Origin of the sequence: Desulfonatronum thiodismutans, assembly GCF_000717475.1 — a bacterium.
GTDB classification, from domain to species: Bacteria; Desulfobacterota; Desulfovibrionia; order Desulfovibrionales; family Desulfonatronaceae; genus Desulfonatronum; species Desulfonatronum thiodismutans.
Genome location: NZ_JPIK01000011.1, coordinates 57,672 through 115,342, shown reverse-complemented (window position 1 = coordinate 115,342; position 57,671 = coordinate 57,672). Strand labels below are relative to the sequence as shown.

Genomic DNA, 57,671 nt, shown 5'->3' with positions numbered 1-57,671 from the left:
CTTGAAGAAGACGATTCAGGAAGCCGCGCAACGGGTGACCGACCTGGAAAGCCGGATGGCCGAGCACGCCGCCAATCTCCCCGCGGATCGGGAGCAGGACATCATTGATCTGGGTAGTCGTTTGGATGGTCGCCTGAATGCTCTGGAAAACGCCCTGCGAGAGAACACCGCGACCGGGGAAGAGCGCTTGGCCGCCTTGGAAAAGGAACGCATCGCCATGACCGAAAAGCTTGAAGAGATGCGGGAAGCCGTTCTCATCCCGACTCCGGCGCCGAAAGCTTCCTCCGCACCCGTCGAGAAGTCCTCATCTCCCGCCATGGTCGTGGCCCAACCTGAAAAAGCCGTTCAAGACTGGCTGCATCAAGCCCGTCTGTTGTGGAACGGTCAGCGGTACACCAATCCCCAGGCGGCCGCGGACTACCTGACCCGGGCACTGGAGATCGCTCCGGAGAATCCCGAACTGCTCAATGAACGCGGCTTGGCTCTGGCCGATGCAGGTTTTCCAGATAAAGCCGTGGCGGACTTCTCCAAGGCCATCCTCCAGGATGCAAGTCTGGCCTCATCGTTCCACAATCGCGGCCTGCTGTACATGAAGATGGACAAGCGCGACCTAGCCTGCCGGGATTTTCGTTCCGCCGCGGCCCTGGGAGATTCCCGTGCCCTGCGCATGGCCCAAGAAACCGGATACTGCGGTGGTTCCGTCTTCAAAAAGCTGTTTCGCGGCGTGATTGATTAATCAAGCTTCCGGTGGACGCCGTTTCGTCATCGCTTTCTGCCCGTCCCTACGGCAGCAAGCGATGACGAATATCAATTCATCCACCAATCCCGGTTGGGCGTCCCGGTCTCTCGGCACGCTCAGCCGGTTTTTTTTTGCACTCCGCGATATTGCCGCCATGGCCCGGAAACCACTGAGCATTGAACCACGGGGATGCTCGGATCACGTAATAAGCCTTTCAACGAAATCCTGCACTGTTTGTGCGGATTGTTGCACAATTGTGCAGTGCTGTTGTGCAGGTTGTTGCGCAAGCGAGAGGTCCTCTTGAGGTGTGTTGGTTTTAATATGTTGGTATTTAATGGCTTTATTTCTTGGTGTGCACTTTGCAATTGATGATTACCTTTTCCGGACGTCTTGAATAAAGCATGTTGGTGCGCTTGCCCATTCTCCCTGAAAGGGAGACGTCGTATAGCCGGTGGTTTCAACCACCGGTAGAAGGATATTACAGGGTGTGAGTCCTGAAGGGACGACATTTCATGCCGAAAAGGAAAGATAATGTCGTCCCTTTAGGACTCAAGCTAATTATGTGCCGCACCCCGGTGGTTGAAACCACCGGCTATACGATGTCATCCCTTCGGGATTGCAGAAATCTATTTGGAAATATTGTAGCGCAATATTGCGTATTTCATCAGTTTTCAGGCCTGAAACAATGATATCCCCGCTGCTTCATCGGGCGTTGAAAATAAGAAATCCGTCGAAATCTTCAACCTTTGCTTGAACAACCACGGAGCATGACCATGTCTCAACGTCCGCGGCGGGTGGTTTTGCCGCTTGTTTTGCTGATCCTTCTCGCCGGTTTGGGCTGGATGACTTACCAGGTGCTGCAACCCGATCCCCAACAACCGGGAACCGGAAGGCCCGCCGGAAGTCCGTCAGTCGCTGTCCATGCCGCGCCCGTGGAGGTTGGAGTTGTCCGTGATATCCGAACCTTTTCCGGCACCTTGACGCCCCGTGCGCAATTCGACGTCGCTCCGAAGATTTCAGGTCGAGTGGAAAAATTGTTCGTGGACGTGGGCGACCCGGTTCGGCGCGGCCAGCTTGTCGCTCAATTGGAGGACGCGGAATTCGTCCAACAGATGGAACAGACCCGGGCAGAGTTGGCCGTGGCCCGTGCCAACCTGGAGGAGGCCCGCAGCGAACTGGACATTGCGGAAAAGGAGTTTGTCCGGATCGAGTCTCTCCGGGGACAAATGGTCGCTTCCCAAGCCGAGTTGGATCTTTCTCAGTCCCGATATCTCGCTCAGCAGTCCCGATTGCGCGTGGCCGAGGCTCAGGTCGAACAACGCCAAGCCGCGTTGCGGGCCGCCGAAGTCCGGTTGAGTTACGCCCGGATAGAGGCCGCCTGGCCTGAGAACGGCGAGCAGAACCTTCGGATCGTGGGAGAGCGATTCGTGGATGAAGGAACGACATTGTCCGCAAATTCTCCCATGCTCAGCGTTCTGGACATCAGCGCGGTGCGGGCGATTTTTCATGTCACGGAACGGGACTATGCCCGGATTCGGGTCGGACAACAGGCCTTTGTGACCGTGGACGCCTTGCCCGATCATTCCTTCGAGGGGCATGTCGCCCGGATCGCCCCCATTTTTCGGGAGGCTTCCCGGCAAGCCCGTGTCGAACTGGAACTGCCCAACCCCGAAGGACTGATGAAGCCGGGCATGTTCGTTCGGGCGCGGTTGGAGTTGTCCCGAGCTGAGAACGCCGTGTTGGTCCCTTCCGCGGCCTTGGTCCGGCGCGACGGGCGTCAGGGCGTCTTCGTGATCCAGGAAGACGACACGGCCCGGTTGATTGCCGTGCGGGTCGGCATTTCCGAGGAAGGCATGTCCCAGATCCTGGAACCCGAGGACCTCTCTGGCGATGTGGTCACTCTGGGGCAGCATCTCCTGGAAGACGGCTCCACGGTGCGCATCGTCACCGACAACTAACATCACCCACGCCCCATGCACATCACCCAACAAAGCGTCTCCCGCCCTATTTTCACCATCATGGTCGTCCTGATCGTGGTGATTCTGGGCGGGGTGTCCCTGTCCCGGCTACCCATCGATCTGATGCCGGAATTGACCTATCCCACCTTAACCGTGGTGACGTCTTACGAGAACGCCAGTCCCGAAGAAATGGAAGAGCTGGTCACCCGGCTGGTGGAGGAAGCCGTGGCCGCGGTTCCGGGAGTGGAAGAAATAACCTCGGTCTCTTCCGAGGGCCGAAGCTCCGTGCGGGTGTCCTTTTCTTGGGGCACGAATCTGGACGCGGCGTCCAACGACATTCGCGATCGGCTGGATCGGATCGCCGGTCGGCTTCCCGACGCAGCTGATCGTCCGCAATTGTTCAAGTTCGACGCGGCCCAGTTTCCGATTCTGATCCTTGGAGCATCCAGCCGACTGGACCCAGTGGAAATGCGTCTGGTGATCGACAACCAGGTCAAACAGCGCATCGAACGGATTCCCGGCGTGGCCGCCCTGGACATTTGGGGAGGGCTGGAGCGGGAAATCCAGGTCAACGTCGATCCGGACCGCGTCCGCGCCCTGGGGCTCTCCCTGGATCAGATCGTCCAGGCCGTGCGCGAAGCCAATATCAACGTCCCCGCCGGGACCATCGACCAGGGCCGATTCGAGGTCACCCTGCGTACTCCCGGAGAATTCACCAGCCTGGAGGAAATTCGCTCCACCGTGGTCGCCATCCGGGACGGGGCACCCATCTATCTTGGTCAATTGGCCGAGGTCGCGGACGGGCACCAGCGCCAGACCAGAATCATCCGCATCAACGGCGAACCCGGAGTCCGCTTGGCCGTGCGCAAGCAGGCCGGGACGAACACCGTGCAGGTGGCCCAGACCGTGCTTCGGGAGTTGGAACGGATCAACGCGGACTTTCCCCAGGTCCAAATAACCTCGATTATCGACACCTCCAAGTACATCCAGCAGTCCATCACGAATGTCGGCCGGTCCATTCTGTTCGGCGGGACCCTGGCCGTGCTGGTCCTGCTCTTTTTTCTGCGTAATATTCGCAGCACTTTGGTCATCGCCACGGGCATCCCCATCTCCATCATCGCCACCTTTACCCTGATCTACTTCGGCGGATTCACCCTGAACTTGATGACCCTGGGCGGATTGGCCCTGGGGGTTGGGATGATGGTGGACAACGCCATCGTGGTCCTGGAAAATATTTACCGTCTTCGTGAACGGGGCGGCGAAAGTAAGGCCGTTGCTGTTCAGGGGACCAGTCAAGTGGCCGCGGCGGTGACGGCCAGCACCATTACGACGCTGGTGATCTTTCTGCCCATGGTCTTCCTGGAAGGTGTCGCCGGGGTGATGTTCCGTCAGTTGGCCTATGTAGTGGCCTTTGCTTTGATCTGTTCATTGCTGGTGGCCCTGACCGTGGTCCCCATGCTTTCCGCGCGGTTGCTGCAACCCACTGCCGGGACCGCCTCCCCCATCACGGGCGTACGGGGGCGGATGTACGCTCTCAGTGGACGGATGTTTAAAGAACTGGAGGACGCCTACCTGGATTTGCTGCAATGGGTTTTACGTCACCGGATGATCACTCTGGGACTGACCATTGCCGTGTTCATTGGCGCGTTGGCCCTGATCCCGCATCTTGGTTCCGAGTTCATGCCCAGCACGGATGAGGGTGAAGTGCGGGTCAATATTGAAATGGAGGTGGGCACCCGCCTGGAAGTGGTGGACGCCCAGGTCCGAAGGATTGAGGAAATCGTCCGGGATCTGGTGCCCGAGGCCGAAAACATGGTCGTCAATGTTGGCGCCTCGGGCTGGCGGGGGGGAGGCGGGTCCCGGGCTGAAATCCGCATGGCCCTGGTCCCGGCGGCCGAGCGGACCCGAAGCAGCGAGCAGATCGCCGCGGCCCTGCGTCCGGCCTTGAGCGGGATCCCCGGAACCGTGGTCCGCACCCGGGCCGGCCAGGGTTTGTTCATTCTGCGCATGGGCGCTGGGGACGGGGACAGCATGGTCGTGGAGGTGCGCGGCTGGGAGCTGGATCGCCTGGACGCCTTGGCCTCCGAAGTCGCTTCCCGCATGGAGATCGTCACGGGAATCACCGACGTCCGGCTCAGCCGCGAGGCCGGGGTGCGCCAGGAGCTCTTCCGCATCGACCGCACCCGGGCCGCGGACCTGGGCCTGTCCGCCACCAAGATCGCCCGAACCCTGGAAACCGCAATCGCCGGGAGCCGGGCCGCGAACTATCGGGAAGGCGGCTATGAATACCGCATTTTGGTCAAGCTGGCCGAGGCCGAGCGGATGGGTATCGAGGACATCCTGGACATGACCCTGCTCAACGCCGCCGGAGAGCAGGTCATGTTGCGCAACGTCGTGACCGTGGAGAGCGGGCGCGGCCCGATCCAGATCGACCGCAAGGACCAGCAACGAATCACCTCGGTCTCCGCGGCCATCAGTGGACGGGACCTGGGGGCCGTTGCCGCGGACGTGCGCGAGGTGTTGCGGGATATCCCCGTCCCCCGGGACTATGAAATCGTCTTTGCCGGAGATTACGAGGAGCAGCAGGAAGCTTTCGGAGAACTGACCCTGGCCCTGATCCTGGCCCTGATCCTGGTGTACATGGTCATGGCCTGCCTTTACGAATCCCTGCGCGACCCGCTGGTGGTTATGTTCGCCGTGCCCCTGGCCGCTATCGGCGTGGTCCTGATGCTGCTGCTCTCCGGGACCACCCTGAACGTGCAGAGCTTTATCGGCTGCATCATGCTCGGCGGGATCGTGGTCAACAACGCCATCCTCATCGTGGATCAATCCTCGAACCTGCGCAAAAACAAGGGATTCTCACCCATGGACGCCGTCCAGGAAGCCGGACGACGCCGACTGCGCCCGATCCTGATGACCACCCTGACCACGGCCCTGGCCCTGACCCCCCTGGCCCTGGGCTGGGGCGAAGGCGCCGAAGCCCAGGCCCCCATGGCCCGCGTGGTCATCGGCGGCCTGGCTAGCTCCTCCTTGATCACTTTGGTGGTGATTCCGGTGATGTATACGTTGTTTTACGGGGCGAGGAGGCAAGAAGAAGGACCGGGCTTGCCCCGGGCGGTCGTCGAGGCGGAATCGCGGTAACGGACGGAAAGTCGACTTGTCGTTTCGTCTTGAGAAAAACGTTTTTTGGGAGAATCCACGAGATCAAAAAAAGGGCGGCCCTTTTGCGGGCCGCCCTTTTTTCGTGATGATCAGGCCGCGCCCTGATTGATGACGAAGCCTTTGCCGAATCCGCCGGTGGATGCGGAGGTGCCGGCGATTTTGGAGAGGTAGACGTTGCCCAGGTTCTTGATGTGGCCGGCCACGTTATCGAAGTGGCTGAAGTGGGCCTGCTCCTCGTCGATGATCTGCTCGAAGAGCTTCATGCTGATGCTGTCGCCGTTTTCCCGACAGACCAGCAGGAATTGGTTGTAGACGTCCACGGTGTTGTCTTCCAGGCCGGCGTCGAAGGTGAAGATGGTTTCCACGTCCTGGTTCTTTTGGGTTTTGGCCGCGGGGTCCGTGGTGGGCTCGCCGCCCAGTTCCTTGATCCGCTCCGCGAACATTTCGGCGTGGCGCATCTCGTCGATGGCGATGAGCTTCTGGTTGGCGGCCAGCTCGCCGTAGTCCATGTCGTCCAGGGCGTAGTGCTGGTTCATGTACTGGGTAATGGCGTGCAGTTCCATGGCCCGTGCCTTGTTCAGGACCTCGATCACCTTGGCCCTGCGTTCTTCCTTGCTTGCTGAAGGGGTCGCGCTTTCCATAGTGGTTGCTCCTTGGTTGAGAAGTTGGGTTTGTTCGGCGGTCGTCTTCGTCGACTCCCGCATCGTAGTCCCAATGATTTCGAAGTCAATGTGACCGGTCGGATCGCTTGTTCCGGCCCGTTCCGGCTACCTCGCGTTGTTCCAGTTCGGTGACCAGGGAGGCCACGTCCAGGATCAGGGCCAAGGCACCGTTGCCCATGATCGTGGCCCCGGAGAGGCCCCTCATCCCGTTGAACACCCGGCCCAAACCTTTAATCACGGTCTGGAGTTGACCCACGATGCTGTCCACGACCAGACCGACGCGGCGGTTGCCGGCCTGGACCACCACCACCTGTTCGATTTCCGGCCCCGTGGAACCCATGTGGTACCAATTGCGCAACACCAGGCAGGGCAGCAGTTCGCCGCGCACGTCGTAGGCCTTGGCGATGCGCTCGGGCTCGTCGTCCCCGCGCTGAATCTCGACGCACTCCAGGACGTCGGAAAGCGGGATGACGTAATACTCCTCGCCCAGGGTCACCAGCAGGCCCTCGATAATCGCCAGGGTCAGGGGCAGGCCGATGTTGATGGTCGTGCCCTGGCCGGGGCGGCTGTCGATTTCCACCGTACCCTTGAGGGACTCCAGGGAACGCTTGACCACGTCCATGCCTACCCCTCGACCGGAAACCGCGGTGACCTTTTCGGCCGTGGAAAAGCCGGGGGCGAAAATCAGTTGGAGCACGTCGCGGTCCGGGGGGCGTGAGTCCGCTCTGGCCAGCCCCCTTTCCACGGCTTTGGCGAAAATCTTGTCCGGGTCGATGCCTCCGCCGTCGTCCTTGATGACGATCCGCACCTGTCCGGCACTCTGCATCGCGGAGAGGGTGATCGTACCCTTGGCTGGTTTGCCCTGGGCCCTGCGGATTTCAGCGGATTCAACGCCATGGTCGATGCTGTTGCGCAGAATGTGCACCAGAGGGTCGCTGAGTTTTTCGATGACCGTCTTATCCAGCTCGGTTTCCGCGCCGTTGGTCTTCAGTTCGATTTCCTTGTTCAACTCTGAAGATAAGTCTCGTACCAAGCGGCGAAACCTGTTGAAGGTCGAACCGATGGGCAGCATGCGCAGGGACAGGGTCCGCTCACGCAGGTCGCCGCTCAAGCGTTCGATTTCCTCGCTGACCGAGGTGAGCAGCGGATTATGCAGTTCGGATTCGATCTGCTTCAGCCGTGCTTGAACAATGACCAATTGCCCGACCAGATCGACCATGTCGTCCAGTTTCGTGGCGCTGACCCGGATGGAGGCGATCTCCTCGGCCTTCACGCCGCCTGCTGGAGGGGCTTTGCGCGGCTCGGCCTCAGAGGCTTCCTGGGATGCGGCCTGGGGCGGAGCGGGGGAGGAGGGAGCTCGGATGGAAGAGACCGCCGCCGGGGAGCCGGGCTGGCTGGACGAGGGAGCGGATGATGATTCGGTGGGCTCGGGCAATTCGAGATCGTCATCCTCGTCGGCCGGAAGCGGCGCGACTGGCCGGTTAGTCGCCGCCAACAGCCCGGAAAGTTGCGCGGCCTGGGCCTGCCGGAGCTTGGCTGCTTCGTCGACGTTGATCTCTCTGAACTGGCTCACGTCGCCGGGGTCGTCCAGGAAGAGGAATACGTCGCGGATCGTTTCCTCGTCCGCGCCGGTTTGGAGAATCACGTCCCAACTCGTGACGCAACGTGAAGGTTCCAGACTGTCCAGCGGAGGAACAAGCTCAGGAGATGCATGGATCTCGCATGGGCCGAGTTGCTGCATTTGGCTCAAAAAATCCATGGGGTCCAGGGAATCGAAGGACTTGTTCGCGGGGTGGTAGCGCAGGTGATAGAGCCGAAGGAGTATGTCGGCATCCTTGTCGTTTTCGGGTCGGCAGGACCCGCAGTCCTCGCAAGCGGACTCGACGGGTCTGGATGCGGCATGTACCGGGGCGTCCAAGACCTGCTCCAGGTCCATCAGGATTTGGGTGGTTTTGTCCTGGGGCAAGCCTTTTTCCGGGTCTTGGAGATATTCGGTCAACATATCCTTGTAGCGGAAGGACAGGGTGACCAGCTTCGGATTGCAGGCGATTTCCCGCGACCTTACCCGGTCGAACAGGCTTTCCAGATCGTTGGTCAATTCCCGGACGTCCTCCAGACCAAGCATGGCCGCGGAGCCCTTGATGGTATGCAGGGAGCGGAAAACGCGGTGGACGCCGTCGATGTTGCCCGGCTCGATCTCCAGCTCCAGCAGGGCGCTCTCCAACTCAGCCAAAAGCTCCTGGCATTCTTCGATGAACAATTGGTATTTCGTGCTCATGAGCCGCTCTCCAGCATCCAGGCAAAGCCGAGGTTCTGGAATTGTTCGAGGAGTTCGTCGGCTGGAGCGAAGGTCAGTCCGCGGTCCAGCCGGGCGCTGGTCTTCAGAGCCGAGACCAGGGCTTGCAAACCGGCGGCGTCTACGTACCGGGTGGCGCTCAGGTCCAGACGCAGGCTCGCGGCTTTGGCCGGGGCCGCGTGGAAGCAGTTCCGAAATTCCTCGACTTGGGACAATTCGAACCGCTCTCCGAAGACCAGGACGGCTTGGCCGCCGATCATCTTCCAGGGGGGATCAGCACTGAGGGAACAGGTTTCCGGGACCGTCTCGCTCGGAGGCGATTGGATCTGAAACATGGACTTTTCCAATTCCCTGATCCGTTCCGCCGGAACGTCGATCAACGTCCCGACCACGTCGGGATCGATGATTGTGGCGAACAGGACGTTCAGGGGGATACGTTGCGCAAAGCCGTCTTCCAGGGTGCCCGTGGCCTCGAAGTCCACCTTGCAGTCCAGGATCAGACCGGAGTCCTGGAGGGTTTTGATGGTGTCGTAGGGCGTTTTGTCCTTGCGGTGAATGTCGTGGATCAGGTCGAATTCGATGTGATAGAGAAACTTTCCGCCTTTGAGCCCCTGCTCCAAGGTGAACATGTCCACGTCGAAAATGGACTGGCCTTGCGTTGACGGCAGGCTCATGGCCGTTTCCGTGCTCAGCTTGGTTTCCGGAGTGAGCAGTCCTTGAATTCGAGAAAGAATGTCTGAAATATCCAGGCATTCGCTGTTTCCGGGATCGTTGATCATGGCGTTGAGCTGGTCGAAGCCTTCCAGCAGGATTTGGCAGGTCGGTCGATCCGGGCGGAGTTTTTGATCGCGCATCAGGTGCAGGGCGTTTTCCAGCTTGTGGGCCAGGGAACCGATGGTCTCCAGGCCGAAAAAACCGGCCGCGCCCTTTATGGAATGGGCGGTACGAAAAATCCGGTTGATCAGCTCCTCGTCATAGGCTCCTTCCAAGTCTTCCAGAGCCATGATGTCGGATTCGATGCTTTCCAGGTGCTCCTTGGAATCTTCGATAAACGCGTCCATCAATTCATCGGACATAAAGCTGTCTCACTTTTTGGGGGTCAGAGGCGACGGCTGCGAAGCAACGGATTCGGCATGCATGGGCCGTGTGGGTCATTCGGCCTTTCGAATGGTGAAGTGCTTGTCCAGGCGCATGACGACCAGCACGTTGTAGATGTCTTGCTTGACGTTTATCAGGGTAAGGCGGCCTTGTTTGGTTTTCAGGGAGTTGTGCGTGGCCACGAGCAGACCCATGCCCAGGGAGTCCACCATGTCCACGTTGCTCAGGTCAATGGTTAAGTCGGTATGGCTGGTCTTAACCAAGTTTGATAATTCCAAGCGGAGTTCATCAATCTTCGAGCCGACCATGTTTTCGGTTACCTTGGCGAAAATTTTCTGCCCATCTTTTTGTATTTGCAACATTTTTTTGACTCCCGATGGTTCTAATCGCTTGCGTAACGTTATCCGGTTGCCGGAATCATTGAATTCTATCTGATCAAAAAAACTACGAATGATCGCCAAGCCCCGACCGGACTCGCTGCTGGGCGGAGGCAATTTCCAGTTTCGGTTTTGCCATTCGAAGCCGGGGCCTTGATCCTGAATCACGAATTCAAGGAGGTCCGGGTGAATGCTGACCATGCAAGTCACTGATTTTCCTTGGTCGGAACAGTTGCCGTGGATCACGGCGTTGGTCAAGGCTTCACGCAGAGCCAGGAGAATCATGAAATGATCCTCGGTGGGAAGTTTGTCTCGCAGGAGACCTTGCGCCGACAGGCAGGCTTGATCCACCTCCGTGAGGTTCGAAGGAATGCTCAGCCCCATTTGGTTTTCGGTCCGCGATAAAATCAGCATGGTCATATTTCGACGGCCAGCAGCACGGCGTCGTCTTGAACCCTGGCTTTTTGCAATATTCGGACCTGAATATGGCCGGGGCAAGTCGCCAAGGGGAGGGATCGGCATTCTTCGCAGGCTTGGATCAAGGTTCGAATGTCGTCGTGATCGCCACGGGTTTGGTTGTTTTTCACGTCCAGCAAACCGTCGGTGTAGAGAAAAACTCTATCGCCCTTGGTGACTGGCCGGGAAATCGGGTTCAGGTAAATGTGCGGAAACGGGCCAAGGATGTCGCCCTCGGCCCGCAGGATTTCCACTTCGCCGTTATTTCCCACGAAAATCGGCGGCGGGTGGCCGGCTGAGAGAACCGTGAGATGGTCGCGTCTGCCGTTAAGCACGGCGTAGGCAGCCGTGAGGAATCTTCCAGGCGGAAGAACGTCGTGGAGCACATTGTTGATGGTGGTCAGGGTTTCCACGGGCGTGAACAGCGGGCTTGCGTTTTGGCGTATCAGGGCCTTGACCCCGGAGGTGATGAAGGACGTCTTCAGGTCGTGCCCGCTGATGTCCGCAACGACATAGCCAAAACCGCCGCTGACCGGAAACACGTCGTAGTAGTCGCCTCCGGCTTCCAGGATGGGCTCGTAGAAGACGGCGAATTTGGCTTCGGGGTGTTCTTCGGGCTTGGTGAGCATGGATTGCTGAGCCTCGCCGATCTGGCGCAATTTCTCGGCCTGTTCGGCGATCACGCTCCGATAGGCCCGCGCCACCTTCAGGTTGGTCCGGACCCGGGCCAGAATCTCCAGGGGCTCGAAAGGTTTGGTGACATAGTCCACCGCGCCCAGTTCAAATCCTTTGACCTTGGAGCCAAGATCGTCCAGCGCGGAGAGAAAAATGACCGGGACGGCGGCGGTGACCGGTTCTTCCTTGAGCCGGAGCAAGGTTTCAAAACCGCTTTCGCCGGGCATCATGATGTCCAGCAGGATCAAATCCGGACAGTGCGTTAGGGCATGGCTTCGGCCTTCACTACCGGTTTCGGCCTGAATCGTCGCGAATCCGGAAGAAGCCAGTATCCGCTGGAGCACCACTCGATTCGTGGGGTCATCGTCGATGATCAAAACCAAGGGTGTGTCGCGTGGAGAATGGACCATGGGTACACCGTAGGACCAGGAGCGGTTGCTGGTTGACGTGGATGAATGCTCGGAGGATGCTTCAGACTCGAGACTTGCTATCCAGGATCAGTTTTCTCATGCCTGCATGGCGATGTCCGGGCTTCCGTGTCCGCCTTACCAGACGATTCGTTTGTTTGCCAGCAAAAAAACGAGCCGGGACGTGAAAAAAGTAAAGAATGGAGAGCCGGTCCGCATCGTAAGAGCGGGATCAGGTCGGCTCGCCGGGGCGACGTTGATACCTGCTCCGCAGTTTGATGCACAGGTCCCAGGTCATCCGGGCTTCGTCGATGTTCCACTTCAAGGCGGTAAGGCCGTAGAGGGCCGCCAATGCCGGGATCAGCACCAGGGCGGGCTTGCCCAGGACGGAAGCCGCCAGGGCCGCGCCGCCCAGGGCCGCGCTGAGCACGGTCATCCGCGTCAGTTGCGGGCCGATGCTCAGCCACGGGCCGACCCGTCGACGCAGAATCGCGCCGAGCAGGAGTACGTTGGCCCAGGAACTGAGCGCCGCGGCCAGGGCCAGGCCGACGTGGGCCAGGTAGCGCATCAACACCAGGCTCAAGGCCACATTGATCAGCAGGCAGACCGCGGCCACAAGGACCGGGGAGCGGGTGTCCTCCAGAGCGTAGAAGGCCGAAACCAGGGGCCGGACGCAGGCAAAGGCCGGCAGGCCGACGCTGTAACCCACCAGAGCCCAGGCCGTGGCCCGCACGGCTTCGTCACCAAAGGCGCCGCGTCCGAACACCGCGTCGATGATCGGCAGGCTCATTCCGGCCAGACCCGCGGCCGAGGGCAGGCAGACGAACAAAGTCATGCTCAGGGTAGTGTTCAAGGTCCGCCGAAATCCCTCCATGTCCTTGCCCGCGGCCAGGAGAGACAGGCTGGGCAGGGCCGCCGTGCTCAGGGCCACGCCGAACACGCCCAGAGGCAGCTGGACCAACCGGTCCGCGAAATAGAGGTAGGAAATGCTTCCGGCGGTCAGCAACGAGGCCAGCAAGGTGCCGATGACAATGTTGATCTGGTAGACCGCCGCCCCGAACACCGTGGGCAGCATCAGGGAGCCGATCCGCTTGACTCCGGGATGCTTCAGATCAACCGGACCGCGCCAGGACAATCCGAATCGGCGCAGATAGGGCTGCTGAAGCATCCACTGGCCCAGGCCGGAAAGGCAGACCCCCCAGGCCAGGGCCAGGGCCACGTCCCAGCCCATGGCCATGGCCAGCAGGGCGGAAAGGATCAGGCCCAGGTTCAGGATGCACGGCGCAACGGCCGGGGCCCAGAAGTGGTTCAGGGAGTTGAGCACGCCCATGCACAGGGCCACGGCGGAGATGAACAGGATGTACGGAAAGCAGATCCGGACCAGGGTCACGGTTCCGGCCAGGATTTCCGGATCTCGGCCAAAGCCCGGGGCAATGAGCAAGGTCAGCGGTTCGGCCCAGATTATGGCCGCGACGCAGATCACCGTCAGGATCGCCGTCAGCCAGATCAGCACGGACCTGGCCAGGACAAAGGCCTCCTGACTCCCTTTTTCCCGCCATGTTCGTGAAAAAACCGGGATGAAGGCCATGGTCAGGGAGCCCTCGGCAAATAGCCTGCGCAGCAGATTGGGCAGGCGGAAGGCCACGAAAAAAGCGTCCGCCCAGATGCCCGCGCCCAGGGCGAAGGCAATGGTCATGTCCCGCAGAAAACCGAGAATCCGGCTGGCCACGGTACCCGCGGCGACCACGGATGCGTTGCGGGCGATGCGACCCGTGAAGGAGGCGGGAGGAGAAGGTGGCTTCTGTTCGGTCACCGGATTCCAATTCCTAATCCATCTATACGTTGTTTACTTGAAGAAATGCCGTTATCGATGTCGGAATCGCTATCGGAATCAATACTGTTTGTTCACTTGTACCATTTATTCGACTCCGATACCGATACCGAAAGAGAATCTTTGAATTGGAAATGGTATGAGAGCAAAGCTACCGCTGAAGCAGGGCGCGAACACGGGCTTTGACTTCCTGGATGATCTCCCGTTCTCCGGGCACCTGGCGGCCCTGCATCAGGATTTTCCCGGCGCAGATGGTGGTGTCCACGCAGTCGCCGTTGGCGGCGTAGACCAGGTTGGAAATCAGGTTGTGGTTCGGGACGAGTTGGGGGTGGTTTAGGTCCAACAGCAGACAGTCCGCGAGCATGCCCGGAGCGATGCGTCCGGCGTTCAGGCCGAAAATTTTCGCCCCGTTGACCGTGGCGCAGGCCCAGGCTTCCGGCGCGGGCATGACCGTGGGGTCTCCGGTCACGGTTTTGCGGCTCAGGGCCGCGAACTTCATTTCCTCGAACATGTCCAGATTGTTGTTGGAGGAGCAGCCGTCCGTGCCCAGGCCGATGCAAATTCCCAGGCCGTGCAGCCGGCGATACGGAAAGGCCCCGGAGCAGAGCTTCATGTTGGAAGCGGGCAAGTGGGCGACCTTGACGTTCTGTTCGGCCAGGATGCGCATTTCCTCATCGTCCAGCCAGATGGCATGAGCCGCGAGGACATTCGGGCCGAGAAAGCCGATCTCCTGCAGATACCGAACAGGCGTCGTGCCGTGGGCCGCCACGCAGTCCTCAACTTCCCGTTGGGTTTCCGCCAAATGGATGTGCAGGATCAGATTCTTGTCCCGGGCGAATTCGGCCAGCCATATCAATGAATCCCTGGACACGGTATAGATGGCATGCGGCCCCAGGGCGTACTGGATGCGGTGTGAGGTTTCGTGTTTCTGGTCGAAAAAAGCCTGGGCCCGTTGCTTGAACTTGGCTGCTTGTCCCGCATCGTTGAAGTCGATGAACGGCAGGGAGAGCATGGCCCGCAGGCCCATATCCTCCACGGCCCGGACGGCACCGGGCATATGCCAGTACATGTCGCAAAAAAACGTGGTCCCGGTCTTGATCATTTCCAGGCAGGCCAGTTTTACGCCCCAGTAGACGTCCTCCTGCGTCAACTTCCGTTCCAGAGGCCAGATGTGCGCATGCAGCCACGTATGCAGGTCGATGTCGTCTGCGTACCCGCGCAGCAGCGTCATGCCCGCATGGGTATGGGCATTGATCAGCGAGGGAACGATGGCCTTGTCCGTGGCGTCGATGACCGTCACGGCCCGCTCCGGCAGATCCGGCAGATTCGGGCCCACCGCGACGATCTGTTCGCCCTGGATCAGGACGTCGACTTCCCGGCCTTCGTGCCAATCGAGAAGGGCGTTTTTGATCAGGATGCTCATGGTTGTCGGCAGCAGCGTGACGGCTCAGGAGTTCGTCCGCAGACCGGCCCGGATTTTCAAGGCAATTTTGCGGACCCGGGCCATGATCGCATCCTCGTCCAGGGTTGCTAGGCCGCGATTGCGCATCACGATGCGTCCATTGATCAGCACTGTGTCCACGTCCGAACCCGAAACAGCATAGGCCAGGTGGGAATATTCATCGTACAGGGGGGTCAGATGGGGCTTGTTCATGTCGATGATGCAGACATCCGCCTTCATGCCGGTCTTGAGGACGCCGATTTGCCGGTCCAGGCCAAGAACCTGGGCCCCCTCGCGGGTAGCCATGCCGACCACCGTCTTCGCGGACATGACCACGGGGTCAAGCAACGCCGATTTATGCAGCTTGGCCGCGGTGTCCATTTCCTGAAACATGTCCAAATTGTTGTTGCTGGCGCAGCCGTCCGTGCCCAGGCCCACGGGAATGCCCTGTTCGCGCATGGCCGGGACCGGGGCCACTCCTGAAGCCAGTTTCATGTTGCTTTCGGGATTATGAACCACCTTGCAGCCATGATCAGCAAAAATCCGCATGTCTTCATCATCCATGGTCACGCAATGAAACGCGAAAAAACGCTCGTTCAGCGCGCCGATCTTCTTGAGAAACATTGTTGGCCGTTGTCCCAGTTTTTCCAGGAGCTGTCTGGACTCGGCCCCGTTTTCCAGAAGGTGGGTCGCCAGGGGGGCCTGATATGCATCGGCCAGGGCCGTGGCCGATTTCCAGAGATCAGGCGAGCACGTGTAAAGAGAGTGGGGTTCGATCATGACGTTCACAAGCGGATCGTCGGCCCATTTCTGAAGCATTTTTTCCGTGTAGGCCAAGCCTTCCTGGGAGGTTTTGGCGTTGGGCGAGGGAAAGTCGAACAAGGCTTCGCCGATCACGCAGCGCATGCCGGCCTGTTTAGCGGCTTTGGCGGTCTCCTCTTCAAACAGATACATGTCTGAAAAGGTCGTGGTTCCGGATCGGATCATTTCCGCGCAGGCCAGCAGGCTGCCCCAGTAGACCAGTTCCGGATCGACGTTGTTGGCCTCGGCCGGAAAGATATAGTTGTTCAGCCAGTCCATAAGTTCCATGTCGTCCGCGATGCCCCGGAAGCAGGTCATGGCCGCATGGGTATGGGCGTTGACCAGCCCCGGCATGATGATGGAAAGGGGCATGTCGATGACCGTGTCCGCCGTGAAAGAGCGCGACAGATCCTCCTTGTGCCCCACGGCGATGATATCCGGGCCGTGAATGGCCAGGGCACCGTCCGGGATTGTCGTGTCCGCTTCGTCCATGGTCAGGACTGTCCCGCCCTTCACCAGGATGTCGATGTGTCGCATGGGGAGTTCCTCGCTCAAGATAATCCGATTTCGATTCCTTCATCCGCGGCTTCTGGACACCGCACCATCAATCATCAAGCATGACCGGCAACTCACATCCGGCCTGATCCGAGCCGACGCCGACCTCGCGGCTTGAAGCAGGCTCGGGAATACCCGAAGAAAATCGTCCCACGGATGCATGAAGGAATCCCTCGCCAGGAGTGATTTCAGGGGAGCAAGCCTTGACCAAAATGGAAAATGGAAGGGGAGGCAAAGAAAAGGTCATGCTTTCGGACGGACTGTTAACGAGGCATTGATAGGCATGTCAATGTGTTTGCTAAGAGGACTTTGAAGTGGTCCCGGTTCTTTGGACAGCTTAGCGGCTCTCTTAAGGTGGAGGCATAGTTTCGTTTATGCCGCTTGCCTCTCCCCGTAATTCCAGATGGTTCACCATGGACCGGAAAGGGCGTTGCCCTCCTCCGATCGGCTTTGATATGCCTTTGGCAAGGATGGTTCATTCTGACGGAAAACCATGTTGACACTTTCCGGGTACCCGACATTCATTCCGGTGCCGAGTAGGGGCGGTTCGCGAACCGCCCCTACGGATGGCCATGCATCCGCATGGGGTTGCCCAAGGTGCCTATCGGCCGTCAGCTGCCAACCTGTTCTGAACCACCCCCTTTGCCATTGCCGAAAAGCAGGGCTATCTTTTGTCCTGACGTGGGACCTTTAACTCGTGCGCATGAAGATTCTCATCCATCCGGTTCATCCCCTTTTAAAGCTTCGGCAAGACGCACATCCACCTGCAAGCAAATGGCCGGGTTGGAGCAGCGTACGTAGTAGCGCGCGCGGCGAATACGGGGCTTTCCCGCGACCGTTTGTTCGGCTGTTGCTGATGATCATGGCTGGACTGCTGCTGGTGGTTGTATCGAGTGGCATGAGTGAATCACTCTCGCTTGAGGTGATTCCAGCTCCTGATGGCGCGATATCAGGCCAGCCTGGATCGATGTTCGCCTTCCCTTTGCTGGGGGATCAGACAAACCTCGATGACATTTTGCAGGATATGACACTCCCTGCGTCGAATGAAACGCAGGAGTCTGGTAGGGATCAGAATGGCGATCAAAAAGAAATTGACGATTTTGTTTTTGTAAAAGATAAAGGCACGAAAAAATATGGGGGAAGTGTTTACCGGGGTGTGGTTGATCGAGACAGTCGCTTGGGAGAGGCGTCCGGTGACACGGGGCATGATCCTTCAAGCGGGCCTGAGATGCACCTGCCTGAGTATACGGTCCAGGAGGTGCCCGCCAAGTTGGGGAGCATCAGTGTAAGAAGGGCGGATACGCTTTCGGGCATGGTCCAGATTGTCTACGGAACGCCCCAGGGGCCATTCCTGGGCCTGATGAACAAGGCCAACCCCGAAGTTGAGGATCTGGATACGGTCGCCCTGGGCACGCAACTTGCCTTTCCGTCCCTAAGCCCCAGGATGATTGAGTCGCCCGTAGAGGGCTTCTGGCTGAGCCTTGGCAGGTTTCCCAGCCTGGAGCAGGCCTATCGGGAACTGGCCTGCGTAACCCAGGCAGGCCAGGGACAGTGGGTGCTGCTGTCCGGCTACTCTGCCGCAAGAGGCTTGTACTTTGAAATCCTGGACCCGCGGGTGCATTCCCGCGAAGCAGATGCCTGGACAGCCGCGGACCGCCTGCACCAAGCCCTGGGCGTACCCGTTGAGGTAGTCTCCAACTGGTGGAAAGGGGTTTTGTTCTTGACGGACCAGCCGGCCAGGAACCTGGCCACTGTGTCAGTGACCGCCAACACGGGACTGGATACGCCTTCCACGGAGAATGTCCAGGAAGAGCTGCCTGCCGGGGAAGAGTCGCCCGCCTTGGAAGAGCCAGCTGTACTCCAAGAGCCGCCTGCTCCGACAAAGCCAGTCAAGCAAACTCAACTGGCAGAGGCTCTGCCGATGCAGGTCCGCCTCGGCCCGTCCAGACCGGCAATCTTCCGAACCGGCGCTCCGGCTTGGCTCTATTCCTTGCTGGCCGAGGGGATCATCCGCGACTACACCATGCGCGCCCCCGGCCGGGCTTCGGAAGGCACCGGACGCTTCCAGGCTGGGTTCATCCAGGTGGTGGCCCATGTCCGCCGGGACCTGGCGGACGCGGAGGCGGACCGGTTTGTCCAGTACGGCTGGCCGGTTTCAGTGTTTTCCACGGACATTGACGGCCGGATCTATCACCGAATGCTCGTGGGTCCGTTTGCATCTCCCCAGGAGGCCTTGGATGTCCGGGCATTAGCCAAGCAGACCGCGACAGCCCTGGAATCCATCAAGATCCTGATGGAGCAGGGTAGCGTTAAATCTCTTGAAGGCCCTGGTGAAGCTGGCCAGATCGTGCTCTCCGAGGTCAAAGAGGTTGAGCAGGTGGCTACGTTGCTGGAGACCTTCGGTTGGCCGTTGCTGGAAATCGAGGGCCAGGCCATACGCATCGCGCCGTTTCCGGACGAGCAGGGCGCTGAGGAATACCGGCAGCGCGCCCTGAATGGGATGGGTTGGGGGCCGAAACTAGACTTGCTGGAGGAGCTTTAGCTGAGGGGATGGGCTCTTTGCATTGCTGGAAGAATCAGCCGAAAGATATCCAATCGGGTGGAGGAATTCCTCATGGAAGCTTCAGCCGTCTGGACTGAAAAAAGCCCATCTATCCGGATTATCCGGACAGATGGGCTTTGATATGTGTCTCATGTCCGATTTGTCCGGACATACGCACTGTCTTTCAGGCGGTACTTTGCTCAAATTTCAGGATCAGTGGGCCGTCATTCTCCGGCGTACCGCAAGCAGTCCGGCTAAACCAATGCCCAGCAGGAGCAGGGTGCCGGGCTCGGGGATGACCATGCTTTGGAGTAATACATCATTGGCACAATTTTGGGTCCAGCCAATAGTAATTTCGCTTATGCCTGATAAATCAAGATTCAGGTTTGAAAAGGTGATTATCGTAGATCCCCAACCAAGCAATCTTGGGAGGTTGTTGGAGTCGAGTATGTCGGTATACGCGATTTGCGATGAGGGGTTGAAAGCTATCGGATGGTCAAATCTGCCATTCGTCCAATTACTCTCCAAATAACCTGAATCAGGTGCTAAAGTACCCGTTCCAGGTCCAAGAATAGGGAGGGGGGCGTCAATTTGGTACACATGTTCAGCGGCTATGTCATTTCCTGGTAATTCCCCATACCAATATTGGTAATTATCTTGATCTTTTATCGTGTGGTCCCAGAAATTGAAAGCGTAATTCCAATAGCCGTCTGCTCCCAAGTCAATAAACAGATCTCCAGGGCGAAGAAAGTTCCACAAATTGGGAGATGCCCCCCCTCCCCAACTCTCAAACTCAATTTCTATAGATGCCAATCTGTTATTATCAATGTTTACACTTCCCCCTACGATGTTCGGGTTCCATATGACATCTTCAGTATTGTCACCAAGATAACCAGCACGCTGTGTTTCCCAGCCTGGCCAAATGATGTTGTCGTCGTTGAAGTGAACGGTCAGCGCCTGTGCCGACGCGAGAGTCCATAAAAACAGGATTGTAGCAAACGCGAAGATGAGGGATACCCTTGTCAGTTTTTTCATGATATTGCTCCTTGCCGTTTGGGAACGTAAAAAATTAGACATTCGCAACAATTATGCAATATTTGTTCCAGAGCCCGGAGGCCATCGGCAAAGCCGATAGTTTATAATGTTTGAACCGCTCAAAGCAAAAAAACAGGAGCTGCCTAAAGGTGACTACCGTCTATCAGCTTTAACTGCTTAAGCCTCTAATCTTCTTTATCCTGATGCTGAATATTCAAAGTCGAAGCGAATTGGCTGTTCAGAGGACGCAAAATGTTCTTTGGCGATGTTCGGTGGCATGGGGCCAGCCAGGAATTACCGGTGAAACTCCTCGGCGCTCATGCTCAAACGGTCGACTCCATGGTCCGTCCAGACGACGCGGCGCTTCTGCCCCTGAAACGCCTCTCAATCTTGGTGCCCTATCAGCGGATGCCGGGCGGTTCAGGCTGCGGAAGCAAGGTTCGGGCCGGTGCGGGAAAGAACGAATTCCGCTATGGCCAATGCGCGTCGCCTGCGCAGCTTCTCCTTGGGGCGCTCCAGCAAAACCCTGATTTCCTTCGTAAATTTAATGCAACCCATCAGCTCGATCCATTTCTCAAGGTCTTCGTGTTCCGCGGGGGTCAGGGTGGTCTGGGCGTCATAGGCTGCCAGGAAGCCGTCAAACCGGGAAAAGTCGGCCAAGTGGATGTACTTCTCCGCCAGGGAGAATTCAAAGGCACCGTCAATGATGTCGGCCATGCGCGGGCCAAAGTAGGCGTTGTTGAAATCGAAGAAAAAAACTTGACCTTGTTCACTGATGATCAGGTTCTTGGGCGTGACGTCGCCGTGATTGTGCACGCAAGGGCTGTTGGCGTACATCCTGGCGCGGTATTCGCCTGGATTGTATCGGTTGACCAAGGGGATCAGCGCCTTGAAGGCCTCAGCGATCTCCCGGCCCGGCAGGGTGTTCTTGAGGTAGGAGGAGAACTGCGGCAGCCAGATCATGCAGATGTCGTCGAAGGTGAACGCCTCATCCAGAGCCAGCGGTTGTTCCATCTGCACGCCGTGGATGCGGGCCAGGGCAGGGCCGATTGTTTCCAGCGGATATTCCGGACGCTGCTGCGCCGTGCCTGGGATGCGCTCGAAGAGCAATGCCGGAAAGCCGTTGACAACGACATGTTCGTCTTGTGACGGAAGAACGCCCGCGGTGGGAATGCCGCGCTCCTTGAGCTGGGAAACCAGCTTTTTTTCGTATGCGACATGTTCCGCCACGCGAGAACGACTGTAGTTGCCGGAAACCTTGAACAGTTTGAGAATCAGGCTCTGATTGTCCGCGAAAATTTTGTATAAGGCGTTTTCCGTGGAAACAATCATCTTTTCCACGATGACATTGGAAAAGCCGTATTGCTCGGTGATGATCCCGGCGATTCTCTCCTCATCTTTCCCGCGATACGTGATCCCGTCTCGGGATCGGTCGTAAACGCATTGTGCGCCGAATTTTTTCAGGAAAGCATCCCTGTCCTGGTGATTGCCCCGGGACGGCAAAAAAACATAGGCATCCACCAAGTGTTCGGTGAATTGGATGTGCGGATAGCGCGCTTGCCATTCGCCCCAGTCATCCGCGAACGGAATCTGCCCCATGTGATAGACAGGGCATCCATGGGAGGACTGCGCACTGTAGAGATGCCAATGGCCCGAGAGATCCTGTTCGTGTGCCGGGTTGATCTCCACCAGGATATCCACATCTGAGCCGAGCTTGGCCAGCCTGCCGTGCACAAAAGGGGTATGGTAGCGCCCCATGTCTCCGCGCTTGGCCGAACCCATCAGATGGACCTTGTCCACGGCGATACAGGAGGCGACCTCTCTGGCCAGAAATTCGTCGACCTTTTTGCGCAGCTCCTGCTGTGCGGTGGTGGCAAAGGGTTCCTTGGTCGGCTTGACAAAGGTCAGGTCAAGTCCGGCAAGAAGAGTGCTCCAGGCTTTGTACAAGCTCGCGGCGTCCTGCTTGCCGCCGTGCGGGGTGACATTGTAGGGGAAAACAACCTGTTGGCTGGTTCGGGCGTAGAGCCAAAGCTGGGGATCAGTTTCCACATGCAGACTCTTCCCGGAGACCAGGGCAGAATACAGATCAAGCACTTGGCACTTGATCAGGTTGAGTTCATCCGGATTGATGACAGCGCTGTTCCTGGACAAAAAGTCGACCAGCCTCTCTGTCCTGCTGAGCCCGTTGATTCGTTTATAGTCCCGGGCCGTGTATTGGACGTCGTCCGTGACAACCACGGTCAGGCGCGGGCCGATGTAGCGTACTTCCTTGTCTCGCTTCTCTTTTGCAAAGCCGATATAGCCAAAGATGTCCCGGACTTTGGCTAAATGGTGTTTGGCAACGGAGATGGCCAACACTTTGCCGGGCTGGTTGCCGGCACTGAGCATGAAATCGATTTCATTGGCCCTTAAAAGGTCCTCCACTTCGTGATATGCGGACGCATAGGGGGTGTCCAGATCAATGTCCTTGAAGGCCTGGACCAGGGCGCGGAATTCGTCGGGGTCGATCAGGATCTTATAGTTTCTGTAATGGAGGTGATAGCCGTCGCCGCATTCTTCCAGGGAGAGTTTGCGGGGATTGTATTTCACGTCGTGCCGCAGACGAGATTCCGTCCATATGCGAACATCTTCCTGATTGGCATTGGGCAGCATGCCGTCCTGGTATTCATTTTCCCGAATCAGGGCGAGGAGTTCCCGCGATTGCCGGGTAAATACCGCCACGATGTCTTCAAACTCTCCGCGGCTCAATTCCAGACGCAGATCGCGGAAATGGATATGAATGTTTTCCTCCATGTCCAAAAACATGTTGCGGTGACGCGGGGTGTTCAGGAGATCACCCGAGAACAGTAAGCGTTTTATTACCCCCATTAGCAAATAATCCCCATACTTATTTTCGCAAACAAAATGCTCCTGAACGCCTTCAGAGAAAAAAAGCCGGGCCGCGAAACATCGCAACCCGGACCATGGCGGGTCAGCGAACTCCTTCTATGCGACGTCCGAATCCCCTCCATTCTCGACTGACGGATCAAACGAGAAATCAGGCGCAGGCGTGGTCTCTACAAGGTGAAATCCATCGAGAAACGAGTCATGTCCATGATCATGAACCGTGATCTGCACGTCCCAGCTCATGGCGTCTCCGTCCTCCCGCACTTCCAGGATCACCTCGTCGGCATTCCAGGCAATGCCCTCCAACCCGGAAATGCCATGTTCCGAGAAGACTTCATCTGAATCGTCCTGGACATCATTTTCCAACTTATCTAAACTTCTTGCGGACCTTGGCTTTGTTGGCGTTGTGGCAGTTGTTCCGGTTGTAACCGTTGTTCCGGTTGTAACCGTTGTTCCGGTTGTAACAGTTGTTCCAGTTGTAACCGTTGTTCCGGTTGTAACCGTTGTTCCGGTTGTAACAGTTGTTCCGGTTGTAACAGTTGTTCCAGTTGTAACAGTTGTTCCAGTTGTAACAGTTGTAACAGTTGTAACAGTTGTTCCGGTTGTAACCGTAGTCGGTGTTGTCGGAGTTGTTATTGTAGTCGGTGTTGTTGGTGTGGTCGGTCCTGTAGGCGTGGTCGGAGTATCCGGCCCTTCGGGGGCGTCGAGCAATTCCGGTCCGGTCGGCGTCGTCGGAGTTTCTGCCCCCAATGGCGTTACTTCATCCGGCTCGGTGGGTTCTGCGGGAGCTTGCCTTGGGGTGGGTTGTTCGGGTCGGTCGATTTCAGCTGCGGGGAGGGGTTGATCTAGCGGAGGGACCGGGTCTTGTTGGCCCACACTGGTGGTTTCAATAACCGGCAGTGGCTGTCCTTCTTCGATGTCCTGGGGGGGGACTTCTGTATCCTGGTCGGCGAATCCGGTATCTTCGTCCGGCACCTCACGCAGAGTCTCATCAACAGGCGGAGCTGCCTGCACGTTCTCCAGGCCGCTTTCTTCAACCTGATCAGGGGTGCTGTCGTCAGGCTCGGGACCGGTATCAGTTGTTCCTTCCTGCGCTTGGGCCAGGCTGGTCAATTCATCAAATTGGACCGCTTCCTGGGAAGTGGGAGTGCCGGTGGATTCGTTTTCGTTCTCTGCCATGTCCATTCCCCCTGACTGCAATTTGTCGTGGTATTTTAAAATTATTGATGTTTGCTGTCAGTATTTAGGGATCGGAAGCAGAGTCGTCAATCCGTCCATAAGTTATAGGTTGGTTGTTTGACCGTATTGTTGATAGCTGCATTACCTTTCTCCGAAAGAGCGGTCGATAATGTCCGTCACCGGGGTGAACAAATAGCCGAGAAAGGTCTTCTCGCCGGTGATGATTTCGGCCTCAACGCTCATGCCTGGCAGGATTTGAAAACGTGTGGGATCCGTGCCCACATAGGGCCGGGTCAGTTCGATCCATCCTCGAAAGAAAGGATCGCCGCCCGGAGTCACGACATTGGTCGCTGAGATGCGGCGCAGCACCCCCTCGGTGTTGCCGAATCGGCGATAGTCATAGCTGGTGACCCGTATCCTGACGTTCTGGCCGATCTTGATGTGACCGATGTCCCGCGGTGCAATCCGGACTTCGGCTTCCAAAGGCACATCCGTGGGTACGATCCGCATAAGCACGGCCCCAGGCTGCACCACTTGACCGGTGGTCAATACCTGCAGGTCCTGGATAAGACCGCGTTCCGGCGAGCGGACTTCGAGGCGGGAGACCCTGGCCCGTAGGCGCTGCAGGGTCTCCTCCACCTCGGCCAGTTCAGCCCTGACTACGCCTCGCTCGCTCAGGGCGTCGCGGCGGAACTGGTTGGCGGCGTCCTCCAGCCTTATGCTGGCCTCGGTCAACGTCTCGTCGATGAAGATAATCTCCTCTTCGATCCGTTCCACTTCGCCATCAGCAGTAACCTTGGCCCGCCTCGTTTCCACAAGTTCGGTGCGAGTGATGAGTTGCTGCCTGCCCAGTTCCTCGCGCATGTCCAGTAATTCAGCGACGTGCTTCTGGTGATCGCGTGCCGAGGCCAGGGCTTTCTCCAACTGGATCAACCTCTGGCGCGCTTGTTCGACCTGGCTGGTGATGACTGCCAAGGATGATTCGCGCACAGCGACCTGCTTGTGGTAGATCTCAAGCTGGTCGTGAATTAAATGCATGTGGGGCGTGGTGAGGATGGTGTATTCCGTGGTCTGCTCATCTCCTTCAAGTCGAAAGGCCGCAGGGAGGCGGGAGGGGACGAATTCCGGAACCCGGTTCTCCGCAAAGGCCAGCAGCCGTTCAGCGCGCAAGGACAAGGCCATCCAGCGGGCTTCCATCTGCTGAAGGTCGGCCGAGGCCTGTGAACCGTCCATGAGCAGAAGGGTCTGTCCGCGTTCCACCAAATCGCCCTCGTCGACATGAATCTCTGCAATCTCCCCGCCGTCAAGATGCTGGACAATCTTGGTTTGCCCTATGGGGATGATTTCTCCGGGCGCCCGGGCCACTTCCGTAAGCTTGGCCGTTGAGGCCCAGGCCAGAAACAGCAAGACCATGAGGAAAATGAGGGTCAGCAAGGGTTTGACATATCCTGGAATGAGCCTTTCCTCGATCTGCTCGGCCTCGGATAAGAGGCGGCTTTCTCGAACGCCCAACTTCGGACTTGACTGTGTCGCCTTGCCAGGATCGGCTTTTTGATTCGTCTTCATTTGTTCAGCTCCGCCATAACGATCTCGTTGATTTGGTCAAATGGTCCAATTTTTTTAACCACGCCGTTTTCCAGGTAGATGACCGCATCGGCCAAACGCATGTGACTGGGCCGCTGCGACACAAGAACCAGGGTGGAACGCCCCTTGAGATACTCAATACATCGAGTCACTGCCTGGTCTCCTTGTTCATCCATGCCGTTCCCAGGCTCATCCAAGAGCACCACTGGGGCCGGCTTGAGCATGGTCCTGGCCAAAGAAAGACGTTGTCGAAATCCGTTGGGCAGTTGATCGACCTGATTGTTGGAAATTCTTGTCCGCAGGCCTTCAGGCATGGACTCGGCATCGTTGAACAGCCCGGCCATATGCAGGGCCCAGCAGAGATCCTCAGATGAAGCGGTGGGGTTTGCGAGGCGCAGGTTCTGTTCAATGGTTCCGTAGAAGATCTCGCAATTCTGGGGCATGTAACTGATCTGGGACCGTAAATCCACTACGGGTATCTGCCGTAAATCCACATTGTCCAGGCGAACCGCTCCGGCTTGGGGAGTGTAGGCTCTGGCGATCAATTTCAGCAATGTGCTTTTGCCCGCGCCATTGGCCCCTGTAATGGTGACCATGCGCCCCGGACTTACGGAAAACGTAACCCCCAAAAGGGCAGGTTCCGCATCATTGGAATATCGGAAGGAAACTCTGGTGAAACTTACGGCTCCCTTGGCCGGAGGTCTGCGGGTTCGATGAGCAATGCCGCTGTCTTCCGTGGGCAGTCGCATCAGGGAGTCCAGCTGGCGGGTTGTGGAGGAAACCCTGATCAGGGTTGTCGCGGCCATCAAGGTGTTTTGCATGGGGCCGGTAAGACGCCAGACAATAATCATCGTGGCAATAACCGCACCCGTGGACATCCAGCCGTTCATGGCGCCGACAATGGAGACGCCAAGCACAATGACTCCAGTGGCCATTCCGATCAATCTGGCAATACTCGAGATTTTACTGTTCAACCAGGATGTCCGGAACGAGTCCAAGGCGCTGTGTCCGCTTACGTCCCGGAATCGCTTCAGCCAGAGGGAGACCGCACCCGCGGCACGCAGGGCATGCAGGCTGGAAACAGCCTCCATCAGGAATTCCCAGCGCTTTCCAGCCCATTTTGCGGAGTTCTGGATTTGGAGCTTCTGTGGACCCTGAGAGATCATGCCCAGGATGAAAAAGAGAAGGGCGGAAACCCCGATTACCGGCAGGGCCCAGGGATTCAGAAAGGCGATGGCTATGACCAGAATCAATGTTGAAGGCAGCTCAAAGACCAGGTTGGCCAGGGGGCCGAGAAAAAACTCCCGCAGATTTTCAAAACTACGCAGCCGCATTGCCTGGCGGGCAGGGGAGGGACTCTGGGTGGCGCTGACCGGTAATTCCATGATCCTCTGGAATGTGGCATTGCCGATAAGGTATTCGGCCCTGCCGGCCATGAAAGAGATCATCCGGAGCTTCAGGCGTTGGAGAAACCAGCCGAGGGTCATGGCAATGACCACTCCCGCGAGCAAATACAGTCCCATTCTTACATCACCTGTCGGCAGCACGCGATTATACATGGCCATCACGAAAAGGGGCGGAGCCAGGGTCATCAACGTCCCGAGCACGGTGATCAGGAAAGTCAGGGCGATGTGCCGCTTGAAGCGTCCAGCCAGGGTTCTGAGCCAGCCTCTGCCCTGGGCATCAGCTTGATCATCTTTTTCTTGCGGACGAAATACGAAGATGTCCCCCTGCATTTCAGACGGAGTGAGCAGGGCTTTCGCGTTGTGTTGACTGTCGAAAATCTGCAGACGGCCGTCGCTTTGGCGTTTCAGGACGACCTGGGCCGGATGAGCGGCAGGGGCAAAGAGGCAAGGGAAAAAGCGTTCGTCAACGTGGGTGAGTTTTTGTCGGAATCTGACGACATCGAATCCCAGGTTGGCCATGATAGAGCGGAGCCCGGTGATATCCAGGCTGGGCGACATGTGTGGAAGAGCCTCTGTCAGTTCTTTTGGACTGCCATGCCAGTCCAGCGACTCAAGGAGAGGCTGCAGACAACGGGATAAATCAGATTCTTCGCTGAAGAATGCATTTAAATCAACGAATTGGTTTTCCCCTTGAGGTGAGGTGTATTCGGGGGATGAAGCCAGACATCGCGTCGCTTCTTCAAGTGTTCCGGCGTTGTGATTTTGGTTCACGGAACCATCAACGAGCAGGCCGTTTTCGAGAGTGTAAACGTGGTCCGCCAGAGTAAGCAGGGATGGACGGTGGGTTACCAATATTATGGTCCGTCGACCTTTATCCTCGGCCAGAAAGGCTCGAATGAGGCGATCGCCCTCCAGGTCCAAGCTGATATTCGATTCATCAAACAGGATGACGCTGGGATCCTTGATCAGGGCGCGAATGATCGCAACACGTTGGCTCACACCGACAGGGAGCGACGGAGCATTGCTGTCAGTTACAGGGGTGTCGTAGCCCAGCTTCATGCCGGACACAACGCGATCGAGCCCCAGACGCTGCGAAAGGGCCAGCGCGGCATGCTCCAGAGAGGGGTCGAAAAAAGTCATGTTTTCCATGAGGGTGCCGGAAACCAAAGTGCCTTGCTGGGGCAGGAGGGAGATTTCCCGGGCCACGCTTTCCGGGTCGAACTCAGTGAGAGGGCGTCCATCCACAAGAACCTTGCCGGAATCAGGCCTGGTGATGCCGTTGATCAATGACAGAAGGCAGGATTTGCCGCTACCGCTTTCTCCCCGGATGGCAACGCACTTACCGGCGGGGACATGCATGTTGAGGTCTTTAAAAAGAACGTCTTCGCTGTCTGGAGAGCGAGTCAAGGCGACGTTTTGCAGGGTGATGGAATCGCGTACCGGTTGAAGCTCGGGTTTTTCGTCTCCGGCTTCAAAGGGCAGTTCCATCACCTTGTCTAGACGCTGTTGGGCGTCGATAAAGGACTGGTAGCGCAACCAGACGGAAAGACTGCGCCTGAGCGGCTGCAAGGCGCGAACAGAGAGCATCATGCAGGCGGCAAGACCGCCAGGAGTCATATTCCCGGCAAAAACAGCAAACCCGCCAAAGGAAATGATGGCCACGATCATGATCTGGGTAAAGAACAGCCCCTGGTTTGAGGCCAGGGCACTGCCGTAAGCCACCTCGGCGCCGTGAACGACATTGCCTTCCTGGAGTCGTTCATAGCGGCGTTGCATCAGCCTCTCCATGCCGAGCATCTTGACGGAAAAAATACCCCGCAATGTTTCATTGAGAAAATTGTGACGGCGATCGTCCTGGACAGTGCGCTGCTGATGCTGCTCACGCAGCCAGCGACCGGTTCCCAGGGCTATCAGGCCAAAGAGGAGCAGAAAAATCATCGGCACGAGAATCAATTCCCCTCCTATGAACCAGATCAGGCCGAGGAAAAGGATGATAAAGGGCAGATCAAAGAGGACGAGCAACGCTTGGCCCGAGTAGAACGCGGAGACCTTGGTGGTGGAGAGCAGCCGGTCCACATGCACACCTGGTTCTTCCCGGCGCAGCAGGCCAAGCGGGGCGCGCAGCAACCTTTCAAGAGCTCTGGAGGTCTCGGTATGCTCGAATCTTGCACCGATCCACCCTGTTACACGGGCATTCAGCAAACGAAGAATTTCTTCAAGGGTGAGCGCGACAAAGACCCCGGCAAGGAGGAGAATCAATGTTTCAATAGAGCGGTTCACGATCACCCGGTCAAACAACTGCAGGATGGTCAGGGGAAGAGCCAAGGCCAGGAGGTTGGCAAGGAAGCTGGAGATGGCCAGGCCGGGGAGCGCGCGACGCAGATCCGGAGATTCGAAGATGTGCCGGAAGATCCGGACAAGTCGAGGCTCTCGGGCCGTCATGTCCTGCTTGGTCCCAGCTTTTCGTGTTTCTGGAGCATGGGCAGGGGAGGAGGGAGCCGAGAGAGACGGAGTGTCAATTGGGTTCATGGCTTCACCACCTCACAGCGTCGTTTTGCTCGTTGCAGTTCTTCACACACGGCTTCGGCCTCTGCCTCGCTTTCCATGGGAGCCAGCCGCAAGCGATACCAGATGACGGGTTTTTCCTCACCGGTCCGCTCAACACCGCTTTCCACGGGATAGAGCAAGCGTCCGGCCATGATCTCCGGTTGATGGAGCCCCAGGTCGCGTGCCGCCGCTGCTGCTGCTGCCCGGTCGTAAAGTCCGCTGAGTTCGACGGCCCAAACACTTTCCAGGGCGTCCTCCTCATCCCAGGCAACATTTGACTCATCAAGCATTGATGGCTGTTCAGCCAAAATCGTTCCCCCCGCGACCAGCAAGTCGACCTCCGGACGTTGACCTTTGCCGGGCAAGGGGCCGCTGACCTCCACTCCACCACCAAGCGCTCGAAAGAGACGAATCAACCCCTTGTGCCGCTCCAGGCGAACCTGGAGGCGCTCGTCAAGGTTGCGATGGTGGGTTCGTTCCGTGATCAACAAGGTCAGGTAATCGGCGGCCTGCAATCCATACATGGTTTGGCTGTACTCCAGGGCCAAGGCGGAAGCTTCGCAGGCAACATCCAGGGCATCCAGACGCTGTTGAGTTCGACGCAGGGTGACCAGGGCGTCCTCCACCTCGCGGGTTGCATCATAAAGGGTCCGAACGTAGAGCTCGACCAGCTCCTCGAAGCGGGCTTTGGCGTATTTTTCTTCCCCCTTGCGCACACCGCCGTCGAAAATAGTCGCGGTGAGGCTTGCTATGGCATTGTAAGCCAGGCTGTGGGGCATGAACCACTCGGAGAAGTGGCGGCTCCCGTAACCGATTTGCGCCGTGAGATCCAGGGGAGGGAGAATCCTGGCCCGAGCCACGTCAATATCTGCATCCGCAGCCAGGAGGTCGGCTTCGACGGAACGGATATCAGGACGCCTGAGCAAAAGGCTGGAAGGAACTCCGGGAATCACGGCAGGCAGGGCAAGGCTGTCCAGGGTTTCGCCGGTAGTTTCGAAATCCGCCGGTATGAGTCCGACAATCCTGGATAACCTGTGCTGGATTTCTTCACGCTGGAGTTCCAGTTCCGGAATGACGGCCTTTACGCTGTAGACGGCGGAGCGCTGTTGTTCATAGTCCAGCCGGGTGGCGTCGCCCTGATTCAGGCGTCGCTCAACCGACTCCAGCATTTCCTCCACGACCCGCTCCGTTTCTCGGGCGATGCGCAACCTGTCCGTCAGGGAAAGATATTCGGCGTAGGCCGTAGCGACATCGGCAACCAGATTCATCTGAATGATGTCATGGTCAAAAGTGGCTTTCCACATTCGATATTCCGCGGCTTCGGCCAAGGCCCGTCTCTCGCCCCAAAGATCAAAGCGCCAGTCGCCGCGAATGCTGGCTTCGAAAATATTATGGCTTTCCACAGCTGTCCCACGAGGGTTGTCGCCCATACCTTGCTTCGGAGCTTCCACGCCGACCCGGGCAGGTATGCTCACCGTTGGCCATTGTCCGCCAACAGCCTGCCCAAACCGGGCCTGGGTATGGGCCACGCGGGCCGAGGCAATCCGCAGGTCCTGGTTGCGAGCCAGAGCAATGTCCACTAACCGGTCCAGTTCCTCGTTGCCCAAAGCCCTCCACCATGTGGGCAGGATGCCTTCCAGGGGAGTTTCGGAGAGCGGGGCGGAGAGTTTCTCGTCCACGGACGGCATTTGAAGAAACGTCGTCGGCATGGGGACTTCGGGAACGTCGTAGACATCTCGCTTGGCTGCACATGCTGTGACAAGGAACAGGACAAGGGCCAGAAGAAAAGAACGGGACAGGAAATGCGTACTGGTCATGGTTCCATTCCAAGGTACTGGATTACACTGTGGAACATCGGATGAACAAAACCGATGCGATGCTTTTCAGAGATAAAAAGGACGCCTTTCTTGATAGCCTCATCCACGCTGGCCTTAACAAAGTGCTCTTCCTCGTTCAAGGAGTGAACCAAATCTTGCAGGATGAGGCCCTTCGGTTTTGATGCGACAACGCCCAACATGCGGCGATCAAGGGCAGCCTGGTCCAGGTTGGCGGTAACAAGCAAAAGCAGGTTCAGCGGCAAATATTTTCTTGATTGATTGTTCTTTGAAGCCAATGAGGCCACAGTCAGGTGGTTGCGAGCCATTTCCAGGGCATAACGGGGATTGCCCCCGGCCAGTGCGGCAATGCTTCGAGAAATCTTGGGCAAACGGTCATCATCTCGTACAGCATCTTCAGAAACCACGTTTAAGGCCAACTCCTCAATTTCACCTATGTCCAGGGAGGGCACAAGAAGTGTTTCCTTATTCGTCTGCTTTCTCTGAGCAAGATACATCACTCCCCGGCTGTCAGCAGGCGGAACCATGAGCACCTGTTTTTGCTCCTCGGCCAACCAGTGGGCATCATCAACAACGAGAATATCATGGTCATCGTTTGCAAGGGTCTTGTGAAGCTCCTTCCATGTGCAGGCATGTCTGGAATAAGCGTCCCAGAACGGCTTGGGAGCCATCGACGGCAGACATCGCAAATGGCGGACAGCGTGGCCCGCTTCACGGCAGATGTGCGTGAATTCCGCGCAGAGACGGGATTTGCCGATTCCCGCTTCACCGCCAACAGCGTGTATTTTGGGACTTGGCGACTGAGGGCTTGCGGTCAAAATGTCCCGCAGGTTTTCGAGTTCAGGTTTTCGCCCATAAAAACGAAACGCTTCATTGGATTCATGCCATAGCAGGTCTTGCGGGGCATCTAAAGGCAGTAGCAGAGGAGCGCAGTTCTTGAGGTATGCTCCGCAGAGGCGGAGCAGGTCCATGACCGCGGCATCGAGATGAAGCGTTCCCGGTTCAGCAGTTTGGGCATGCTGACGGGCAAGGACAATGGCGCTGCTGGCAATGGCCTCCCCGGACCAGCCGCCGCGCCTATGCATGCTTGCCACGGCCAAACCTGCGGCGACCCCGCCTTTCAAAGTGCTCCCCGCGGATGTACCGGCTAGCTTTGCAGCTGTTTTCCAGGCTATCTGCAATGCACGCAGAGGCGCGGACTCGCTGGCCTGTTCGATGCCAAGGATTATATCGCATCCGGACTCGCGCCATGGCAGAAAAACGTCACTGGTTTCCTGAGCCTCGACCGCCATGGCTGTTTTCATCGTGCGCAATGACTCGGGAGATCCGGTCTGCATGGTTAAGCTCAACACAATGCATGGCCTCCGCTGCAGGATGATTTCTGACGGACTGAAGGACATTGCCTGGGAAAGCAATGAAGCCTGTTCGTGCCCCCGGGACAGAGCCATGGTGCGCCGGGACACCTTGAGCTTTCGAAAAAGAGCGACCACATGCTGTTTCACGGTGCCGAGGCCTATGCCAAGTTCAAAGGCAATTTCATTGTTGGATTTGCCTAGACGGATAAGCTCTAAAATTTCACGTTGGCGTTGGGAAAGGTTGGATATGGGGGGGCTGCTTTGTGGCAAGGAAAGCTCCGGAGCTGGATCAAATAAATGAAAAGTCGAGCGTTTTTGTCGAGTTAATGAAAGATGTAACTATTATCAATTGTCTTTGCAACCAGCCGGCAAGCTCCTCTTGGCCCAAATCGCGCATCAGACGCCCTAATGAGGTCAAAAGTGTTTTTTTGCGCCCTGGGAGGAAAAAGGCTAATCTGACTTTTTTTGTGAACGATCCTGTCATTTTTTCAACCTTTCAACCACGAGGAATGCAATGAAGATTCTGCGTGCATCACGCATGGACCGATGCATCGGTTGTCACTCCTGCTCTTTGGCCTGCGCGAGGCAGGTGCATAAGAAGCTCTCCTGGAGCATGGCCGGCATCCGTATCAAATCCAGCGGCGGCATTACCACCGGCTTCGAAGCCAGGCTCTGTCTGGCTTGCGACCCGGCTCCCTGCGTCAAGGCTTGTCCAACCGGCGCTTTTTCCCAGCGTAAAGGCGGCGGTGTAATCGTAAAAATGAAGCTGTGCATTCAGTGTGGCAAATGTGCTCCAGCCTGTCCGGTGGACGCCGTCTATCTGGATGAGAAGGCACAGCCGTACGTATGCATTCATTGCGGCCGGTGCGTGGAGTTCTGCCCCCACGACTGTCTGGAAATGCGTCAAAAACAAGAACATGTCCGTCGGGGAGGTGGCGCTAATGACTGATACCGCGTTTCGTGTCTGCATCGTTCACCTGGACCGAGACAAAGGCGAAATCATCTCCTTTGGCGACAAGAACGTCCATATCGGCGGCAGTGGTTTGGCCGCGGCCTTGTTTGAAACGTACGGCCTGCCGGAGGAACCTTGGTCTCACCCGGACCAGCCCCTGATCTTCGCCATCGGTTGCCTGACCGGCTATTTTCCGCTGATGTCCAAGGTCGTCTGCGGATTCAAATCGCCCCATCACGACCAGTACGCCGAATCCCACGCCGGCGGTCGGCTGGCCCTGGCCATACGCTTTGCCGGATACGACGCCGTGGTGCTGCGCGGCCGGGCCGAATTGCCCGTGGCCGTGCATGTGGGCTCCAAAATCATCGAAACCAAGGATGCCAATTATCTCTGGGGCGCCAACGCCCTGACCACGGGCCGTGTGATCCGCAGGGCCTTTCCCGGCGCTTCCGGCCACCGCAGCATCCTGCGCATCGGCCCGGCCGGAGAAACATTGTCCGCCTATGCCTGCATCAACGTGGACACCTTCCGTCACTTCGGGCGACTGGGCGCGGGATCGGTCATGGGCGCAAAGCACGTCAAGGCCCTGGTGATCTCCGGGGACGGGGACCTGGAATTGCCTGGCGCGGATACCAAGGCCTATGCCAAGCTGTTCAAGAAAGTCCATGACGACATGACCGCCACGGAAATGATGAGCAAGTACCACAACCTGGGCACCCCTGGAAACGTGGCCCCGCTCAACGCGCTCAAGTCCCTGCCCATCCGCAACCTGACCCAAACCACGGATCCCGAAGTGGACGGTATTTCCGGCGAAACCTTTGCCAAGGACCTGCTGGTCCGCAACACCGCCTGCGCCGGTTGCCCGGTGGGCTGCATCCACGTGGGCATGCTCCGGGAGCAGTTCCAGGACGAACACCGGTTCCAGATTCGCCAAGTGGCCTACGACTATGAACTGATCTTCGCTCTGGGGTCGATGCTCGGCGTGATGAATGCGTCCGACTGCCTGGCTCTGATGGACGAAGTGGAAAAGGAGGGACTGGACGCCATGAGCACCGGCGTGGCCTTGGCCTGGGCCACGGAGGCGTATCAGAAAGGCCTTTTGACCAGGGAACAGGTAGAGGAGGAGCTGGTTTTCGGCGATACCGCGGCCTACAGGGAAGCCATCTGGTGCCTGGGCCACGCCAAGAACGAATTCTACGCGGACTTGGCCAAAGGCGTGGCTCACGCCGCATCAAAATACGGCGGCGAGGATTTTGCCTGCGTTCTGGGTCAGGAAATGGCCGGATACGCCACCGGAGAGACCTTCTTTGCCTCCCAGGCCCTATCCTTCCGCCATTCCCACCTGGATACCGGAGCCTATGGATACGACCAGAAAAAACACGACAAGGACCCGGAAAAGGCCACCCGCTATTTCGTGGAGGATGAACGGGAACGTGTCTTGTTGACCTCCCTGGTCTCCTGCCTCTTTGCCCGGGGGGTCTACAAAAAGTCGCTTCTGGCCGAATGCCTGAAGGTCGTCGGCCTGCCCGAACTGGCCGAGAATATGGACAAGGCCGCCGAGGAAATGCAGCGCCTGCGCTGGCGGATGCGCCTGGCCACGGGATATGAACCGGAAAAGACTACTATTCCGAAGCGATTTCTAGAGGTGGAAACCTGGGCCGGCAAGATGGACCCCAAGTACCTGGAAAACCTGCGCCAATCCTACACCAAGGCTATCCGGGAACTGGGAGCGCCGCTTCCGCCCAAGGAAGAGGAGGAGGCGTAAGCTTTCAGCGCTTGGAGTTGCATGATTCAGTCTGTCGGCAAAACCGACGTTCGAAGGCAATAAAAATCCCGGCTCCCCTTGGAGCCGGGATTTTTATTGCGAGTCGTGTCGCGTGGCGTGTGCCACGCGGATGAATGGAACTCGACTGCTAGTCGACCTTGAAAAACGCCTTTTTCGCGGCGTTGCAGACCGGACATTTTTCCGGAGCATCACCTTCAATCGTATAGCCGCAGACGCTACAGACATGGACGTCGGTCTCGGCCTGTTTGCCCAGATTCTGAAGGGCTTTTTCGTAGAGGCCGGCGTGAATTTTCTCCACTTCATTGGCGAAATGAAAGCCGCGTTCCACGGCCTTCTGACCTTCCTCCTGGGCATCGGCGATCATTTCCGGGTACATTTTCGTGAACTCGTGAGTTTCTCCGCTGAGTGCCTCCTTTAGATTTTCCTCAGTGGTGCCGATGCCGCCCATCAGCTTGAAGTGGGCGTGTGCGTGAACGGTTTCCGCCTCAGCCACGGCTCGAAATAAACGGGCTACCTGGGGATGACCTTCCTTGTCGGCTTGCTTGGCAAAAGCCAGGTATTTCCGGTTGGCCTGGGATTCACCGGCAAAGGCTTCCTTGAGATTGTTCATGGTCTTGGACATGACGTTTCCTCCTTGAGAAGGGTTAAGTGTGCTGTGGTGGACGACGGCAAGGACTCGAAAGTGAGCCAAGGTTTGTCGTCAATGGGATACTTTTCCTATAGTTCAAGACCAGCCGCAAGGGAACCCGTTGAATCGTCCTTGAAAAAAGACTAAGACTCTTCGGACGAGGGGACGTCCCTTCGGATTGCGGTCGGATTTAAGCTGAATGGGCCGTTCGAACCTGGGACAAGGTGGGGCGTATGCTGGGAACCATGAAGGAACGCGATTTCCGACGGCTCAGTGAATTCGTGCAAAAAAAGTGTGGCATCAAGATGCCGCCGAGCAAAAAGACGATGATGGAAGCCCGGTTGCAGCGGCGCCTTCGGGCGTTGAATTTAACCGAGTACCATGACTACTGCGAATACGTCTTCAGCCCTCAAGGGACGGAGAGCGAGATCCCTCACCTGATCGACGCCTTAAGCACCAACACCACCAGTTTTTTTCGTGAACCGCACCACTTCCAATACCTGACCTCCACGATTTTGCCGACTTGGTGGCAACGCTTCAGTCATGCCCGGGAGTTGGCGGTCTGGAGCGCGGGATGTTCCTCTGGGGAGGAGCCGTACACATTGACCATGGTCCTGGCCGAGTTCCAGGAACAGAATCCGCTTTTTCGCTGGTTTATCCTGGCCACGGACATCAATACCCAGGTGCTGGAACGAGCGGCCAAAGGCATTTATCCGGACGACAAGCTCCATTCCATCCCCAGGGCTTTACATCAAAAGTATCTGTTGCGAAGCAAGGACCGAACCAAGAAACTGATCCGGATCATCCCCGGATTACGTGAAAAGATTCGATTTCGTCGCCTGAACTTCATGGAGCGGTTCAGTTTTCGCGAACCCATGGACATCATTTTTTGTCGCAACGTGATGATCTATTTCGAGCGGGACGTCCAGGAGCGTCTGATCCGCAACTTTCTGGAACATTTGCACCCCTGGGGGCACTTGATCATCGGCCACTCGGAAAGCCTCGCCGGGATGGATCTCGGTCTGATTCAGGTGGCGCCGACGGTGTATCGCAAGGCGTAGTTTCTTCTCCTTGATTTGAAAAACCTTGGCGATTTCCTGGGTTGGAAAAAGAGTTCGGCGCTCCCTTGACAGCCGACTGTCTCTTGGCTAGATACTCACCTCTTCGAGCGGGAATAACTCAGTGGTAGAGTGCAACCTTGCCAAGGTTGAAGTCGCGGGTTCAAATCCCGTTTCCCGCTCCATTTTTTTTTGAGGCGGCATAGCCAAGTGGTAAGGCAGCGGTCTGCAAAACCGCCATTCTCCGGTTCAAATCCGGATGCCGCCTCCATTCTTTATCCTCGGTTTCTTATCGAGCGGGAGTAACTCAGTGGTAGAGTGCAACCTTGCCAAGGTTGAAGTCGCGGGTTCAAATCCCGTCTCCCGCTCCACATTCCCTTCTTTCCCCGACTGATTCACTTCCACGTATTTTCCAGCCCTTACCTCAACATGGCCAAGCCCAACACCGGTAAAGCTGGAACGCCCAACGGCAATTCCCGATTGCAACTGCTTAGCCGGTCAGTGTCCAGCGCGGAACTATCGCGGCTTCTTGAACAGGCCTCCCTTGATCAGCTTTTGGAGCTTGTCTCCGCCAGGCACGCGGTCCATTTCGAAACCGTACGCATCGGCGAGGACGTTCTGGAGTGCCTCCAGCTTTCGGATATGGAAGCCTATATTGATCAACGCCTGAACCTTTCTTCGTTCACAGTCGGCCCTGAATCGGGATCAGAAGCGGGAGTGGGAATAGACGCCTTACCGCTTTGGGCCAAGATATGGCCGGCTTCCCTGCCCTTGGCCATGTATATGCGTGGGGTTGCCCCTGGTTCCGAGGAGCGGGTTCTGGAGATCGGGGCAGGCCTGGGCTTGGCCGGGTTATTCGCGGCCAAGCGTGGGTTTTTCGTGGTTCTCAGCGATATTGTCCCCGAAGCTTTGCTTTTTGCGCGTATCAATGCATTACGCAATGGGCTCGGCGACACAGTCGTCGTTCAGGCCGTGAACTTTATTAAGGAAGACCATCCGGAGCGCTATCACCGGATCATTGCTTCAGAAGTTCTCTACCGTGAGCAATTTTTTGATCCATTGCTTTCTTTTTTACGGACTCATTTGGAACCCATGGCCACCGCGGAAATTCTGCTTTCCGCGAATTCCGGGCGGCGTGCGATAAAATTTTTTGCCGCCGCGAAGGATTACTTTCAAATCTCCCGTTCCTGTGTTCCTTCACCGGTGCCCGCGGTCAATTTTCACGGACTTTCCGGGACCGAGGCCAACCAGGAAACGTATCTTTACCGATTGAGGCCGCGATGAGCATTCGTCTGCAATCATGTCCCAAGGGACATACCCTGGAACTGGACAAGGTTTGTCCTCCCCAGGAAACGGTAGCCAAGGTTCGTGCTTCTCTGGAGGTTTTTGGGGAAGACGTGCTGGCCGAGACCCGGCGCATCGATACCGGACGGCTGGGCATCCCGGTCTATCTGAGCATCTGCGGTAAAACAGCCCGCAGGGTCATGCCAACACGTAAACAAATGGGTAAGGGAGCGTCCGCCATCCAGGCCGAGGCCTCGGCCTTGGTGGAACTGGCTGAACGATTTAGTTTCTTCAGTTTTTGGCAAGGTATTCAGGATACCGAGCCTTGCACCTGGAGTGAGGCACAGCGAAAATGGCCGGGACAAGTTCTGCCGATTTCCGAGATCGCCTGCTCCGTCTCCGATACGTTACCTGAGGAACAAATAGAAAGCCTGATGGATCTCGTTGCCTGGCGCTTCGTGCCGGCAACCCGGCTGGATACCGGCCGGGAGTTTCTCGTTCCGCTGGAATGGTTTCGAAAGATCAATGAATTCAACGGATCATCCGCTGGAAACACTCCTGAAGAGTCGATCCTTCAAGGCGTATGCGAGCTGGTGGAACGCCATGTCTGCGCCGTGGTGGACCGGGACCGACCAGTGACGCCTTCCCTTGATCCGGCCAGCTTTACCGACCCCGTGCTTCACGAACTGATGGACGCCTTCAAGCGCGAGGGCATCGTCGTCGTATTGAAGGATTTCTCCCTGGGCCTTCCCGTGCCCACCGTGGCTGCCGTGGCCCATGATCCGGCAACGTTTCCGGAACGCAGCGAAATCGTCTTCACCGCCGGAACAGCCTCGACGCCATCCAAGGCGGCCATTCGCGCCCTGACAGAGGTTGCGCAACTGGCCGGAGACTTTGAAACCGGCAGCAACTACGAAGCCTCCGGGCTGCCTAAATTCACTGAGCTTTCCCAGATTGCCTGGTTATTGGAAGGAGACGTAGTTCCCCTGTCCAGCTTGCCGGACATTGGACGCGAGGATATTCTGGATGAACTAACGAAGCTTTGCGACGGGCTGGAGCGAATGGACTTTCGGGCGTACAGCGTGGAGACGACGCAACCGAAGTTGGGAATTCCGGCTCATTACTCCTTCGTACCGGGCTTTCAGTTCCGAGAGCGGGCCTTGAATCCCTGCGTGGGCTTGTTCGTCGGGCGCATGTTGGCCGAGGAGGCCCTTCCGGAGCAGGCCAAGGCCGGCTTGGAGCACTTGGCCCTGTTGTATCCCAACGCCTCCTTTCCGATGTTTTTCCAAGGGCTACTGGCCGTGCGTCAAGGACGCTTTTCCGAGGCCTTGGAAGCCCTGGCCAAAAGCGAATCAGGGCTGGAACAGCGTGACGATCAAGCTCTGGCCGCGTTTTATCAGGGATATGCCATGAGCCGGGAAGAGCAATGGTCGAGCTGTCTGCCGCATTTGGACCGGGCAATCCATCTTTGCCCAGAGGTAAAGGAGTACTTTAACCTTCGTGGAGTAGCCAAATTCAAGCAGGGCGAGTACGTCGGAGCCGAGGCGGATTTTCGAAGCGCGTTGGATTTGGACAGCGGCTCGGCCATGGATCTGGCGAACATGGGGCTGTGCGTCAAGTTTCAAGGGCGTTTGGAAGAAGCGGAGGCCTTGTTACGTTCCGCGTTGGAACTCGACTCGACCTTGGATTTCGTGCGTGAGCACCTTCTGGAGTTACAATCCCCCGAGAAAGCCGACGACTGATCTCCGATATTGAAAAAGGTTTCTCGCTTTTTTCGCCATCCAGCATTGACAACGAATGTCCTTGCATTTTATAAGGTAAAAGGATTCAGCGCACATCACGAATGGATTGCAGGATTGATCGCTGTTTATGTTCTCACGGAATGTCCCATAGTCGGAAATGGGCCATTTCTGATCATCACGAGAATCGTCGGTTTCGGGTCTCGTGGTTTTTGACAAGGGCCTCGGTCAGGTACGAAATGTACACTCATTTTGAGATTTAACAAACGCTTAAGGAGGTTTGGACAATGGCTACTGTAGAATTTAAGGGTACTAACTTTGAAGTTGACGAAGATGGTTTTTTGCAGCGCTTTGAAGACTGGACTCCGGATTGGGTAGAATACGTTCAGGAAAGCGAAGGCATTAAAGAGTTGACCGACGAGCACCAGAAGGTTCTCGATTTTCTGCAAGACTACTATAAGAAAAACGGCATTGCTCCGATGGTTCGTATCCTGTCCAAAGTGACCGGCTACAAACTGAAGCATATCTACGAGCTGTTCCCCTCCGGACCCGGCAAGGGAGCCTGTAAAATGGCCGGTCTTCCCAAGCCCACCGGTTGCGTATAAATCAGCAATTCACCGGTTTTACAAAAAAGCGGAGCCCCTTGGGCTCCGCTTTTTTTTGTGCGATCGACAGTATACATTCATCTTGCGGATAAAACTCTTTCACACCTCGAAATCCAGAAAACGAGCCTGGGCGGGCTTCCGGGATCTGGCTTCCGACTTGACCTGTCCAATGGCCTTTATTACCCGTGAATCCTGCCCCATGAACCTATGAATTCTAAGGAGACCAACTCATGAAACCCATGGACTTGCTGCATATCGGATTGGGAGCGGCCTTCATGGCCAAGGAAAAGATCGAGGCCCAACTCAAGGACTTGGAACAGTTAGGGACCATCAGCAAAGAAGAACTGAATCGCTTTGTGGAGGAAGCCCAACAACGGGCTAAGCAGGAAACCGAGGAGTTGGATGCCAGGATAAAGGAAAAGGTCGCCGAGGCGGCCCGGGAACTGGGGTTGGCCACCAAGGAGGACATCGCGGAGATCAAGGCCTTGTTGATGAAGCGGAATGCGTAGCTATTACGCGCCGCGACGAATCTGGGGCGCTTTTCGATTTTTGGCGACTATTTTCGCCACGGTCCTGAAGCGCCGCCACATTCTCTTCATTCCGCCCCTGGGGCCGGCGGCCTTGAAAAAGACCGTCCTGGATCTGGGCGTCAGCTTCATCAAGCTGGCCCAAGTCCTGGCCACGCGGGCGGATTTTTTTACCGAAGAGTATTTGGTGGAACTGCGCACCATCCACGACGAGGTCGCGCCCATGAGCCAGGCCGACCTGGACGTGATGTACCGCCGGGCCTTCGGCGACTCCCCGCCCTTTGTCCGGTTCGAGCCCGAGCCCATGGCCAGCGCCTCCATTGGTCAGGTCCACTGGGCCCAGTTGGCGGACGGCACCGAAGTAGCGGTGAAGATCCGGCGGCTGGACATCGAGCGCAAGGTCCGGGTGGATATCCGGATACTGGAATTCTTCCTGGGCCTGTTCCGGCCCTTTTTCAGCGTTTACACCCGCAATTCCCTGGAAGCCGTCCTGACCGAGTTCTCGGCCATGATCCTCAAGGAAGTGGACATGAACATCGAGCGGGACAATCTGCGCAAGTTCCGGGAGATGTACACCCGCGACGACGTCCATTTTCCCAGTTATTACAACCAATACAGCAATGAGGATGTTCTGGTGATGAGCTTCGAGCACGGGGTGCGGGTGGACGACGCCGCGGCCCTGGAGCGGCTGCGCATCCCATTCGACCGGATCATGGACACCCTGGTGGACTTTTACACCGAGCAGATGCTGGTCAAGGGGCTGTTCCACGCGGACCCGCATCCGGGCAACCTGTTCGTGCGCGAGGATGGAACCCTGGTTTTGCTGGACTTCGGGATGGTCAAGCGCCTGTCCAATTCCTCCAAGATGGCCATGATCGAAATGGTGGAGGCGGCCTCGGCCCGGGATTTCGAGATGTTCATCGCGGCCTGCGAGCGCCTGGGCGTGATCACGCCCTCGGCCCCGCCGGAGGAAATGCTGGAGTTCGCGGAACGGATGTTCGACATCTTCGGAAACATCGACCTGGACGCGGCCAGCATGCAGACCCTGGCTCTGGACGTGCTCTTTTCCATGAAGGAGACGCCCTTCAAGATGCCCCAGGAGGTGGTCTACGTGCTTCGGGCCAGTACGCTGATCGAGGGGCTGGGCACCAATTACGTGGAGAATTTCAACGGAGTGAAGGACATTCTGCCGGTGCTCCGGGAGAAGCTGCCCAAGGCCCTGGGCTTCGACAAGGGGCTGGTCAGTCAGGTCCGCCGGGAAATCAGCACCCTGCCCATAACCTTCAAGCGGATCAAAACCATCATCACGGACCTCAGCGAACAGAAGCTGCAAGTGAAGATATCCCGGCATACCGTGGACCAGATCAACGAGCGGTTGCGAGGACTCTTGCGTCCGTTGGTGGGCGGTTTCCTTTGCATCATCACAGCGTTTTTTGTGTTGTTGCTGGACGTGGAATACGGAAGGGTCGTGGCGATAACGCTGTTCGGATTCGGCGTGCTACGGATGCTACTCGGGGTACGCTGAGCAGGATCAGCTTTTCGGCGCATGCCGTACGGTCAGCTCCGCGGGGCGGCTCGGGGCTTGGTTGCCCTGGCTGAGAAAGACCCCGGCCAGGACCAGTATTGCCGCCGCGTACTGCATGGGCAAGAGCCGTTCACCAAGGATCAGCCAGCCCAGAAACAGGGTGATCACCGGGATCAGGTTCACGAAAATAGCGGCCTGGCCCGCCGGGAGGCGGCTGATGCCGAAGTTGTAGAACCAGTAGGCCACGATGGTCACGCCGATGCCCAGGTACAGGATGGAGAGCACGGCTCCCAGGTGGAATGTGTCCGGCAGAGGAGTGCCTGGTAAAAAAATGATCGGCAGAAAAAAGACGCACCCCACGAAGGCTTGGACCGCGGTCAGGAACAGCGGACTGTAGCGGACGCAGAGCTTTTTCAGGGCGATCATGCTTCCCGTGGCGCAGCACATGGCCAGAAACTCCAGGAAGTTGCCCAGCAAGGGATTGGGGGCGTGCTCCGTGCTTTCCGAGAGCAGGGTCAGCCAGATCACCCCCAGGATGGCCAGAAGAAAACCGAACCATGTCCGAGGCCGCAGTCGCTCCTTGAGCACGACCCAGGCCGCCATGGCCACCATCAACGGGAGCATGGCCACGATCATCCCGGCCTGGGAGGCGCTGGTGTAGGTCAGGGCCATGCCTTCGCAGACAAAATAGAGGCAGGGTTCGCACAGGGCCATGAACAGCAGGAGTTTCCAGTCCCCGCGCTGATACCGCTCGGACTTGAAGCGCCTCACCAGAAGCAGCAGGCCGCCGCTGGCCAGAACCATCCGGGCGAAAACCACGAACATCGGCCCGTACACCCCGATGGCCAGCTTCATGGCGATGAACGACCCGGCCCAAAGCACCGTGGCCGCGAACAACGCCCCGGTGGCCAGCCGATCCACGCTGCGCAACATGTTATTTCCTCACACTTTCAAAAATGATGTCCAACTCTTCAACAATGATGTTGATGGACCGCAGAGTGCCGTGATGCCCTGTGCCAGTTCCGTCATAGGGTGTCAAACCGGCGCTGATGCATCCTTTGATCCTTTGTCCCCAGGAGGTTTCCATGACCAATCCCACGAATGTCCCGACTTTGACCAAAGACCGTTTTGACGCCGTGATTTTTGACATGGACGGCGTGGTCACCGACACCGCCGGCCTGCACGGCAAGGCCTGGAAGGAGATGTTCGACCGGTTTCTGGAAGAACACGCCCGCAAGAGCGGGATCCCCCAGGAACCGTTCGATCTTGGCCGGGACTACCTGGATTACGTGGACGGCAAGCCCCGTTTTGACGGGGTACGCGGCTTTCTGGCTTCCAGAGACATATCCCTGCCCGAAGGCTCTCTGGACGACGAACCAGGCACGGGAAGCGTTTACGCTCTGGGCAACTGGAAAAACAGGCTGTTCGGCAAACTGCTGGAAGAGGAGGGGGCCGTGACCTATCCCGGCACGGTGGAATTGATTCACAAGCTGCACGACGGCGGATTCAAGACCGCGATCATCTCCTCCAGCAAAAACGCGGAAACAATCCTGCGTTCCGCGGAAGCCCTGGATCTGTTCGAAGCCAAGGTGGACGGCGTGGATTCCCTGGAATTGGGCATCGACGGCAAGCCCGCACCGGACATTTTTCTCAGCGCGGCCCAGGAACTGGGCGTTGAACCGAGCCGGGCCGTGGTGGTGGAAGACGCCGTTTCCGGGGTCCAGGCCGGAAGGGCCGGCAACTTCGGTCTGGTGATCGGGGTGGATCGGGGCGGCAACCGGGAGGCCTTGATGGCCAATGGCGCGGACGTGGTGGTGGAGGATTTGGACGAAGTGTCCGTGGAGTGAGCCGTCTCGCTTGTTCAGCTCTCTTGGCTGGACGAAGAGCCCTGTTCGCGGCCTTTGTCCGTCTCCCGACCGGCAAGGGCGCGGTTGCGGCGGTGAAGTAGGGCCATTGCCAGTAACAGGCCGACCACGGTCACCATGTCGTGCCGAAGCAGGAACAGGGCCGTCCAGATTGCCAAGCCGAGAAACAACGCGGCCTGCGTTGATCGTGAAGGGATGCGGTGAAAATCGGGGCGACGTCGGGCAACAACCTGACAAGCGACGAAAATCGTGACGCCCAGGAGTCCGACAAGGGCTAACGTCGGTTCAAGAACTGCGTACACGGGCCTCGGGTGCGGAATGAAGGGAACGAGAGAGTGGAAGTACCGATTGGAGAAAACTTGAAGCCATGCGGACGGCATGGTGCGGGAGGGGCCGTCCGCATGGCATCAGGAGGGGATTGGGAGGCGATTTAGGTGATAATGTCGGCAATCGCGCCCTTGCCGGTGGCATATGCGCCGAGGACATTCTTGGCGAAGTCATAGGTTTGGCTCATGTCGCCGAAGCCGCCCTTGGCGCCTCCAGGGCCGTTGTTCATGTATTCAAAGGTCTTGTTTACGACGGCGGCTCCAAAGGTCTGCTTGTCCACCGGAGCAAAAGAAGAGCCGGAGGCGTTGTTCAGGTTGTCCATGGTCTTTTCCACCACCGCCGCGCCGAAATTCGACCTGCTTTGCGTGCCCGGAGATTGCCATGCCGTTTCAATACCAGTGATGCTCATGTCGGTCCCTCCTTGCCTATTTTGTAATATAGTACCGACAAGATAACCTGATGAGAAGTAAATGGCAATGCTTTTCGTAAAATCGAGTGGCGCGATAAAACTTCTCCACGATGTGGGCCGTCTGAGACCGCCAAAATCGCGTATTGAAGCCATTCACGTTTTGGTGATAGGAGTCTGATGAGCAACTTTTCTCCACCTTGAAAATTCAGGAGCCTCCGATGTCCCTGCTCTCCGTGCAAAGCGCATTCGGCCTTTTGGCTTTCGTCCTGATTGCCTGGTCCTTGTCGGAAAACCGGAGAGCCGTTCGGCCTCGTTTGATCCTTGCCGGGATCGGCCTGCAACTGGGTCTGGCCCTGGTTCTGCTCAAATTGCCCATTTTTACTGACTTCTTCCTGCTCCTGAACAAGGCCGCCGAAGCCCTGGAAAGCGGTACCCGGGCCGGGACCACCTTTGTCTTCGGCTACCTCGGCGGCGGCACTCTGCCTTTTGAGGAACCTTACAGCGGGGCGGCGTACATCTTCGCCTTCCGGGCCCTGCCGGTGATCATCGTCACCGGGGCTCTGACAACCCTTTTCTACCACTGGAGGATCATCCCGGTCCTGGTCCAGGGTTTTTCCGCCGTACTGCGGCGGACCCTGGGCATCGGCGGGGCACTGGGTGTTGGCGCAGGGGCCAACGTCTTCGCGGGCATGGTGGAATCCCCGTTGTTCATCCGGCCCTATGTCGCCTCCCTGACGCGGAGCGAACTCTTCGCCCTGATGACCTGCGGCATGGCTACCGTCGCCGGGACCGTGCTGGTGCTCTATGCCGGAATCATCGGAGGCGCGGTGCCGGGCGCTTTGGGGCACATCATGACGGCGTCCCTGGTCAGCGCCCCGGCCGCGATCCTGGTTTCCGGAATCCTGATTCCGGAAACCGAATCGCCGACCATGGGCGAAGTCGTTCCTCCGGTGGAGACTGTTTCCTCCATGGACGCCGTGGTCAAGGGCACGGCGTTCGGCCTGCACATCTACCTGCACGTCGTGGCCTTGCTGATTGTTTTGGTGGCCCTGGTCAGCATGGTCAACTCCGCGTTGGGACTGCTGCCCGATCTGGGCGGAGAGCCAATAACCCTTCAAGGGCTTCTGGGATACGTGATGATGCCTCTGGTCTGGCTGGCCGGAGTCCCCTGGAGCGAGGCCCATGCCGCTGGCGGATTGATGGGCGTGAAGGTGATCCTGAACGAACTACTGGCCTATCTGGATATGGCCGCGCTGCCTGAAGGAACTCTCTCCTCGCGCAGCGCCCTGATCATGACCTACGCCATGTGCGGATTCGCGAACATCGGCAGCCTGGGCATCCTGATCGGCGGGCTGATCAGCATAGCTCCCGAACGCAGCCGGGAAATCACGGCTCTGGGCCCGCGTTCGATCCTCACCGGAGTGCTGGCCACCTTGATGACCGGGGCCGTAGTCGGGATTCTGAGTTGATCCTTGGTCAGATTTTTGTGGGGAGCATTACGCGTTTCTGTAAATCGGGATGGGAGCATTACGCATTTTTTGATGAGCCACACTCTTTTAGGCCGCCCCTTCGGGGCTGGATAAAATATCTCATTGATATCCCAGGGCGTTGCCCTGGGCTGTACTTGTTTCGCCCTTTCAGGGCTTGATTTCAGCCCCAAAGGGGCGACATGTTCTAGCCCAAGGGCAACGCCCTGGGACAACGATGGGGAAAGCAGGTAGAGTCCCTTCCTGTAAGGGCGACCTACCTCAGCGAACGCTAAATTTTGTGATAAACGCGTAATGAACCCTTTTAGTGAATTGCCGGGAGCAAGGCTCTTTCGGTTCATGCGTGCTTGGCCGGGAACGGACTCGAGACCGTGCGAGCCGTCCGCTCCCGAAAAAATTGCAGTGTCAAAAAGGCGCAAGCCGCGTGGCTTGAATTGGTTGGCGGTTTTTACATGGAAAAAAACAAAAGAACGAACATACAATGCATCTCAACCCTCAGGGCGTCCATACCAGATTTTGAACTATTTTAAATAATTAGGTGCTACGTAATAAATTTTTGCTCCTGAAATATTTCCAGTTTTACCATACAAAGCACCAACAACAAACCCACTATATGACCCAAAAGTGATGGTACCCTCTGGCGCATGCACTGTTCCAAACCACTGTCCATCTCCAATGTTGAAATTTCCATGAGTTTCAAGGTAAACACGGGCAGCTAACTCTCTAACATCAGCATTTGGCTTGCCATCCTTTAATATCGGATCATAGCTTGTACCATCGATCGATACAAATACTTCAAACCCTCCTCCTGTTTGAAAAGAGTTTTTTATAAAAATATTGATATCATCGCTAGATGATAAATCGAGGTAAAGTCTGCCACTCCAGCCATAATTGATATTTTGAAAGTAGTAGTTGCCACCTTGAAGATATAACTTACCACTACCTCCGAAATTGACATTCCCATGTGAACCAGGAGAAACCTTAGCCGTTTGAGCCCATCCGCCGGTACCGTAATTTGATCCCCCTGCAGAAAAATCTGTCTTTGCAGGCATTGATACACTTGAAAAGTCAAAAAAAACTGGACATACCGGCAACTTAAGTGCAGGAGGAACAGCGTTTTCAATTTCATTTCCAGATATAATGGTACTTGGTCCTTTTTGAATATTTTTACCTGATGTGGCATTTCCAAAAATACGAGCCGATCCTGTCAGATCTATTTTTCCACCGGAATATGCATTACCACCAACAAAAGAAGATCCAGAAATTTCCAAACTTCCAAAAGCATAAACATTAACCCCTGCGCTGGCACCATTTAAAATTTTAATGCTTCCATTACAAGCATGGATATCACCGTCTGTATTAGACCCTGCACCACTAATTACTATATCACCTTTTGCATAAATACTACCTTCTAATTTAGCTCCATTTAAAATAGAAACATTTCCTTCAGAAAAAATATCGCCAACGAGTTTAGAGCCTCCTGAAAGCGTGATATCTCCAGAGCTATGAAGATCGCCAATGACATTTCTTCCGCTTGTGAGAGTGATGCCCATTTCAGCATAGACATCACCAGTTATAAATGGTCCTTCAGACGACTCGCCACCATCAATAGTTAATATATCCCCAAGAACAATAATATCTGCATCTTCTATATATACGCCTCCAGTAGAAAAATTTGATGCCATTAAAATTACATAATCGCCATTTTGGTCAATGATGTATTCGAAATCAGTAGCTAAAGAGAACGAGACATCACCCAACTCAGCCCTGGAGGTGACGATGATTTTCTCCAGATTAACTCCTGCGATGACTTCACCGGCATCCAGGCGGAATTCTCCTGGTCCAAGTGTTATTGGGTCTGTTATACTATCAATACGGTTCTTGAATTCTTCGGCCTTAGCATTCTTTTCAAAGTTCACGTCATCCTTGACGACTTTTGCCACCGCCGCCGCGTAGTTCAATCCGGATTGCGCCAGCAGGATAACCTGGTCGTGGGGGACGCGCTTGGCCATGTCCGTTCCGCTCCGGCTGGTAATAGTGTACACTCCCACCGAAAGCGTGGTCAGGACGACCATGCCGATGATGACGTAGACCAGGGTAAAGCCGGCGGAATTGGATGGAATGCGTCTTGCGGCGCTGTGGCGGGTGGGCATGGGCTTGGTCCTTGTGATATTTCTTCCTACTCGATGCAGCCATAGCCGCTGACAAGTTTGTATGGGGAGACACGGGATGTAAAAGTCCTGGTTTCCCCCTCGGCAACATCTACAACCATCGTCATGGTGATGGAATTGTCGGAAAAGGTAAAGGAAGCCCCGCTGGGTGCGGGTAAAATGCGCGTCACAGATGGATTCGATCCTTGCTGAGACTCAAAGATCAGGGTGGAATTGTCTGAGTTAACGGTGTCTATCTCGCAGGCTGAAGCCAGCTCAATGGCCATTCTTCCGAGTTGATGCTGAGCATCGATCAGGGCTTCGGCGTTTCGCTCGGCAAAAATCGCGCCGCGAATCACGCTGAATAGCCCCATGGACGTGCCCACGGCCAAGACGCCGAGAATGACCAGTACGGCGATCACTTCGATGAGTGTGAAGCCTGATCCGCGAGGGGAGAGTTGGTTTTGACGGCCCATAGCTACTTTGTCTTTTCCGTGAACAGGTACGTCAACGGGCTCAACCCATCAGGCGTGGCAAAGGTAACTTCCAGTCCGTTGCTGCTTCCTCCGGCGATGTCCAGGAAGGTTTTGGAAACAACGTAATATTTGCCGTAATCGTCGTTATCATGTGCCCCGACATCCCCGATGGCTGTGGACAATAAACTGAGGTCGCCATGATGGTTGACCTCGTAGTCGGCGACAATCCGGGACATGACCGTGTTTAGTTCGTACAACTCCTGGCGGGTTTGCAGAAGCTCGACGCTGTCATACACGCCGCTCTGAAAAAATGGCACAATCATCACCGCGAAAATGCCTACGAGAAGCAGGGTGATGATCAGTTCGATGAGGGAGAAGGCGGGGGATTTTTTCATGCTGGCAAGGAAAAAGGGATGGCACATTATTTTTATACCCGTTCCGACCAGGACAGATAAACCTGGTACGTGAAGCCGTCGTCCTTGAGTTCAGGTAGTACCATCTCGTCGCCTCCGAGGAATTGCGTCACAAACAAAGCTCCTCAAATGCCAACATCATGATTTGCAATCGTAAGCGTCGGGTTCTGCTTGGTCAAGAGATGGACATGGCTGTGAATCGGATAAAGGCAAAGCGAGCAGGGTGCTTCAGGAGATGACATGGTATACATTTGGTTTTTCAGGACGAAGCATCCGGGCAGAGCGGGACATGGTGGTTCCTTGATTTTGGAAGTGGAGGGCACGGTTGAGAATGCACAAGTAAAAGGTGGTCGTGACGGAGTCTATATTTTACCTGTCCCATAAAACTTAAAGTTCTAAGTGTAAAAGTAAAACTCCCCGCACCAGGTCGAAAAGTGCAACTGGAGCGGAGAGTTTGATTGTTGGTAGTGATTGTTGTTTAACTTAAGTTTAAAATTGTCATTTTAATCAGCTATGCGGAGGTACCGTCCAAGTGCCGGTTTCATTATACCCGGTATCCGCAGGGTTCCCTCGACTATTGACTGTTATGGTCACGACATCTCCCGTTACAGCTGTCGTAATGTTCCAAATGTCTGGAGCTGTACCAATGTTGTGATCACCTGCTTCAAGGCCTGCTTCGGTCAGCACTTGGGTTCCAGTAGGTTTTTCGCCAGCATTTTTTAAAAGATACTTAGCGTATGCCAAATTTAAAGTTGACTTAATTTCAGCAACTTGACCCATTGCAGCATTTTTCTTCGATTGTCCTTGCAAATCAATAAACTTTGGAACTGCCACGGCCGCTAGAATGCCAAGGATTACAAGGACTGCGATGATTTCGATTAAAGTAAAACCACCTTGGGTCTTCTTAATGTCTTTCTTTTGCATGTATTTTTCCTTCGGAATGAAGAGGTTAAATGTCAAGATGTTGAACAGAAAATGACGTAACACGTTGGAAGGTAAAGCAGCCAGAAGAAAAATAAAAGGCTAAAGGTAAATGTTAGATGGTTGGTTAGGAAAAATGCAACATTGGAACGACGTGTCAAGTGATGTTGTGTCAGGCACCTCCTTACGGAACTTGAAAATTTTGTGGGTGAAATTGATTGGATGGCGGAAAAAATGAACTTTATCTTCCCTTTTGCGATGGTTGTGTGCCGGGTGGTGATGCCTTTGGCAATTCAATATTTTAAGCATAAATCGTGCCGGATTTTCGGATGTGCGATATTGGGGGCGATGTTTGCCTAGAAGCGGTTGATGAGATTGAAGAAGAAATTTCGAGGATGCGCGTAAAGATGGGCTGGGTCGTGTGATATTGGAGGGCTAGGAGGGGTTGTTGCTACAAAATTTGCGGTGTTTTTGGGTGGGATTGCGACAAAATTTGAAGAGAAGGGGAATGCTGGGATGCTGGAATTAAAACATGAAGCTGGCTGCCCTGCACGTATCTTTTTCGATAGGTGCGGGGGATGCTCGGATGAGGAGAGTAAGAGTTTACCACGGAGGTCTGAAGTGGTCCCCAAAAATTGGACAGCCTGTTAAGGTGGAGTCCACGACACGGGAGAGATCGTGAAGAGGACAAGGTATTCAGCTGAGTTCAAGGCAAAGGTGGCTTTGGAGGCGTTGGCTGGCGATCTGACAACGTCGCAGCTTGCCGCGAGACACGGAGTTCATCCGAACCAAATCACGCAATGGAAAGCACCCATGTCCTTGCCGCGTCGTTTCATTCGTCGGATGTCCTTTTTGAACCGTGAAGAAAGAACCGGTATCAGCATGGGCTAGATCCTCAAGTTCTGGAAGAGCTCTTCAGCAGAGTCGCAACGGTGCCCGTTGCCCACTTCCAGTTCGGCCATGGCCGCGCGGGTCTCGTCGTTAGGCTGCATGAAATCGCTCGGAATGGACTGCAAAAGCTCCGCCAGCTTCCTCGCATGCTTGAAGGGAATGCTGCGTTTATCCCTCTCGAATTCGGAAATATGGCTCTGAGGAATGCCCAGGGCGTCGGCGATTTCCGCCTGCGTGAATCCAGCCCGCAGCCGGAGCCCTTTGAGCATCTTTCCGCCGCGATCCAATTCGGGCATCGGACCGTGGGAATGGTCAGAGATGGACTGGTTGACGACATGTCCGCCAAGTTTCAGGACAAGTGCCGTTATCAGAGACAGGTTGTCGGTCGGGACGAGTATTTGCGCTTGGGACATATTCTGTGTGAGCATGCTTACCTCCTGATGATTGAGATAAAATATCTCAACCTATCATATTGTCAAGGTAGGGCTGACGGGAAAAACAGAGGGGTGAGGGATGAAAGCTGAGACCTGAGGAGAAAGAGGTGGTGAGGTAGGATACAAGCGTAAGTGTAGCCGCGTCGTCATCTTTCGTTTTTGAACGCCTTGGCGTCGATCTCCAGCTTTTTGATCCGGTGCCACAGGCTGCGCTCCTTGATACCCAACAGTCGGGCCGCTTTGGCTTGGACGCCGCCCGTCCGGGCCAGGGCGGATTCGATCATGGAACGTTCCAGGGTCGCCAATCGGTGATCCAGAGAGGCATCGTCTTCCGGGCGAGTTGGTTCAGCCGGGTTGGCACCTGGCTGGGTGATTGACGACGGCCCGAGGCCCGGCAGATGTTCCGGGCGGATTTCCTCGTCGCCCGCCAGGACAACGGCCCGTTCCAGCACGTTGCGGAGTTCCCGCGCATTGCCCGGCCAGTCGTGGGCCATGAGCAGGCTCAGGGCCTGGCTGGAGAGGCGCGGTGCGTGATCAGGCTTTGTAAGAAAGTGGTCGGCAAGCAGGGGGATGTCCTCCCTGCGCTCGCGCAGCGGCGGCATGTGCAGGGGAAAGACGTTCAGCCGGTGCAGGAGGTCTTCGCGGAAGGTTCCCTGGCGTATCATCTCGGTGAGATCGCGGTTGGTGGCCGCCACAATTCGGACGTCGCAGCGGATGGTTTTGGTCCCGCCGATCCGCTCCACTGAACCGGTTTCCAGCATGCGCAGGATTTTGGCCTGCACGGCGGGCGGCATGTCGCCGATCTCGTCCAGAAAGAGCGTTCCGCCGTGGGCCAGCTCGAATTTGCCCGGCTTGGCCGCCGCGGCGCCGGTGAAGGCTCCTTTTTCGTGGCCGAACAGTTCGCTTTCCAGAAGGTTTTCAGGGATAGCCGCGCAGTTGATCGCAACCAGCGGACCGTCGCGACGTCCGCTCTGTGAGTGGACGGCCCGGGCCGCGAGTTCCTTGCCCGTGCCGGATTCTCCGGTCAGCAGGACAGAGGTTGCCGTTGGCGCGACCTTCATGATCTGGCCGAGGATGGAGCGCATGGCCCGGCTCTGGGCCACGATTTCCGGAAACAGGGCCTTGGCGTCCAGGCGGGACAGGGCCAGGCCCACCTGTTCAAGGGCCAGGCGGTACTCTTCGAGGTCGCTTTGCACCCGAGGGTCCGCGTTGTCCTGGGATCTGTCCGGAATGACTCCGGACTTGCGGGCCGAGGCCAGGAAGCGGCGGACGGGGCGGAGGATAAAGTACAGAAGCAGGGAGCAGGAGGTAAAGGCGACCCCGCCGACCATCAATGCGACCCAGTGCAGGTTGCCCAGAAAATCGCGTTGGAAAAGCGGAATGGAGCTGCTCACGAACAGGGTCAACACGGCCAGCCCGGCCACGATCACGGGCACGAGCACGGTCAGGCTGACTTGAACGACGAATCGTCGATGGGCCGGTTGCATCAGACGGTCTTGGTCAGGTCCCACATGGGCATGAAGATGGCCAGAGCGAAGAAGCCGACCACGCCGGAAAGCAGCAGGATCAGCAGCGGACCGATCATTTCGGACATCCTGCCGATGGCGTATTCCACTTCATAGTCATAATGGTCGGCCACGGCCTGGAGCATTTCGTCCAGGTTTCCGGTTTCCTCACCCACGGCGATCATGCTGACGATCATGGGCGTGAAGTTCTTGGACGAGCGCAATGGCCCGGAAATACCCCGGCCCTCGCGCAGCTTGTCTCGCAGAATGTTGAACTCCTTGCTGATGGCCGCATTGCCGATGACGTCGGAAAGGATGGCGATGGAATCCAGGACGGACACCCCGCTGGCCTGAAGCAGCGAAAAGATGCTGGCAAACCGTGACATGGCCGCTTTTTGCAGGACCGGGCCGATCAGAGGAATTTTCAGGAACAGCGAGTCCCGGAGGATGCCGCCCTGTTCAGTGCGACAGAAGAGATAAATTGCCAGTCCGGACAGGAAGACGCCGACGAGCATCAGGTGCCAGTAGTTGACCAGGCCGTTGTACATGAACACGATGACCTGGGTGGGCATGGGCAGTTCCAGGCCGGCACCGGCGAAAATTGAGATAAACTGCGGAACGACGAAGGTCAGAAGAAACAAAAACGCGCTGAACAAGGTCACCACGATCACGGCGGGATAGGTCAGGGCGGACTTGATCTGCTTCTTGACCTTGTTTTCATGGGTGATCAGGTAGATCAGCCGCTCCAGAACGGCGGTCAGCGTACCGCTGGCCTCCCCGGCCCGGATCATGGCCAGGTACAGAGGGTTGAATACCTTGGGATGCTTGGAAAAGGCCGCGTGCAGGGAGGCGCCCTGGCGGATGTCGTCGCGGATCGCGGCGATGACCTCACGCAGGAAGACCTTTTCCGTCTGCTGCTCCAATACTTCCAGAAGGGAAATGACCGTCATGCCGGCTCCAAGCATGGTCTTGAACTGCTTGGTGAACAGAATCAGGTCTTCGGGCGTGGGCTTTTTCTGAAACAGCGCCGAGGAGCCGGCAACGTTGTCGGCCTTCCCGGAAACCAAACTGACCGAACGAGGCAGGAGGCCCTTGATCGCGACGGCGGCCTTGGCCGTGTTTACCGAATCGGCCTCAACATCCCCGGAAACGATGGTTCCGGCGTCCGTCATGGCTTGGTATCTGTATTGAGGCATGGGGGGCTCGAAGTCAGAAGTCGGAAGTCAGAGGGAACCCTGCAAATCCGAAAATGTCTGAAATGTGATGAAATGATGAAATGATTTCATGATGCTATCCGTGGCGACACGCAATAATTATCTTTCAGATCATAGCCTTCATGTAATCATTAAATCAAAGTTCAAGACCGGATCATCCCGCCTCACACCATGACCGTACTCATGGCCTCCTCGACGGTGGTGAGGCCTTGGCGGACTTTGTCCGCGGCACCTTCGCGCAGGGTGCGGAGTTTGCCGGCCTGAACCAGATTTTTTGTAATCTGGCGGGGGGATTCGCGTCTCAGAATCATATCCTGAACGTCGTCATCCACCAGTAAAACCTCGTAGATGCCGATTCGACCGCTATAGCCCTGCTGTCGGCACTGCGAGCACCCCTTGCCCTGCAGAAATGGCCCAGGGTGGCTGTCCAGATCCAGGGCCGCAAGCATGGCTTTGGGCGGTTCGTACGCCACCTTGCAATTGGGACAGGATCGGCGGACAAGGCGTTGCGCCACGGCAACCAACAGAGTGGACGCCACCAGAAACGGTTGGACGTCCATCTCCATGAGTCTGGTCACTGCCCCGGCTGCGTCGTTGGTATGCAGGGTGCTCAGCAGACGGTGTCCGGTAAGCGCGGCCTGGACGGCGATATTCGCGGTTTCAGGATCGCGGATTTCTCCGACCATGATCACGTCCGGATCCTGGCGGAGTATGGAGCGCAAGCCCGAGGCAAAGGTCATCCCGGCCTTGCGGTTGAGTTGGGCCTGACGGATCTTGTCCACCCGGTATTCCACCGGATCTTCCAGGGTAATGATGTTGATGTCCGGCTGACTGATCTTTTTCAGCAAAGCGTATAGGGTAGTGCTTTTCCCACTGCCCGTTGGGCCGGTGGCCAAGATCATGCCGTAGGGCTTGATCGCGGCAGCCTCGATCTTGGCTTTGTCCTCTTCGGAAAGGCCGAGGTCTTCCAGGGTCATGACCTCACCGCTGCGGTGCAGCAGGCGCAGGACCATGTTTTCCCCGTGGATGGTGGGCAGGCTGGAGACACGGACATGGATCTCGCGGTTGTCCAAATTGAAGGAAAAACGGCCGTCTTGGGGAATACGGGACACGGAGATGTCCATTCCGGCCAGGATTTTCAAACGCGAAGCCATGGCCGCGAAATACCCCCGCGGAGGGGCCGGAACTTCCCGCAGCTTGCCGTCAACCCGGTAGCGCAGGTGTACCGTCGTCTTTTCCGGACTAATGTGGATATCACTGGCTCCTTCGCGCACGGCCTGGGTCAAAATGGAGTTGACCAGTCTGATAACCGGAGCCTCTCCGGCCATGTCCTCCAAGGAAGACAGAGACACGGCGTCTGGGTCGGCGTCTGGGTCGGCGAACATTTCTTCGCCGTCCATCTTGCTGAGGGTGTCTCCCAGGTGAGAGCCCACGCCGTAGATGGAGAAAATCAGTTCGGTCAGTTCCCTTGCGCTGCAGATGACGGGCTCGACTTCAAGGTTGGTCATGATTTCCAGGTCGTCCAGTGCCCCGATGTCCAGAGGGTCGACCATGGCCACGATCAGCAGACTGCCGCTGCGGCGCAGCGGAGCGACCTTGTTCTTTTTGGCGAAATCAGGAGGGATCAGTCCGGCGAGATGGACCTCGAAAGGGAACTTGTCCGGCTTGTACTGCTCGATGTTCAGTTGCCGACTGATGACCTCGGTGATCTGGGATTCCCGGACAATGCCCTCGTTGACAAGGTATTCGCCCAGCTTGACGTCGGCCTTCTTGTGCGCGCCCAAGGCCTGTTTGAGCTGGTCTGTTGTAAGCAGACCGGCGTCCACGAGCATGTCGCCGAGGCGTTTGAGTTGTCTAGCCATAATGGGGTTAGGTTAGGGCGCGTTTTGAGAAGGCTGCGTCAACAGAGAGACGGGGCGTTCCGGGAGGATGGTCGCGGTGATGAAGATCAGCATCTCAGACATTTCTTGATCTTGTTTATCTCGGCGAAAGAGTGCTCCCAAGCCGGGGATGTTCATCAGACCGGGAACGCCTTGACGCTGGTTGCCGGAAATTTCTTCGGTCAGTCCCGAGATTACGATGGTTTCTCCGCTTTTGGCCACCAGGGAAGTTTGTGTTTCCTTCTTATAAATGAACGGATTGCCCTGGACCGAGCGTACATCGTCCACGCGGTCATTTTTGACCAGAATAGACATGCGCAATTGGTTGGCATCTATGACGTTGGGAGTTATTTCCAAGCGTAATACAGCGTCTTCAAATTCAACTTTAGGGTTGCCGGCATCATCCATGGAGACATAAGGCACTTTTTCTCCTGTCTCTGTGAAGGCTGGTAGATTGTCCAGGGTGGTGATGGACGGGGAGGAGAGGATGTTCAACTTGCGATCCTGCTGTAGCGCCGTTAGTTGGACCTCAAGGTAGTTGGCACCACCCATGATGAAGCCCATGGTCAGGCCCGATGCAATGTCGGTTATATTGGCTGGGAAATTACCGGCCATGCCGCCGCTGCCCTGGCCAATGTTGAACGAGGGGGCCGGGCCCTCGCCGGGGAAGGCACCGGCTGGCTGGCCAACACCAGGTGCCACCATCCAGGGCTGGCCCGCGTTGACTCCGGCCTGTCGGCCCCCCCACTGTATGCCGAGATCACGAGC

42 protein-coding genes, 3 tRNA genes and 1 pseudogene (2 of these 46 cut by a window edge) are annotated in these 57,671 nt (G+C 56.8%); 18 read left to right on the top strand and 28 right to left on the bottom strand.

Annotated features, from left to right (window positions below; genetic code table 11):
* The 3 genes from GY33_RS19735 to GY33_RS0108260 all read left to right on the top strand — a co-directional run.
* Positions 1-736 carry the 3' portion of a tetratricopeptide repeat protein gene (locus tag GY33_RS19735; RefSeq protein WP_031386881.1) on the top strand. The gene continues 428 nt to the left of window position 1, outside the view, so 736 of the gene's 1,164 nt are visible here — the last part of the coding sequence; the start codon falls outside the window, past its left edge; it ends in the stop codon at positions 734-736.
* 776 nt (positions 737-1,512) lie between these two features.
* A complete protein-coding gene (locus tag GY33_RS0108265; RefSeq protein WP_031386880.1) occupies positions 1,513-2,697 on the top strand; it encodes an efflux RND transporter periplasmic adaptor subunit in 1,185 nt (394 codons plus the stop codon).
* 15 nt (positions 2,698-2,712) lie between these two features.
* Positions 2,713-5,838 carry an efflux RND transporter permease subunit gene (locus GY33_RS0108260; RefSeq protein WP_035271597.1) on the top strand — a complete coding sequence of 1,042 codons (3,126 nt, stop codon included), beginning with the start codon at positions 2,713-2,715 and terminating at the stop codon, positions 5,836-5,838.
* Positions 5,839-5,948: 110 nt separating this feature from the next.
* On the opposite strand, the gene GY33_RS0108255 is transcribed toward GY33_RS0108260, so the two are convergent.
* From GY33_RS0108255 to GY33_RS0108220, 8 genes are all read right to left on the bottom strand, one after another.
* On the bottom strand, positions 5,949-6,500 hold the full coding sequence (locus tag GY33_RS0108255; protein ID WP_031386878.1) for a ferritin-like domain-containing protein: 552 nt from the start codon (positions 6,498-6,500) through the stop codon (positions 5,949-5,951).
* A gap of 85 nt (positions 6,501-6,585) precedes the next feature.
* A complete protein-coding gene (locus GY33_RS0108250) occupies positions 6,586-8,799 on the bottom strand; it encodes a chemotaxis protein CheA (protein WP_035271595.1) in 2,214 nt (737 codons plus the stop codon).
* Complete coding sequence (locus GY33_RS0108245) at positions 8,796-9,893, bottom strand: Hpt domain-containing protein (RefSeq protein WP_031386876.1); 1,098 nt, start codon at positions 9,891-9,893, stop codon at positions 8,796-8,798. The genes GY33_RS0108250 and GY33_RS0108245 overlap by 4 nt, the downstream gene beginning before the upstream one ends.
* Positions 9,894-9,968: 75 nt before the next feature.
* Positions 9,969-10,706 carry an ATP-binding protein gene (locus tag GY33_RS19080; protein ID WP_035271592.1) on the bottom strand — a complete coding sequence of 246 codons (738 nt, stop codon included), beginning with the start codon at positions 10,704-10,706 and terminating at the stop codon, positions 9,969-9,971.
* Between the two features lie 2 nt (positions 10,707-10,708).
* Positions 10,709-11,833: a PP2C family protein-serine/threonine phosphatase gene (locus tag GY33_RS0108235; RefSeq protein WP_031386874.1), complete on the bottom strand. Its 1,125-nt coding sequence runs from the start codon at positions 11,831-11,833 to the stop codon at positions 10,709-10,711.
* Between the two features lie 229 nt (positions 11,834-12,062).
* A complete protein-coding gene (gene murJ, locus GY33_RS0108230; RefSeq protein WP_051822422.1) occupies positions 12,063-13,643 on the bottom strand; it encodes a murein biosynthesis integral membrane protein MurJ in 1,581 nt (526 codons plus the stop codon).
* Positions 13,644-13,812: 169 nt separating this feature from the next.
* The gene (locus tag GY33_RS0108225) at positions 13,813-15,084 is read right to left on the bottom strand and encodes an amidohydrolase (protein ID WP_031386872.1); all 1,272 of its coding nucleotides are present in this window, start codon (positions 15,082-15,084) and stop codon (positions 13,813-13,815) included.
* A 24-nt stretch (positions 15,085-15,108) separates the two neighbouring features.
* A complete protein-coding gene (locus GY33_RS0108220; protein ID WP_031386871.1) occupies positions 15,109-16,440 on the bottom strand; it encodes an amidohydrolase in 1,332 nt (443 codons plus the stop codon).
* Positions 16,441-17,686: 1,246 nt separating this feature from the next.
* On the opposite strand from GY33_RS0108220, the gene GY33_RS0108210 reads away from it, so the two are divergent.
* Positions 17,687-19,000 (top strand): SPOR domain-containing protein, encoded by a 1,314-nt coding sequence (locus GY33_RS0108210; protein WP_031386869.1) that lies wholly within the window; start codon positions 17,687-17,689, stop codon positions 18,998-19,000.
* Between the two features lie 213 nt (positions 19,001-19,213).
* On the opposite strand, the gene GY33_RS0108205 is transcribed toward GY33_RS0108210, so the two are convergent.
* The 7 genes from GY33_RS0108205 to GY33_RS21335 form a co-directional block, all read right to left on the bottom strand.
* The gene (locus GY33_RS0108205; RefSeq protein ID WP_031386868.1) at positions 19,214-20,035 is read right to left on the bottom strand and encodes a PEP-CTERM sorting domain-containing protein; all 822 of its coding nucleotides are present in this window, start codon (positions 20,033-20,035) and stop codon (positions 19,214-19,216) included.
* A gap of 420 nt (positions 20,036-20,455) precedes the next feature.
* Positions 20,456-22,903 (bottom strand): phosphotransferase enzyme family protein, encoded by a 2,448-nt coding sequence (locus tag GY33_RS0108200; protein ID WP_152555140.1) that lies wholly within the window; start codon positions 22,901-22,903, stop codon positions 20,456-20,458.
* A gap of 117 nt (positions 22,904-23,020) precedes the next feature.
* Entirely contained in the window at positions 23,021-24,100 is a 1,080-nt protein-coding gene (locus tag GY33_RS21230) for a hypothetical protein (RefSeq protein ID WP_153304582.1), read from the bottom strand.
* A 141-nt stretch (positions 24,101-24,241) separates the two neighbouring features.
* A complete protein-coding gene (locus tag GY33_RS0108185; protein ID WP_031386864.1) occupies positions 24,242-25,666 on the bottom strand; it encodes an HlyD family type I secretion periplasmic adaptor subunit in 1,425 nt (474 codons plus the stop codon).
* Entirely contained in the window at positions 25,663-29,619 is a 3,957-nt protein-coding gene (locus GY33_RS0108180; protein WP_084184965.1) for a peptidase domain-containing ABC transporter, read from the bottom strand. The genes GY33_RS0108185 and GY33_RS0108180 overlap by 4 nt, the downstream gene beginning before the upstream one ends.
* Positions 29,616-31,454 (bottom strand): efflux transporter outer membrane subunit, encoded by a 1,839-nt coding sequence (locus tag GY33_RS0108175; protein ID WP_031386862.1) that lies wholly within the window; start codon positions 31,452-31,454, stop codon positions 29,616-29,618. Before GY33_RS0108175 ends, GY33_RS0108180 begins: the two co-directional genes overlap by 4 nt.
* Positions 31,451-33,097, bottom strand: coding sequence for a response regulator transcription factor (locus GY33_RS21335; RefSeq protein ID WP_031386861.1), 1,647 nt, complete (start codon positions 33,095-33,097; stop codon positions 31,451-31,453). The genes GY33_RS0108175 and GY33_RS21335 overlap by 4 nt, the downstream gene beginning before the upstream one ends.
* A 244-nt stretch (positions 33,098-33,341) precedes the next feature.
* On the opposite strand from GY33_RS21335, the gene GY33_RS20440 reads away from it, so the two are divergent.
* On the top strand, positions 33,342-33,776 hold the full coding sequence (locus GY33_RS20440) for a 4Fe-4S dicluster domain-containing protein (RefSeq protein WP_084184963.1): 435 nt from the start codon (positions 33,342-33,344) through the stop codon (positions 33,774-33,776).
* Complete coding sequence (locus tag GY33_RS0108160) at positions 33,769-35,544, top strand: aldehyde ferredoxin oxidoreductase C-terminal domain-containing protein (protein WP_031386859.1); 1,776 nt, start codon at positions 33,769-33,771, stop codon at positions 35,542-35,544. Before GY33_RS20440 ends, GY33_RS0108160 begins: the two co-directional genes overlap by 8 nt.
* Before the next feature lie 148 nt (positions 35,545-35,692).
* Here the strand turns inward: GY33_RS0108160 and GY33_RS0108155 are convergent, their stop codons facing one another.
* Positions 35,693-36,187, bottom strand: coding sequence for a rubrerythrin family protein (locus tag GY33_RS0108155; RefSeq protein WP_031386858.1), 495 nt, complete (start codon positions 36,185-36,187; stop codon positions 35,693-35,695).
* A gap of 239 nt (positions 36,188-36,426) precedes the next feature.
* On the opposite strand from GY33_RS0108155, the gene GY33_RS0108150 reads away from it, so the two are divergent.
* From GY33_RS0108150 to GY33_RS0108105, 9 genes are all read left to right on the top strand, one after another.
* Positions 36,427-37,254, top strand: coding sequence for a CheR family methyltransferase (locus GY33_RS0108150; protein ID WP_031386857.1), 828 nt, complete (start codon positions 36,427-36,429; stop codon positions 37,252-37,254).
* Positions 37,255-37,361: 107 nt separating this feature from the next.
* A tRNA-Gly gene (locus tag GY33_RS0108145) sits at positions 37,362-37,436 on the top strand.
* Positions 37,437-37,447: 11 nt separating this feature from the next.
* Positions 37,448-37,522 (top strand) — tRNA-Cys (locus GY33_RS0108140).
* Positions 37,523-37,547: 25 nt separating this feature from the next.
* Positions 37,548-37,622: transfer RNA gene (locus tag GY33_RS0108135), tRNA-Gly, on the top strand.
* Positions 37,623-37,680: 58 nt separating this feature from the next.
* A complete protein-coding gene (locus tag GY33_RS20435) occupies positions 37,681-38,535 on the top strand; it encodes a class I SAM-dependent methyltransferase (RefSeq protein ID WP_084184961.1) in 855 nt (284 codons plus the stop codon).
* The gene (locus tag GY33_RS0108125) at positions 38,532-40,277 is read left to right on the top strand and encodes a YcaO-like family protein (RefSeq protein ID WP_031386855.1); all 1,746 of its coding nucleotides are present in this window, start codon (positions 38,532-38,534) and stop codon (positions 40,275-40,277) included. Before GY33_RS20435 ends, GY33_RS0108125 begins: the two co-directional genes overlap by 4 nt.
* A gap of 284 nt (positions 40,278-40,561) precedes the next feature.
* The gene (locus GY33_RS0108120) at positions 40,562-40,879 is read left to right on the top strand and encodes a TusE/DsrC/DsvC family sulfur relay protein (RefSeq protein WP_031386854.1); all 318 of its coding nucleotides are present in this window, start codon (positions 40,562-40,564) and stop codon (positions 40,877-40,879) included.
* Between the two features lie 230 nt (positions 40,880-41,109).
* On the top strand, positions 41,110-41,388 hold the full coding sequence (locus GY33_RS0108110) for a hypothetical protein (protein ID WP_031386853.1): 279 nt from the start codon (positions 41,110-41,112) through the stop codon (positions 41,386-41,388).
* Entirely contained in the window at positions 41,381-42,931 is a 1,551-nt protein-coding gene (locus GY33_RS0108105; RefSeq protein ID WP_031386852.1) for an ABC1 kinase family protein, read from the top strand. Before GY33_RS0108110 ends, GY33_RS0108105 begins: the two co-directional genes overlap by 8 nt.
* A 6-nt stretch (positions 42,932-42,937) precedes the next feature.
* On the opposite strand, the gene GY33_RS0108100 is transcribed toward GY33_RS0108105, so the two are convergent.
* The gene (locus tag GY33_RS0108100) at positions 42,938-43,864 is read right to left on the bottom strand and encodes a DMT family transporter (protein ID WP_035271587.1); all 927 of its coding nucleotides are present in this window, start codon (positions 43,862-43,864) and stop codon (positions 42,938-42,940) included.
* Positions 43,865-44,016: 152 nt separating this feature from the next.
* Between GY33_RS0108100 and GY33_RS0108090 the strand changes: the two genes are divergently transcribed.
* Positions 44,017-44,778 (top strand): HAD family hydrolase, encoded by a 762-nt coding sequence (locus tag GY33_RS0108090; RefSeq protein WP_051822421.1) that lies wholly within the window; start codon positions 44,017-44,019, stop codon positions 44,776-44,778.
* Positions 44,779-44,792: 14 nt separating this feature from the next.
* Here the strand turns inward: GY33_RS0108090 and GY33_RS20995 are convergent, their stop codons facing one another.
* Together GY33_RS20995 and GY33_RS19075 are read right to left on the bottom strand one after the other, a co-directional pair.
* The gene (locus GY33_RS20995; RefSeq protein WP_152555139.1) at positions 44,793-45,098 is read right to left on the bottom strand and encodes a hypothetical protein; all 306 of its coding nucleotides are present in this window, start codon (positions 45,096-45,098) and stop codon (positions 44,793-44,795) included.
* Between the two features lie 128 nt (positions 45,099-45,226).
* Positions 45,227-45,532, bottom strand: a complete 306-nt coding sequence (locus tag GY33_RS19075) for a hypothetical protein (protein WP_035271585.1) — start codon at positions 45,530-45,532, stop codon at positions 45,227-45,229.
* Positions 45,533-45,750: 218 nt separating this feature from the next.
* Here GY33_RS19075 and GY33_RS0108075 point away from each other — a divergent pair, with 218 nt between their 5' ends.
* A complete protein-coding gene (locus GY33_RS0108075) occupies positions 45,751-47,001 on the top strand; it encodes a NupC/NupG family nucleoside CNT transporter (RefSeq protein ID WP_031386848.1) in 1,251 nt (416 codons plus the stop codon).
* A 539-nt stretch (positions 47,002-47,540) separates the two neighbouring features.
* On the opposite strand, the gene GY33_RS20990 is transcribed toward GY33_RS0108075, so the two are convergent.
* The 4 genes from GY33_RS20990 to GY33_RS19730 all read right to left on the bottom strand — a co-directional run bounded on the left by GY33_RS20990 (position 47,541) and on the right by GY33_RS19730 (position 50,982).
* Entirely contained in the window at positions 47,541-49,172 is a 1,632-nt protein-coding gene (locus GY33_RS20990) for a bactofilin family protein (RefSeq protein WP_152555138.1), read from the bottom strand.
* Positions 49,173-49,198: 26 nt separating this feature from the next.
* Positions 49,199-49,645: a type II secretion system protein gene (locus tag GY33_RS0108055; protein ID WP_031386846.1), complete on the bottom strand. Its 447-nt coding sequence runs from the start codon at positions 49,643-49,645 to the stop codon at positions 49,199-49,201.
* Positions 49,646-49,647: 2 nt separating this feature from the next.
* A complete protein-coding gene (locus GY33_RS0108050) occupies positions 49,648-50,040 on the bottom strand; it encodes a prepilin-type N-terminal cleavage/methylation domain-containing protein (protein ID WP_161788454.1) in 393 nt (130 codons plus the stop codon).
* A gap of 525 nt (positions 50,041-50,565) precedes the next feature.
* Complete coding sequence (locus tag GY33_RS19730) at positions 50,566-50,982, bottom strand: type II secretion system protein (RefSeq protein ID WP_051822420.1); 417 nt, start codon at positions 50,980-50,982, stop codon at positions 50,566-50,568.
* 672 nt (positions 50,983-51,654) lie between these two features.
* Between GY33_RS19730 and GY33_RS20430 the strand changes: the two are divergent.
* Positions 51,655-51,786: pseudogene (locus tag GY33_RS20430) on the top strand (transposase); the annotation flags it as partial.
* Between the two features lie 80 nt (positions 51,787-51,866).
* On the opposite strand, the gene GY33_RS19070 reads toward GY33_RS20430, so the two are convergent.
* From GY33_RS19070 to GY33_RS0108005, 5 genes are all read right to left on the bottom strand, one after another.
* The gene (locus tag GY33_RS19070; RefSeq protein ID WP_035271582.1) at positions 51,867-52,298 is read right to left on the bottom strand and encodes a helix-turn-helix domain-containing protein; all 432 of its coding nucleotides are present in this window, start codon (positions 52,296-52,298) and stop codon (positions 51,867-51,869) included.
* Between the two features lie 152 nt (positions 52,299-52,450).
* Positions 52,451-53,791, bottom strand: coding sequence for a sigma-54 interaction domain-containing protein (locus tag GY33_RS0108020; protein ID WP_031386843.1), 1,341 nt, complete (start codon positions 53,789-53,791; stop codon positions 52,451-52,453).
* Positions 53,791-55,005: a type II secretion system F family protein gene (locus GY33_RS0108015; protein ID WP_031386842.1), complete on the bottom strand. Its 1,215-nt coding sequence runs from the start codon at positions 55,003-55,005 to the stop codon at positions 53,791-53,793. Before GY33_RS0108015 ends, GY33_RS0108020 begins: the two co-directional genes overlap by 1 nt.
* A gap of 182 nt (positions 55,006-55,187) precedes the next feature.
* A complete protein-coding gene (locus tag GY33_RS0108010; protein ID WP_031386841.1) occupies positions 55,188-56,885 on the bottom strand; it encodes a GspE/PulE family protein in 1,698 nt (565 codons plus the stop codon).
* A gap of 12 nt (positions 56,886-56,897) precedes the next feature.
* Positions 56,898-57,671, bottom strand: partial view of a hypothetical protein gene (locus tag GY33_RS0108005; RefSeq protein ID WP_051822419.1) — the 3' end only. Its footprint extends 930 nt past the window's final position; 774 of the gene's 1,704 nt are visible here — the last part of the coding sequence; its start codon lies beyond the right edge, outside the window — the gene reads right to left on this strand; it ends in the stop codon at positions 56,898-56,900.

Bases quoted from the DNA above. Each gene is read 5' to 3' on its own strand.
- GY33_RS0108245 (WP_031386876.1), bottom strand. From the start codon at position 9,893: ATGTCCGATGAATTGATGGACGCGTTTATCGAAGATTCCAAGGAGCAC.
- GY33_RS19075 (WP_035271585.1), bottom strand. From the start codon at position 45,532: ATGAGCATCACTGGTATTGAAACGGCATGGCAATCTCCGGGCACGCAA.
- GY33_RS21230 (WP_153304582.1), bottom strand. From the start codon at position 24,100: ATGGCAGAGAACGAAAACGAATCCACCGGCACTCCCACTTCCCAGGAA.
- GY33_RS20990 (WP_152555138.1), bottom strand. From the start codon at position 49,172: ATGCCCACCCGCCACAGCGCCGCAAGACGCATTCCATCCAATTCCGCC.
- GY33_RS0108160 (WP_031386859.1), top strand. From the start codon at position 33,769: ATGACTGATACCGCGTTTCGTGTCTGCATCGTTCACCTGGACCGAGAC.
- GY33_RS0108050 (WP_161788454.1), bottom strand. From the start codon at position 50,040: ATGAAAAAATCCCCCGCCTTCTCCCTCATCGAACTGATCATCACCCTG.
- GY33_RS0108010 (WP_031386841.1), bottom strand. From the start codon at position 56,885: ATGGCTAGACAACTCAAACGCCTCGGCGACATGCTCGTGGACGCCGGT.
- GY33_RS19070 (WP_035271582.1), bottom strand. From the start codon at position 52,298: ATGCTCACACAGAATATGTCCCAAGCGCAAATACTCGTCCCGACCGAC.
- GY33_RS19730 (WP_051822420.1), bottom strand. From the start codon at position 50,982: ATGCAAAAGAAAGACATTAAGAAGACCCAAGGTGGTTTTACTTTAATC.
- GY33_RS0108020 (WP_031386843.1), bottom strand. From the start codon at position 53,791: ATGCAACCGGCCCATCGACGATTCGTCGTTCAAGTCAGCCTGACCGTG.
- GY33_RS20440 (WP_084184963.1), top strand. From the start codon at position 33,342: ATGAAGATTCTGCGTGCATCACGCATGGACCGATGCATCGGTTGTCAC.
- GY33_RS0108105 (WP_031386852.1), top strand. From the start codon at position 41,381: ATGCGTAGCTATTACGCGCCGCGACGAATCTGGGGCGCTTTTCGATTT.
- GY33_RS0108100 (WP_035271587.1), bottom strand. From the start codon at position 43,864: ATGTTGCGCAGCGTGGATCGGCTGGCCACCGGGGCGTTGTTCGCGGCC.
- GY33_RS0108110 (WP_031386853.1), top strand. From the start codon at position 41,110: ATGAAACCCATGGACTTGCTGCATATCGGATTGGGAGCGGCCTTCATG.
- GY33_RS0108185 (WP_031386864.1), bottom strand. From the start codon at position 25,666: ATGAAGACGAATCAAAAAGCCGATCCTGGCAAGGCGACACAGTCAAGT.
- GY33_RS0108075 (WP_031386848.1), top strand. From the start codon at position 45,751: ATGTCCCTGCTCTCCGTGCAAAGCGCATTCGGCCTTTTGGCTTTCGTC.
- GY33_RS0108015 (WP_031386842.1), bottom strand. From the start codon at position 55,005: ATGCCTCAATACAGATACCAAGCCATGACGGACGCCGGAACCATCGTT.
- GY33_RS0108235 (WP_031386874.1), bottom strand. From the start codon at position 11,833: ATGGTCCATTCTCCACGCGACACACCCTTGGTTTTGATCATCGACGAT.
- GY33_RS0108180 (WP_084184965.1), bottom strand. From the start codon at position 29,619: ATGAACCCAATTGACACTCCGTCTCTCTCGGCTCCCTCCTCCCCTGCC.
- GY33_RS0108265 (WP_031386880.1), top strand. From the start codon at position 1,513: ATGTCTCAACGTCCGCGGCGGGTGGTTTTGCCGCTTGTTTTGCTGATC.
- GY33_RS0108260 (WP_035271597.1), top strand. From the start codon at position 2,713: ATGCACATCACCCAACAAAGCGTCTCCCGCCCTATTTTCACCATCATG.
- GY33_RS0108055 (WP_031386846.1), bottom strand. From the start codon at position 49,645: ATGGGCCGTCAAAACCAACTCTCCCCTCGCGGATCAGGCTTCACACTC.
- GY33_RS0108155 (WP_031386858.1), bottom strand. From the start codon at position 36,187: ATGTCCAAGACCATGAACAATCTCAAGGAAGCCTTTGCCGGTGAATCC.
- GY33_RS0108255 (WP_031386878.1), bottom strand. From the start codon at position 6,500: ATGGAAAGCGCGACCCCTTCAGCAAGCAAGGAAGAACGCAGGGCCAAG.
- GY33_RS0108250 (WP_035271595.1), bottom strand. From the start codon at position 8,799: ATGAGCACGAAATACCAATTGTTCATCGAAGAATGCCAGGAGCTTTTG.
- GY33_RS0108090 (WP_051822421.1), top strand. From the start codon at position 44,017: ATGACCAATCCCACGAATGTCCCGACTTTGACCAAAGACCGTTTTGAC.
- GY33_RS20435 (WP_084184961.1), top strand. From the start codon at position 37,681: ATGGCCAAGCCCAACACCGGTAAAGCTGGAACGCCCAACGGCAATTCC.
- GY33_RS0108125 (WP_031386855.1), top strand. From the start codon at position 38,532: ATGAGCATTCGTCTGCAATCATGTCCCAAGGGACATACCCTGGAACTG.
- GY33_RS0108225 (WP_031386872.1), bottom strand. From the start codon at position 15,084: ATGAGCATCCTGATCAAAAACGCCCTTCTCGATTGGCACGAAGGCCGG.
- GY33_RS0108150 (WP_031386857.1), top strand. From the start codon at position 36,427: ATGCTGGGAACCATGAAGGAACGCGATTTCCGACGGCTCAGTGAATTC.
- GY33_RS0108205 (WP_031386868.1), bottom strand. From the start codon at position 20,035: ATGAAAAAACTGACAAGGGTATCCCTCATCTTCGCGTTTGCTACAATC.
- GY33_RS0108200 (WP_152555140.1), bottom strand. From the start codon at position 22,903: ATGGGGGTAATAAAACGCTTACTGTTCTCGGGTGATCTCCTGAACACC.
- GY33_RS0108210 (WP_031386869.1), top strand. From the start codon at position 17,687: ATGCACCTGCCTGAGTATACGGTCCAGGAGGTGCCCGCCAAGTTGGGG.
- GY33_RS19080 (WP_035271592.1), bottom strand. From the start codon at position 10,706: ATGCTGATTTTATCGCGGACCGAAAACCAAATGGGGCTGAGCATTCCT.
- GY33_RS0108175 (WP_031386862.1), bottom strand. From the start codon at position 31,454: ATGACCAGTACGCATTTCCTGTCCCGTTCTTTTCTTCTGGCCCTTGTC.
- GY33_RS0108120 (WP_031386854.1), top strand. From the start codon at position 40,562: ATGGCTACTGTAGAATTTAAGGGTACTAACTTTGAAGTTGACGAAGAT.
- GY33_RS0108220 (WP_031386871.1), bottom strand. From the start codon at position 16,440: ATGCGACACATCGACATCCTGGTGAAGGGCGGGACAGTCCTGACCATG.